Below are 57,671 nucleotides of genomic sequence, written 5' to 3'. Positions count from 1 at the left end.
CCGGGATTCTATCAAATATGGAGGATCTGGAATCATGCAGTATTTTCAAGATTCTACCCAAACAGACTTAAGTACGCTACTCGCTTTGATGCTGAGTTATTCAGACAATACCACCTCACTTTGGAATCAAGCCTTAGCAGGAGGTGGTGCAGATATTAATGTGTTGATGGAAAAGTTAGGGTATCAAAATACGCGAGTAAATAGCCGGACAGCCGGCAGAGAAAGCATCTGGGAAAAATACGGCTGGGGTCAGACGACTCCAAGAGAAATGGCCGATATCCTAATTCGCTTGAACAATCGGGAACTATTCAGTCCAGCAGCCTCTGAGCAGATGTATCGCTTGCTATCGAACACATTTTATAATGATTATGCTATATCAGGAATTCCTCCTGGGGTAAATGTTGCCAGCAAACAAGGAATGGTGAATGCCTCAAGGTCAGAAGTGTTCCTGGTGAATTCTCCGCAGGGAGATTATGTGTGCGCTATTTTCACCAAGAACAATGAGGATAAAAGCTGGGAATACGACAATGAAGCCTGGGTAATGACTAGAAAACTATCAAATCTGGTTTGGAATCATTTTAACCCAAAACAAACCTATCGGGCACCGCAAGGAAGTAACAAATACCTCGAAGGCCTTTCCTATTGAGAGGAGTTCATTTCTGCATTGGCCAGCTCCTCAATTTTGGATCTGAGAAAGTTAAGATTCTCAAGTTTGCCAGGACGGTAATACTTAACCGCATAGTCTGTATGGTAGTGGTGGCCTTCCATGAATTTCTCGCTGTTTCTCAGCCAAGCTAGCAATTCTACAGATTTACCAGTGAGCTGTTCATTTTCCTTCTTTAAGAGTAGCGTTTGATCATAAAACTGATCCGAACTCAAATGGTATAAGTCAGCGTCACAAATAATAGAGTCCATAAGGTTCTGTGGCTTTTGAGGAATCTTAGTAGCAAGTATGGCCTGACAAATCATGGTAATCCTATTTTTTGGAACCTGAAATTTTTCCAAGAACTCCAACGCAAACTCGGCTCCTCTTTTCTCATGATCCTCCGCCACGCCTCCCCAATAGCCGACGTCGTGCAGCCAGCCCGAAATAAATAGGTTTTCTAATTCAATTTTATCCAATTGATAAGATTCTCCAATTTCCTTCACCTTGGATACTATCGATAAGGTGTGGTCTAAATTATGGTAGCAAACCTCAGGAATTAATTGCTCGGCAAACATTTTTCTAATGGCGAATTCAAAATTTTCAAGTTGCTTATCCACTGGCTCTATTCTGATTTTTAAAAACTAAAAGAAAACTAATTTACTATTAATATTGAATTGACAAGCTTTAAATAATTGAATTATAGCTATTTAATCTATTTTATATGGCAAAACTATGAAATCACTACTTTTTCATTCATTCGACGTAACGTTCAAGAGCCTCCAAAATTCATGAAAAATTTAGAATAGAATGTACATTCCGGAGAGATTCTGCTTTTACAAAAATCCCACAAAACGACCACATTCTCACCAAAATCTGAAGCCAAAGCATGAATTCATTGCTTTTTTATCAATAAATTCTTCAAATACAGCAATTTAAGCAATAAAAATCTGCAATTGGTCGGTAATTGAGAAGTTATATATTTGCTCAATTAACAAACTCAAAATAACTGTAAGATATATTGTATGGAACAAGCTTTAATTTATGTAGTCCCTGCGCTGGGACTGGTGGGCCTGATCGTGATGGCCATTAAATCTGCCTGGGTAACCAAGCAGGAGACAGGTGATAAAAACATGATGGAACTCGCTGGTTATATCGCAGACGGCGCCATGGCATTTTTGAAAGCCGAATGGAAAGTACTTTCCTACTTTGCTGTGATCGCTATCATACTTTTGGCATGGTCAGGAATGTCCGTGGAGACATCAAGTCCCGTAATAGCAATTTCCTTCCTTATCGGTGCTGTCTTTTCAGCATTTGCAGGATATATAGGAATGAACATCGCCACCAAAGCAAACGTCCGAACTACCCAAGCTGCCAGGACTAGTTTGAAGCATGCTTTGAAAGTATCCTTTACAGGAGGTTCTGTCATGGGACTTGGTGTAGCAGGATTAGCAGTTTTGGGATTAGGCTCTTTATTCATCCTATTTTACAATATGTATGTACAAAGCGTAGGTGCCGGGGTCAATGGAGTAGAAATGGAAAAAGCTCTTGAAGTACTTGCAGGTTTCTCCCTTGGAGCTGAGTCTATTGCACTTTTTGCACGTGTGGGTGGCGGTATTTATACTAAAGCTGCAGATGTAGGAGCTGATCTAGTAGGAAAGGTAGAAGCTGGAATTCCTGAAGATGATGTCAGAAACCCTGCTACCATTGCAGATAACGTAGGTGACAACGTAGGTGACGTAGCAGGAATGGGAGCTGATTTATTTGGTTCTTATGTAGCTACAATTCTAGCCACCATGGTTTTGGGAAGAGAAATTGTTTCCGTTGATAATTTTGGAGGCATCGCCCCAATCCTACTTCCTATGGTACTCGCAGGATTGGGAATCGTCTTTTCGATTTTGGGAATGTTCTTCGTGACCATCAAGGATGACAAAGGTGATGTACAGCATGCCTTAAATATGGGCAACTGGTCATCTATTGTGTTTACAGGGATTGCCTCCTTCTTTGTGGTTAAATACATGCTGCCAGAGACCTTATCTATTAGAGGCTACGACTTTACAAATATGGATGTGTTCTATGCTATCATCCTGGGCCTTGTGGTAGGAACACTGATGAGTATCATCACAGAATATTACACTGCCATGGGCAAGCGCCCTGTAAAGTCTATTATCAACCAATCAGCAACAGGACATGCGACTAATATCATCGCCGGGCTGGCCGTTGGAATGGAATCTACTGTGCTTCCTATCCTTGTTTTGGCAGGCGGTATCATGGGGTCTTATGCTTTTGCAGGTCTCTACGGAGTGGCGATTGCCGCAGCTGGCATGATGGCCACTACTGCTATGCAATTAGCAATTGATGCTTTCGGGCCTATTGCGGATAATGCAGGCGGTATCGCCGAGATGAGTCAACTTCCCGAAGAAGTAAGAGAACGCACCGATATTTTGGATGCCGTGGGAAATACTACTGCGGCTTCAGGAAAAGGTTTTGCTATTGCTTCAGCAGCTTTGACATCTCTAGCCTTGTTTGCGGCTTTTGTAGGAGTAGCTGGAATTGATGCCATTGATATTTTCAAGGCACCAGTGCTGGCTGCATTATTTGTAGGAGGTATGATTCCATTTATATTTTCCTCGCTCGCCATCGCTGCGGTGGGACGAGCAGCCATGGATATGGTAAACGAAGTAAGACGGCAGTTCAGAGAGATTCCAGGCATTATGGAATACAAGGCCAAACCTGAGTATGACAAATGTGTAGAGATTTCCACGAAAGCATCACTTCGTGAGATGCTTCTTCCAGGAGCAATTGCGTTGATTACTCCGCTCCTTATTGGTTTTGGTTTCCAAGGCGTATTTGAACAAGTTTCTTCTGCGGAAATGCTTGGTGGCTTACTTGCTGGAGTAACTGTTTCAGGTGTATTGATGGGAATGTTCCAGTCAAATGCCGGTGGGGCTTGGGATAATGCCAAGAAGTCATTTGAAAAAGGTGTGGAGATAGACGGAGAGATGTATTATAAAAAGTCCGAGCCGCATAAAGCATCTGTGACTGGAGACACCGTTGGTGATCCCTTCAAAGACACTTCAGGACCATCTATGAATATCCTAATCAAATTGATGTCAATTGTAGCTTTGATCATCGCTCCTCATATCAGCCAAAATCCTCATGTTGGATCTATGTCAGAAAAAGTTGAGGTGAAAAAAGAAATCAATTATGAGGAGGGGAAGAAAGTGGTAACAGAAACAATTACTGAAATCAAGAAAGTCAACTAAACGACTTTAACTGTATTTTTATTTAAGGCTGCCTTTTGGAAGGCAGTCTTTTTTTTAATCTCATTCACAGTAACTTAGCTCACTATTGCGTGTATTCAAAATTTAATACTGCAAAAACCTGCAAGAACGAATTTTATTTGAATAGAAATTAAATATTATCATTTCATTAAAAATCAGCTTGAAAAAATTGAAATAACCAATACATTATTCTTAATTTATGGAATAATGGTAGTTGGAATAACCAAATTCATCTTATTTTTTGATCAAATTCGTTTAATAAGATCAAATTCTAAGCGAATTAGAGGACTATAGGGGCTTTGTAAACCTCTAAAAAAATAGAAAGCAATAGCAGGCTTATTCCATTGTCATTGTAGTAGTTACGTTTCCAACTCCTATATATTGAATGCCGTAATTTGCCAGTTATCAAAAAACAATACCAAACCAATAAACAACAACTAGTATGAAGAAAAACTACGCAATAACATTGCTTTTTCTCTTTGGCTTTCTGGTTAGCATACCCATGTATGCCCAGCAAACTGTCAAAGGAAAAGTTACTGCACAGGAAGACGGAGAACCACTTCCTGGAGTAAGTATAGTCGTTCAGGGTTCCTCCACAGGAACTGTAACTGACTTAGATGGAAACTACTCCATCGCGGTACCTGGAACTGAATCAGTCCTGGTTTATTCCTTTATAGGTTATGAAACACAAAATAAAATCGTGGGCAACTCTTCTGAAATCAACATTTCTCTTTCGGAAGATATCTCGCAACTCGGTGAAGTAGTAGTGACTGCACTAGGTATTACGAGAGATGAGCGATCCATAGGGTATTCTACTCAGGAAGTAAAAGGTGAGAATCTTACCTACACAAAAGAGCAAAACGTTTTGGGTTCACTTTCTGGAAAAGTAGCTGGTGTTCAAGTAACTGGGTCATCTGGGGCAAGTATGGGTGGTACGCAGAAAATCAAAATCAGAGGTGTAAACTCTATTTCCGGAGGCGGTGAGCCACTGATGGTGGTGGATGGAACTCCTATCTCAAACTCAAACTTCTCTGGAGCATCTGGACAAGATTATGGTAACCTTGGTCAAGATATAAATCCAGATGACATTGAAACAATCAACGTACTGAAAGGCCCTGCAGCTTCTGCTCTCTATGGCATCAGAGGTCAGTATGGTGTAATTATGATTACCACCAAAAAAGGGAAGAAAGGCTCAGATGTAAAAGTGGAATTGAGCTCTGCTGTATTCGTAGATAAGGTTACCAACTTAATGCCATACCAAAACCTTTATGGTGGAGGATCTAGCCAAACCTGGAGAACTCTTCCGAATGGCGATAAGTATGTAGATATGTCTGTGGATGAAAGCTGGGGACCTAAAACAGACGGAACCTTGGTCCGTCAAATTATGAGTTTTTACCCTCAAGATCCAACATACGAACAATTAACTCCTTTTCAAGCATATCCTGACAATATCAAGGATTATTATGAGACCGGTACAAACGTAAACAACGGCGTCACAATCACAGGCGGTGGAGCTAGCTCTAACTTCAGAGTAAGCTTAAATGATACACGTATTCAAGGTGTAGAACCAAATACTTCATTGAAAAGAAACAATGTTGGTTTAGGATTAGGGATTGATCTGACAAAAAAGTTAAGATTAACAACCAATATTAACTATGCGGCAAACAAAGGCCGCAGACCAGGTCAGGGTTCTGAGGATGGTTCAAGATACTTAGGGCAGTGGTTCCAAAGATCTATGGACATGAATAGACTTAAAGACTACCAATACGACGATGGTACTTTCCTTCATTGGAACTTGAGAAGACCAAGCTCATCGACAGGAGAAATCACAAACTACAATCCACTATACTGGGCTAATCCATATTTCTTGGCTTATGAAAACTTCAGTGATGACAATAGGGATAGATTCTTTGGAGATGTAGGAGTTTCTTACCAAATCATGCCTGAATTAAAAGTGAGCGCATTTGTCAGATCCGATATGTACACTCAAAACATCAACTCTAGAGCATCATTTGGAGGAACTGGAAACCCTGGATATTCGGTAGGCAAATACCAGAATACTGAAATGAACTATGAAGTTCTAGCTCAATACAATAAGGTTTGGAATAAATTCTCTCTAGATGCAAACGTTGGTGGAAACTTATATGACCGTAACTACTCTTACCTATCCATGGCAACTGTAGGCGGACTTACTTCTCCAGGTTTTTACAACATCAATGCTTCTATTGATAGACCTTCGACATCATCTTACCAGCAGAAAAAGCAAATCAAAAGTGCTTATGCGATGGTCTCTCTCGGATACAACAATACTTATTTCGTAGATGCATCATTAAGAAATGACAACTCAAGTACCCTTCCAGTTGACAATAATTCTTATTGGTACCCATCACTATCAGCTTCTTGGGTATTTAGCGAATTGATCAAATCTGAGACCATGACTTTAGGAAAACTTAGATTGAGTTATGCTCAAGCAGGGTCTGATTTGAGTCCTTATAGCACCACCTCATTCTTCAATGTAGGAAGCACATATACTGGTGCTTCAACAGTGAATACGCTTTCAGTTCCGGACAATTTGAACAATCCGAATATCAAACCATCATTTGCTCACTCCTATGAGGCTGGTGTTGACTTCAAATTTTACGAAGGAAGAGTAGGATTATCATTTACTTACTATAACCAGAGAAATGAAAATCAAATCCTAAATCTTGATGTTTCAGGAACAAGTGGTTTTGGTTCTGCGACAATCAACGCTGGTGAAATCGTAAACAAAGGTCTTGAATTGGCTATCACAGCTACTCCATTTAGATCAGAGAAATTTAATTGGGATGTAGCCTTCAACTTAAGTAGAAACAGAAATGAAGTAGTTGAGCTTTATCCGGGAATTGATGTGTATCAATATGGAAGCACAACTTACTCTTCTACTTCAAGTTACTTGAACTCTTATGTAGGAAAACCTTTTGGTAGCCTGGTGGGTCAAGCGTATCAAAGAGATGAAGCAACTGGCAAAATTTTACTTGGAAGTAACAATATGCCTCTTTATACAGATGCCACTCATGATTTCGGAACTGTTTTGCCAGACTTCAATGGTGGTTTCCAAAATGTCTTGAATTACCAAAACTTCCAATTGGCGGCTATGATAGACTTCCAAGCTGGAGGACAATTCTTCTCAAGGTCTAAAATGTTAGCGGTTAGAACTGGATTAGATCCAATTTCAGCTGCTATAAATGATAACGGCATGAACGTAAGAGATCCTTTGGCAGAAGGCGGTGGAGTGAAAGTAGAAGGTGTTTCTGCTGAGACAGGTGAGGAAGTGACTGCTTATGTAGATGCTAAAGCATATTACGGAGTAGTAGCTCGTAGAATCTACGAAGACTGGTTATATGACGCGTCTTTTATTCGATTGAGGGAAGTCAGCTTAAGCTATAATTTCAATAAAGCCCAGTATGCTAAACTTCCTGTTGAAAATGTAAGAGTTGCATTTGTAGGCAGAAATCTAGCTATGCTTTTCCAAAATGCGCCTAAAGGAATTAACCCTGCTGAACTCTCAACTGGATCTCAAGCAATTGGCTGGTATGAATCAGGTCAATTGCCAAGTGTACGTTCGTTTGGTGTCAATCTTAACGTTACATTCTAATTACAGAAAACATGAAAAAGCTTAATATAATGATCATTACAGCACTTCTGTTAGTAGGCTGTAATAACTTTGAAGAGGATATTAACATCAATCCAAACGTCCCAAGTCAAGCATCAGGCACTCAATTGATCGCAAATGCGATGCTTTCTCTTTCAGGGCTTAGCTCATCCCCTCAGGGAGAATTTATGTCCCAGTACCTTTCTGAGACACAGTATGTAAATGCTTCTTTATATCCACAGTCTTCTACCAGCTTCTATGGCTGGTACCAAGGACCTTTAATGAACCTTCAGACAGTGTTAAATGCAGCTGATGAACTTAGCGGAGTAGAAGGACCGGTATCAAACCAGCTAGCAGTTGCAAAAATACTGAAGTCATATTACATCTGGAATCTCACCGATAGATGGGGAGATATCCCTTATACTGAAGCATTAAGTGGTGCGGATAATTTTACGCCAGCATATGACTCTCAGGAATCAATTTATACTGATCTCTTCAATGTTTTGGATGAAGCCAGTAGTCAGATCGTACCTGGAAGCATCACCAATGACATTATCTACAATGGTGATATGAGCAAGTGGTCTAAACTTGCTAACACTCTCAAAATGCTAATGGCTCTTCGCCTTTCTGAAGTAAATCCAACTTTGGGTAAGGAAAAATTTGCAGCTGCAGTGCAGTCTGGAGTATTAGCTTCAAACAGCGACAACCTTGTCTTCAGACATTTAAACGATGCCAATAATCAGAATTACTGGTTCAGTCAGCTTAATCAAGGCAGAGAATGGTGGGCTATTAGTTCTACGTTGATGGACAAAATGAAGCCAGTAGGCGATCCTCGATTGATGGTTTATGGCAATGCCAACAGAACAGATGGTGACTACACTGGGCTAGTTTTTGGCGAGACTGTAGATATTGACACAGAAAAATATGCGCTACTTGGAGATGCAATTACCGCGCAAGATGCGCCAGTTTATTTAGTAACCTATGCACAGGTTTTATTTGCTCAGGCAGAAGCTGCTAAACTAGGTTGGATCACTGGTGGTGACGCTACGGCTGAAGAAAACTATACTATGGCAATTGAAGCCTCCATGGATCAATGGGGAGCTGATACTAGCATGCTAGCAGACTTCATGGCTCAGCCAGAGATTGCCTATTCCGCTGATATGGCCATCGAGCAGATTGCAACTCAGCGATGGGTACACCTTTTTATGCATGGCTATGAAGGCTGGGCTGAATACCGTAGAACTGGCTACCCAAATAATATGGTAGCACCTGGTGGAGCTGAAGTCCCAAATAGACAGATCTATATAGAAACTGAGCAGTTTAATAACACCGAAAACTACAATGAAGCCGTCCAAAGACAATTCGGAGGTACTGAAAGTCTTTACGGAAAAGTCTGGTGGGATATAAACTAATTAGAATTTGAATTATATTAAATCTCCTGAGAATTTCAGGAGATTTTTTTTGCATAAAATCAATCAAATGAAAAAACTACTACTAGCCCTACTGATCGCATTCTCCTCCTGCACAGTCCAAAAAATCAACAAATCACTAACCAAGTCCGACGTATTTGACAAAGGCCATTTGGGCTTTATGTTAGTTGATCCTGAGAAGGGCAAAACGTTGGTGGACATCAATTCTGATAAATATTTCATCCCTGCCTCCAACACGAAACTCTTTACTTTTTATACTTCCTACACCGTCTTGGGAGATAGCTTGGTAAATGGACTTAATTACCTTGAAAAAGGAGACTCTCTGATATTTTGGGGCACAGGTGACCCTAGCTTATTGCATCCAGATTTAAAAAATACTGTAGCACTTGAGTTCCTTGAAGCACAGAACAAAAAGCTTTTCCTCCTTGACAACTTTGACCAAGTGGAGGCATTTGGACCAGGATGGTCTTGGGATTGGTACAATGCTTATTATGCAGCAGAGCGGTCTGCTTTACCAGTTTATGGAGACATTGTTCGTTTCGCAAAAAGTGAGGGAGATTCTACATTCAGTATCTACCCTACCCGCTTCAAATCATCCATGGCTCTTACAGAACCTAGAGGCAATTCCAGTTCTAGTTTTCGCCGAGAACATCTTGAAAACAAGTTTAATTACTTTGTAACATCCGAGGCTACAGAGAAACGGTTTGAAACGGATATTCCCTTTATTACCTCAGCTGATTTCGCAGCCAAGCTACTTTCGGAGGAGCTCAAGAAAGAAATAACTATTATACAGAATCCTGCTTACTTAAATCAAGAACCTAAAAAATTACTAACTGCGGCAGCTGATAGTATCTACTCCCAGATGATGAAAATCTCTGACAATTTCCTAGCAGAGCAACTTTTACTATTGGTTTCTGATCAATTAGATAACAAACTGAGCACAGCTGATGCCATTGCATACGCAAAAGAAAACCTACTTGCGGATTTACCTGATGAGCCTATCTGGGTAGATGGGTCTGGACTTTCTTCCAAAAACATGTTTACGCCAAGAAGCATCATCGCCCTGTTAGGGAAGATAAGAACAGAAATACCTTTGGATAAAATCAAAGCATATTTCCCTGCAGGAGGTGAATCAGGAACGATCAGGAACTGGTACCCTTCTGACGAAGGACAACCCGCATACATCTATGCCAAGACTGGAACACTTTCAATGAGCAATGCGCTAAGTGGATATCTCCTGACTAAAAGCGGAAAAATCCTCCACTTCTCCTGCCTGATGAACAATTATGCAATCTCTGGTACTGAGCTGAAAACAGAGTTGACCAAGGTGCTTTATTACATTCACGATAAGTATTGATTATCCAAATAATACGTCTGCATTTCAAATTGCACATACCTTCAATTGCACATGCTTAAAATCGAAGCTATTCACCACATCGCAATCATCTGTTCCAATTATCAGGACTCAAAGAAATTCTATACAGAGATATTAGGGTTTGAAATAATAAGAGAAACATATCGCAAGGAACGGGATTCATATAAGCTGGATCTGAGTCTCAATGGAGAATACATCATCGAGCTCTTCTCTTTCCCCTCACCACCCAAGCGTGTCTCCAGGCCTGAAGCAAGCGGCCTGAGACATTTAGCTTTTGCAGTATCAGACCTTGATGGTTGCGTAGCAGAATTAGCTAAAAATCTACTAAGTCCCGAACCTATTCGTACCGACGAATTCACAGAAAAGCGTTTTACATTTATCGCAGATCCGGATGATTTGCCGATAGAGTTTTACGAGGTTTAAATTCTTTATGAAGCATTAAAAAAGCCTGAGAAAAACTCCTCAGGCTTAATTTTTTATAAATTCTGTTCCCTTAAGAAGGATTCTGAATCATATTCTCATTGGTGTTGATCTCATCTATAGGAATTCTCCACTGCCAGTTGTTAGAACCAGCCGGTTCAGTATATTTCCCGTTGATCACTGACTCCACAAAGTTAGCTCCATTTCTATCCAAGGGAAGATTCAATCGCTTCAAATCATAGAATCTGAAGCCTTCACCCCATAGTTCTATTCTTCTTTGGACCATAATTTCTTCAGCCAAATCATCACCTGTATTCGTTGACATTGTATAATCAGGATCTCTTTCAGACACAAGGTCAAATAGAACCTGAGCTGCTTCTGCGTCATTCCCTCCTCTTGCTAACGCCTCAGCTTCAATCAGATACATTTCCGCAGCTCTCATATAAGGTACGTCACCCACAGAGGAGGCATTTGCCTGGGCAAGAAATTTGCGATTCATGTAATCGTATTTACTGAAAGTTGACAAGGTAACCTCATCAATAAAAGGATCTCTTAAATCAGGATCTGAAGCATTCGGATCCCAAAGTCCTTTTCTATAATCAGAATCCGGAATCATGTTATAAAGCTCGCTATTTATAGCTTTAGGATTCCCTCGAATATTGGTAGAACTGAAGTTAACTGACATGTATGCAAAGAACGATGCAAAGAAAGTTCCTTGGTCATCTACCTGACGGCTACCCCATATCCATTCAGGATTATCCACTGAATTGAATCCTTGATAAAGTTGAGATTCCGACATCAATTCAAATCCTTCACGGGCTTGGCTAGCCATATCCGCAGCAACGGAGTAATTTCCTTGAGTCAAAGCAATTCGTGCCTTAATTCCTTTTGCTACATTGATATTAATGTGTGAAGTTGCATTTCTACTTTCGGTTAATAGTCCAATCGCAGCATCAACATCAGAATTGATTTGTGTGTAAACTTCTTCAACAGTATTTCTTGGACCGCCTTCAGTAATAGGCTCTATCACAATGGGCACACCCATTTGAGAATTGCTACCTGCTGCATCATAACGCTCTGCGAACATCTGAACAAGATTGAAATGTGCCCAAGCTCGGTAGGCTAAAGCCTGACCTTTGATTTCATCCCTTTCTTCTTGAGTACCCACCGCATCATCGATATTTGCAATTATCATATTTGCATTACCAATTACCTTGTAGTAGTATCTCCATACAAAACGGACATCACCGGAATTCTCGTTCACGTGGTTCAGCCAACGGGTTGTAGAAACGTACCAACCATTTCCTGTAGTCGTGAAAACAACATCTTCACCCATTACGTCTCTCATGATCATTACCCCGCTTTCTGCAGCCTGGCCTTGGCTATCAAAGCGTATGTGAAGCATACGATGAATACCGTTTAACGCAGTCATAGCATTTTGCGTAGTGGTAAAAACAGCTTCCTCAGATACTGCATCTGTAGGAATAGTGTCTAGGTAATCGTCCGCACAACTTGTACCCAAGAGTAGTGCCACTAGTACGAATACTTTGTTTATATGTTTTTTCATTGTCATTCTAATTTATAGGGTCAGATTAACTCCCAATGTGAAAGATCTAGCCGGAGTATAGGTATTTGAGGTAGTTCCATTAAAAGTACCTGACACATACATACCTTTTCTAGAAGATGCCCAACCCAGGTTTTCACCAGCAAGGTAAACTACAGCATTCTTGACTTTGATTCTTTCCAAAAATGGTTTTGGAAGAGTATATGACAGGTTTACAGATCGAAGGTTGAGGTAAGAGGCAGAAGTTAACCAGCGATCAGAAGCAACGTTGGTATCAGCAGCTCCAGTCACATCCATTTTAGGTACATCTGTGATATCCCCCGGCTGTTGCCACCTGTTTAAGATATCTGTATGTAATGCACCACCTTCTGTGCCTGCATCCATCAAACCTCCATAGATACCATCGTAAATATCTCCACCTACAGAAAAACTCATCAAGACGCTCAAACTAAACCCTTTGTAAGTCACCGTATTGGTTATACCACCAAAGAAATCAGGGATTGCACTTCCCGCATAGTGGAATCTAGCATTGCCTTGATCAACAGTGAGTGTATCTGATCCTACGATTCTGATATTTTCATCATCCTCAGCATACTCATCTGCTCTGAACAGACCATCTCCCGTCTCTGGATCTACTCCGTACCAGTCTCTCAGCCAGAAGTCATAGATAGAACTTCCCACTTCATATTTTTTAGTTCCTTCTATCTGCTCCTCAAATGGAAGTTTTTTGAATTCATTATTAAACGTAGACACGTTCAAACCTACATTCCAAGTCAAATCATTGGACCTAACCACATCACCCGAAATGCTAAATTCAATACCTTGATTACTCATGGTACCTATGTTCTGGAATCTGCTGGACAGGCCAGTAGTCAAAGAAAGAGGGACTTCAAACAGCAAATTCTGAGATTCTCTGTAATAGTATTCAAGAGTTCCTTGGAACCTGTTGGCAAAGGCAAAATCTAAACCGATATCATAGGTATTGTTTGATTCCCATACCAAATCTCTGGCTGCTAAAGATGCTTGCAAAATCCCAGGCTCCGAAGCATTGTTATAACCTAAGTCATATAAAGCCTGCCAAGGATAATACCCATCCACTTTATTGTTTCCAACCTGTCCATAAGATGCTCTCAACTTCATCAATTGTATATAGCTGGAATTAAAGAAAGCTTCCTGATCAATAGTCCAAGCTGCGCCTACAGAGAAGAAATTACCCCATCTTACATCCTCATAAAATCTCGAAGATCCATCTCTTCTGAATGATGCAGAAAAGGAGTACTTATCATCATAGACGTAATTCAATCTACTGAAGTAAGACTCTATTCTATCAACGTCAACTCGACCTGTAGCGGAAGTAGTCGTTACAAAATTATCTGGCTCTATGTTTCCTGCCAAAATCTGGTCTTGTTTGCCAAGATATGTCCTGTCTATTTGTAGATCATAGTTCTCATGACCGATCAATGCTTCCACAAAGTGCTTATCTTGAAAAACCTTGGAATAGGTAAGCAATTGATTAAATGTTAAAGAATTCGTTCTAATATTCTCTCTATTTGTTCTTCCAGCCGGTGCACCATCTCCTACGATTTGGTTATCATAACCGATGTTCAAAAGGGAAGTCATATCAGTAGATATATTAGTTCTGAAAGTGAAGTTCTTCAAGAAGGTAGCTTCCACATAAGCTCTCCCAGAGATAACATCTCGGTCAAAAGCATCATAATTTAGCAACGTCTCTTGAACAGCATGACGACCTGCAGAAGCATCGGCACCTCTACTAGGCAATCCGTATTCAGAGAGATTACCTGTGTCATAGATTCTATTCCCATTAGCATCCAGTACATACCCACCAGTCTGCATATTCTGTGCATACACTGGGTAGATAGGGCCAATATTTCTTGCAAAGAAGAATGGGTTAACATAGCTAGAACTTCCTGTAGATCTGGTATTATTACCTTCACTCATCGTAGCAGAAAGGTTCAACCCAGTTCTCAACCAATCAGTTGCTTGGGTATTTACATTAACTCGTCCTGTAAATCTTTCTAGTCCTGATTGGATAATGAATCCTTGCTCATTCAGATAGTTGAATGAAGAATAGAAATCAGTCTTATCTGATCCCCCAGAATAGGTAAGGTTATATTCTTTCCGATCACCAGTTCTTTGAAGGAAATCGTACCAATCCAATCCTTCAAAGTTATTTACAGCATTTGGATTTAACGTACCATCCAAACCTACTACCTGATCGTTTGGAACGTCATAGATGTTATATTTCAAGACGTTGTCAATAAGGTTTGTAGAAGCATACTGTGCCGCTGCTTCAGCAGTCTGACCAGAGCCTAATCTACTGTTCTTCAAGGATTCCCAAACCAAAGGGTAGTATTGCTCTGGGTTCACCCGGTCATACTCAGGTAGTGCTCTACCTGAATATCCTTGTTGAACTTTCAGATTGAATGTTGGGGAATTCTTTCTACCCTTTTTGGTAGTAATCATGATCACCCCATTGGCAGCACGTGAACCATATAATGCTGTAGAGGACGCATCCTTAAGGATAGTCATATCCTCAATATCTGATGGGTTAAGATTTGATAAATTACCATCATAAGCTACACCATCCACTACATACAAAGGGTCTGAAGAAGAATTAACTGAACCAACCCCACGAATCCTAACCGTAGGAGTTGCGCCTGGTTGACCAGAAGCTGAAGTGGTAATTACACCTGGGGCTTGGCCTTCGATTGCATTTACCACGTTGTTTATCGGTCTGTCAGCAATTTTATCCCCTTTCAAAGACACTGCAGATCCAGTAAAGTTTCCTTTGTCCATAGTACCACCATAAGCGGTGATTATTACTTCGTCGAGATTTTGAGAGTCCGGTGACAAAGTAACATTGATCACGGATCTATTCCCAATTACCTCTTCTTTACTTATATATCCAATGTAACTGAAAACCAAAGCAGTAGCATCATCTGAAACCTGGATCGTATAATTACCATCCAAATCAGTGATGACACCCGTCGTGGTACCCTTCACTAAAATGTTGACTCCAATGAGTCCTTCGGGCTCTTCCTCCGATACTACCCTCCCGGTGATCACACGCTGCTGCGCAAACACCGAGCTGGAAATCAGTAATCCAAAGAGCATACTGAGTAACGCTTTTTTCATAAGTTTTAATTAATTGTTCACTAGTACAACTACACCGTGTAGTTGCATTTCTTTTTAATCAAGGGTTAAAGATTAAGTTTTCTATTTATATGCTTGGGAATGAGAAAACAGAATTTTCCGAACGGTAAAAATTAAACGGGGGCCTTCGAAAATCTCTCTCATAATCCTACAGTTTGTGCCTTTACTTTTGGTTCGGTTAAAAGTTAAAAAAACCTCTTTTCCAAAATCGAACACTTTTTTATGCTTTATATCTGGGTTTGACAAGCGTAAAATTAACATCAATTGTAAATTTCCAACCATTTCCCTTGAAAAAATAGCCAAAAATAAAATCTTTATACAAACACTAGTGCAATATGAGATTTGTGAAGAGCTCGCTCAAATGCCCAGATGTAGGCAAAAACCTCCTACCTACGGATTATAGGTAGGCAGGAGGCCATTTTATGCGAAAAGACTCTTTCTTATTTTGATGGTTCCAGTTCGTTTTTATCCTTCACATACTTCTCTAACCAATTGTCCATTTCCCATAACATATGGTTAATAGACTCCTTAGCTGCATACCCATGACTTTCGTTAGGTAAAAACACTAACCTCGCAGTAGCACCATGTCCTTTTAGAGCATTATAATAGCGCTCAGATTGTATAGGGAAAGTACCTGAGTTATTATCGGCTTGTCCATGAAGTAGTAGAATTGGAGTTTCTACTTTATGAGCAAATGAAAACGGAGACATATTGAAATACACTTCAGGAGCCTCCCAATAAGTTCTCTGCTCATATTGGAAGCCAAAAGGTGTCAATGTTCTATTATATGCCCCACTTCTGGCGATCCCCGCGGCAAACAGATTGGTATGCGACAATAGATTGGCAGTCATAAATGCTCCATAAGAATGGCCTCCCACGGCAATCCTATCTCTATCACCGATGCCTAGATCCACTATTTCATCAATCGCGGCTTCAGCATTCGCCACAAGCTGGTCGATAAAGTAATCATTAGGCTCTTTGTCTCCCTCTCCTACGATTGGCATTTCAGTTCTATCCATGATCGCGTAACCACGAGTAACCCAGAAAAGCGGGGAACCAGAGCTAACTCGCGTAAACGCATACTGCGAACCTCTCACTTGGGCTGCTACTTCTTTTGACTTGTATTCACGCGGATACGCCCACATTAACACGGGAAGCGGAGCATCCTTACCCGGCTCAAACCCTTCTGGGGTATAAATGACCGCTGATAGCTTCAACCCATCATTTCTTTCGTAAGTCACCAATTGCTTCTGAATACCCTTTATTGATTCATATGGGTTGTCAAAATTGGTAAGTTGTCTAGGAGCAATTCTCTTTTTCGTATTCACCAACCAGTAATTTGGCTGTATATCAGTGCTCTCCTTGATAGTAATGAACTCTGTAGCATCGTCATTCAACACTTTGGCTACTCGCTCATAATAAGGTGCCTGCGATCTCCATAAGATTTTTTCCTCTTTCGTCTTCGTATCAAAAGTGGATAAATACGGCATATCTCCTTCAGGTGACCCACCAGGACTGGTCATATATACCAAATCTCCTTTGCGAAGCATCACATATTCCCCATATTCATTTTCCACCATCACTGGATCTCCTGGATCGTTGTACAGATCATCAGATGAACGTTCGATAATTACCTGCTTTGGTTGGGCAGGGTTAGATGGATTGATAATGGAACGCTTGTCCATCCTAGTTCTGGACCAACGCTCTCCCATGATTGCAAAAGTATCATCGGACCAAATGATACCGCCAAATCTATAAGGAGTGGTTGCAAGCTTTTGCTTTTCGCCGGCAAATGGCGCAGCCAACGTATAAACGACCTCACGCTCTTCCATATCTACACGGGCATCTCCCCCATCCTGAGCTTCCACCCAATACAACATAGCTGGTTTATCAGCTCTCCAGTTGATATTTCTTGGGCCAGTTACAGTCGCATCAAAACCCGTTGGCCTATTTTCATCCAAAGGAATCTCTGCCAAAACCTTAACTTTCTTACCGTCTATAGACCAAATCTCTACATCATAGGGAAATCTACTCGCTGGCACCAAATATGAAAATGGCTTCTTAATCAAGTCCACCATAATATAACTTCCGTCAGGAGAAAGATCCATTGACTTAATCATGCCAGCCGGACCAATAGGCGTCTTATTCCCTTCCAAATCAATTTTCATCAATTGAGAATCCATGAAATAAGCAAAAAGCGTTTCATCGTAGGAATTTTCCAACAAATCCTGATAAGTTCTGCTTGGGGCTGCATCTCCGGTGGTTTCCTGAATGATTGGACCAGCAGGAGCAGCAGGTCTTTGCGGCATTCCACCTCGATTAGGATTCACAGCTTTTACGATCAACTTATTGTCTGGTGTCCATGCAACTGGATTACCATATACATCATTGATGATCTTATCGGTTAACTTTTTGGCAGAAAAAGTAGTCAAATCGACTACCCAAAGGCTGATTCCATCAGAATCGGTTTGCGTGAACGTCATGTATTTTTCATCATGAGACATGCTCATGCCGCCCATGTCAGGATTTGAAGGCAAGCCGGTAATCTGGATTTCTTCGCCTGACTGGGTATTCTTGATTTTGATATTCTCAACTCCAGTCTGCCGGCTAGGTCCCGAAGTAGCAGGGTTTATCCGCATTCCTGCTATTTTCAATTCAGGCTGAGAAAGTTGGGCTATACTCGGATTATCAGACCGCTCCATCAGAAGCATCCAGTCACCATTTTTGCTCCATCTAACTGACGGTGTACTTGGAGCATTTACCAAGTCAGCTATAGATTTGGGAGGAGTTTGATAAGTACTTTGCGCAGACACTTCCATTTGGGCAAACCCAATGAAGGCAATGCAGGCAAAGAAGGCAGTAGCTCTTAATTTCATTATGTTATATTTTTGGTTACTGAAAATTACCACAAAGAAGCTAAAGTCACATTTAGATTGAGATAAAAGGCTAAAAAAGAGTTTAAATCAAAATTTTAAATGATATACCGAGTTTTCAGGACCAATAATCCACAGTTCCATATAGTTATTTACTTCATTTAGCTGATTTTTACCCTGACTTACAAAATCCAACAGACCTACCATGTCCGAAATTAAAACCAAAGCAACCGATGGTTCGGTGGAAAACTTTCTCCACACCATCGACCATCCCCTGCGTAAACAGGATGGATTGAAACTGCTGGAAATATTTAAAGAAGAGACAGGCGAGCAGCCCGTTTTATGGGGGCCAAGTATCGTAGGTTTTGGCAAAATGACCTACACTTACGCCTCAGGAAAAGAAATGGAATGGTTTCCCGTAGGATTCTCCCCTAGGAAGCAATCCCTTTCCATCTATATCATGCTGGAAAACAAGGATCTAGAACCTTTCTTGAATCTGCTTGGAAAACATAAAAAGGCCAAAGGATGCCTTTACATCAATAAACTGGCTGATATTGATGAGAAAATCTTTAGGGAAATGATCCGCACTTCCATAAATTTAGTCCGAACAAAAAACCAATAGAATAAAATGCTACATATTTTAAATGGTGATGCACTGGCTGAAGTTCTTCCGCCAAGTATCCTCGGGAGAATTGCTGTGGTCAGAGAAGCCTTAGTGGATGGACCTGTCAGCGCTAATTCTATAGAAGAGCTTTGGGTGATTCGGGACAAATACCTGCAAACACACTATGCAGGAGCTTCTGAAGAGGATTATTTCACCAAGGTAGTTCCTGAATTTGAAAAAATCCTGACTGCTACTTCGGACACCGAGGTTTACCTTTGGTTTGAAAATGATCTTTTTTGCCAGGTGAATCTGTGGTTTTCCATGTATTTGCTTAAAAAGCATACGGGTGCCGTTTATTTGGTTTCTCCTACTACTGATTTAATAGAAGGTTTTGGTGGAATGAACCAGTTACAATTGGAACAGGCTTACCGAAATGCCAAACTGCTGACTAAGAACGAAAGGCATATTCTAAGTGACATGTGGGAACTTTACCAGAGACCGGACATCTCTGAGGCGCTTACTTTATCAAAGCAGGTCAGCCCAGAGCTCCCCTTCTTGTATCCTGCGGTATTAGCCTGGAAGGAATCCCTTCCCCATGGTGCTTATTTAGGAAAGCCAAAAGAAGCTTTGAAGGAAATTTCAGCACAATTGGCTACAAATGATATCGGGAAAATCTTCCGGGCTTTTCATATCAAATATCCTATCTACGGATATGGGGATTTGCAGGTAAAACGACTTTGGGATGAATTGAAAAAACAAGAATCGGAAAACTAACAGAAAAGGAGCTGCACCAAACAGCTCCTTTTTCATTCTAATTCTTCTAACATTTTTTCGGAGGATTCGATTACTCCTTTGTATTTCTTAAGCACCCAACGACTCAGAAGGTACATCACTACAGGCCCAGTCGGTATAAAAATCATCCAGAACAAAGGGTCTGTAACACTATCCGATCCACTCAACTCAGCATAAGGCGGCAAAATAGTGAACATAAGAATTGCTCCGAATATGATCCCATAGCGCTGAGTTTTAAAAAAACGAACTTTACTCTTAGCAAACTTTTGCAATAATACCGTCGGAGTATCCTTATCCAATCGCAAACTTCTCATACTCTTTATTGCCGTCAGACTGGCTACCGGAAGGATAATCATGATTAAAACACTTATTAACGCAAAAACCTGATTGTACCAAAGCTCCAATTCTGAGAAATGAGATAATAAATACATCGCATAGCCCACACAAACAAAGGATCCAATGATTTCTGGAACTCTGACATAATCCAGCTTACTTCTGAATTTTTGTTTGGTGATTTCTATAAGAAGTTCCTTTTGTATTTTATCCTGATTTTCCATCCGAAGACTCACATCGGCCCAAAGGGATTTCATTTCATCGAGTTCCATATTCTACTGATTTAGGATTCATTTCTGATTTTAGTTTTTGCCTGATTCTGGACATTCTTGTTCCGACATTGCTCACAGAGATACCGGATATCTCGGCGATTTCCTCGTAGCTTTTATCTTCCAAAAAGAGAAAGATGATACCACGGTCTAGCAGGTTTAATTTTCTGATTTGGGCATAAAGCATTTGAATTCTCTCCTCTTTTTCTGAATCATTTGACTCAGAAAACTGAATCGTAATCTGATCGAAAGGCAAAGTATTCAGTTGCTTTTTGGTCTTATTTAAATGAGTAATTGCAGTGTTCATGCCTACTCTATAGAGCCAGGTGCTTGGCTTGGAAGCTTTTTTGAAATGATCAAAAGACTTCCACGTCTGGTACACGATTTCCTGGTACAAGTCATCTTGTTCGGCTTGCTCCTTCGCATAGATCGTCGTGATCTTATAGATCAGCCCCTGATTTGCATGGATTAGATTGACGAACTCCTCCTCTTTACTCATTTGATTTCATTTACTTCATTAGTCTTAGCTCTTTGGAAAAAATCACAGAAATGCTGAAAAAAAATTTTAGAAAGTAACGAAATCATAGGTTAAAGCCGTTCGTTATGATTCTAACAGCGGCGTGAAAAATATTCAGAAAATCTGAATTAGTATTAGAGGAACTGTTCGTGATACACGAACAGTGGCGGAATTAAAGCCCAACATCTGAAAAGCAGAACAACTGCTTCTGTAGAAAACCAAAAATTCCTCTGAGCTCTCTGTGAAAACCTTTGTATCCACTGTGGTTAAAACAATCCATCACAAATCCTTAATTTCGGGTATGCAATGGTCCACCGAATTCACTATTCCTGAATCTCAATTTCCCATCTCGCATCAAAGCAAAATCCTAAGCATGGGTTCCTGCTTTGCGCAAGCTATGGGTCAAAAAATGCTTGAAGCAAAGTTCGACTGCCTGGTCAATCCCTTTGGCACCATCTTTCATCCCATGATTTTGGGTGACTTATTGCAACATGCGATTTCTCAGGAGAAACTTCAGGAAAATGGAATCCTGGAGCGGGATGGGATATTTTATTATTTAGGAGCACACTCGGATCTTTTTGCAAATTCCAAAGCGGAGCTCGCACAAAAATATGCTGCTCACCTGGCGAAAGTCAAAGCTTACCTAGAAACAGGCACACACGTAATTCTGACCTTAGGCACCTCTTGGATTTACGAAACTGAAGATTTCGGTAGAGTAGCCAATTGCCACAAGCTTCCCCAAAAGCAGTTTAGCAAAAGGCTAGTATCGCTGGAAGAAATGGCTCCACATTTAATCCACATTTTTGGAAATATTTCACGGGTATTTCCCAACCTAAAAATCATCTTGACAGTTAGTCCAGTTCGTCATATCAAAGACGGTATTCCAGAAAACCAATTGAGTAAAAGCCTACTCCGGGTTCTTTGTCATACTTTAGAAAACAAATTAAGTAATGTAGCATATTTTCCTGCTTATGAAATTATTATAGATGAATTGCGAGACTATCGCTTTTACAAAGAAGACTTGATACACCCTACAGAAGCTGCAGAGAATTATATCTGGGAAAAGTGGAGTAAAACTTATTTCAGAAAAGAAACAATGGCAAAAAACCTAGAACTTCAAAAAATAAAACAGGAACTGGCACATCGCCCATTTAACCCCAACAGTGAAGCCCACAGGAAATTTCTACGGAATCTTATCCAAAAGCTGGAACGATTGAATGTGGAATTTGATTTTTCAAAGGAGATTTCTTCCGTTAAATCACAACTATCAACTAGTTAGATATACGAAGTACGATATACGATTTACGGGATTCTAGTTAGAGTTAAGCATCTCCTCCAATCCTAACCATTCAAGAAACCTTCTCACTTTACAACCTTTAAACTTTAGCTTACAATTTTTCAATTTTCCAATCTAAAAATTTTCCAATCTAAAATGTCGAACCTTCTCCTCCACTCCCAATCTCCTTACCTTCTTCAACACGCCCGCAATCCGGTGGACTGGATGCCTTGGGGACCAGAAGCACTGGAAAAAGCGAAAAGTGAAAACAAGCCGATTTTGGTATCCATTGGCTACTCTGCTTGCCACTGGTGCCATGTGATGGAGCGGGAAAGTTTCGAAGATGAAGCCACCGCTGAGCTCATGAATGCACATTTCGTCTGCATCAAAATCGACCGGGAAGAGCGTCCTGATATCGACAATATTTACATGGATGCGGTTCAGGCCATGGGATTGCAAGGCGGATGGCCGCTGAATGTGTTTCTGATGCCGAATCAAAAACCCTTTTATGGAGGGACTTATTTCCCAAACCAGCAATGGAAAGGCCTTTTGTCAAACATTGCCGATGCTTTTGAAAACCATGAGGATCAATTGGAGGAAAGCGCAGAAGGTTTTGGAAATAGTCTAAACAGACGGGAAACCGATAAATATGGAATCTTAGCTGGAAATCAGGAATTGGATCCAGATGAACTTGCAGAGATCGCCACCAAGATAATTTCCCAGTTCGACTCGGAATGGGGCGGTATGAACCGAGTGCCTAAGTTCCCCATGCCGGCAATCTGGCATTTCATCCTAGATTATGCACTGCTCAGCAAAAATGATCAAATGCTGGAAAAGGTCTTTTTTACTTTAAAAAAGATAGGAATGGGAGGTATTTACGATCAGTTGCGGGGTGGATTTGCACGATATTCCGTGGATGGGGAATGGTTTGCTCCACACTTCGAAAAGATGCTTTACGATAATGGACAATTGCTGGAATTGTATGCCAAAGCCTATCAGGTGAGCAAGGATGAGTTTTTCAAAGAAAAAGTCACTGAAACGGTCGCTTGGCTGGAAGCAGAAATGCTGACCGATGAAGGAGGATTTCATGCTGCACAGGATGCCGATTCGGAAGGGGTGGAAGGGAAATTTTATGTCTGGACCTATGAAGAACTGAAAGAATTGATTCCAGATGAACTGCCTTGGTTTAGCAAACTATACAACCTCAAGCAGGGTGGAAACTGGGCGGAAGGAGTAAACATACTATTCCAAACAGAGGACGATGAAATCCTCGCCAAAGAGTTTGGGATGAGTTTGGTGGAATTTCAAAACAAATTAAAACATGTAAAAGCCAAACTTCTGGAAGTCCGAAATCAGCGGATTTATCCTGGAAAAGACGATAAAATTCTCAGCGGATGGAATGGATTGATGAGCACTGGTTTGATTCAGGCTTTTTATGCAACGGGTCAGAAAAGCATGCTGGATTTGGCAATTCGAAACCTGGAATTTCTGGAGGACAAACTTATAATTGATGGAGTATTGCACCGAGCTTATAAAAACGGAAGTGCATATACTCCAGGGTTTTTGGAGGATTATGCTGCGGTGATCCGAGCGTCCATGATGGCATTTGAAGCAAGTGGAAATGCTCGATGGTTAGATTTGGCAAGATCTCTCACGGACTTCTGCTTATCGGAATTTTACGATGAATCCGATGGTTTTTTCTTCTTTAATAATCCGAAAGCAGAAAAACTAATCGCCGATAAAAAGGAGCTTTTTGACAACGTGATTCCTGCTTCCAACTCGATTATGGCAAGAAACCTTCATCGACTGTCGCTTTTCACCTATGAAGAAAAATACTCAGAAATAGCTTCAAAAATGCTCGGCGGGATGAAAGAACTTGTCCTTAAAGAACCAGGATTTCTGTGTAACTGGGCAAGTTTATTTTTGGAAAAACTGGTTCCGACGGCAGAAATCGCCATTGTTGGAAAAGGCGCAACTGACAAAGCAAGAGAATTTCAGCAAAACTACTCTCCTAATATGATTTTGGCTTTTGCTGAAAGTTTGACAGAAAATGCCGCGATTCTTTCCGACAAGACTCCTGATCCAGCTGGAAATGCCTTAATTTATGTTTGCTTTGATCATGCCTGCCGCAAACCGGTAAGCAACTATGAAGAAGCGATTTCACAACTTCCCTATTTAGCTTAACCCTTGGAAAGCCTTTTTTCAGATCAAGATTTATATCCTTCTGGAAGCGGAAATAATTTCGCAGATATCATTCTGCCCGTTCCTATCCCGCGGATGTTCACTTATAGCATCCCCTATTCCATGCAATCCGAGATTAACCTGGGCTCCAGAGTAATTGTGCAGTTTGGGAAGAAAAAAGTCCTTACAGGAATCATAGGGAAAGTTCACAATAAACCTCCACAGGCCTATCAGGCAAAACCCATTCTTGAGGTATTGGATGATAAACCTAGTGTGAATCCTCTTCAGATTCGATTTTGGGTTTGGATGGCAGAATATTACTTCTGTCATATCGGGGAAGTGATGCATGCAGCGTTGCCAACTGGGTTAAGATTAAGTAGCGAAAGCAAAGTGCAGCTCAACCCGAATTTCGACAGAGAGGAGAGCAAATACCCCTTGGATGCCCGTGAAATTTTGATTTTGGATGCATTGGAAAACCAGCCTGAACTTTCCTATGATGACTGCGAAAAAGTACTTTCCATCAAAAGCATTCACCCCATCCTGAAGAGTCTGGTCAAAAAAGAAGCAATTCTGATTTTTGAAAAAGTTCAGGAGAAATATACTCCAAAGGTAGAAACCAGGATTCGACTGACGCCCGAGATCGCAGAAAGCAAAAATGCCCTACAGGAAGTATTTGAGGCATTATCAGGAAAAGCAAAGCAGGAGTCAATTCTCCTTAAATACCTCCGTGATGTTCCGATAATGAAGCTCCCAAAAGCTAATACTAATGGCGTTGATAAAGCGACATTATTGGAGGAGGGTGATTCAGAAAGCTCGCTAAAGACGCTGATTAAAAACGGCATCTTCGAATCTTTCAAAGTGGTGGTAAACCGACTTGCCGAAGAAGAACCAGAATCCGAACCAGCCGTCCTATCCACAAGTCAGCAAGCTGCTTTCGAAGAGATCAAGCATCAATTCGAAAGCAAGCAAACGGTACTTCTTCATGGAGTAACAGGCAGTGGGAAAACTGAGATTTACATCCAGATGATCCGGGAAGTACTGGATTCCGGTTCTCAGGTTTTACTACTTCTACCTGAGATTGCCCTTACCACACAGATTGTCACCCGGTTGAAAAAAGTATTCGGCAGTCAAATGGGTGTCTATCACTCCAAGTATTCTGACAATGAGCGTGTGGAAGTTTGGAATGGTGTATTAAGTGGGAGGTTTTCATTCGTAGTTGGCGTTCGCTCATCGATCTTTTTGCCTTTTGATAGTTTAGGACTGATCATCGTCGATGAAGAACATGAATCGAGCTACAAGCAATTTGATCCTGCACCAAGATTTCAGGCTCGGGATTCGGCTATTATGCTTGCCTATTTTCATCAGGCAAGAACTTTATTAGGTTCGGCCACTCCTTCTTTTGAATCCTATTTCAATGCCAGCCAAGGCAAATTCGGCTACGTGGAATTGACACATCGTTTTGGAGACGCCACCATGCCGCAATTTCACTTGGCAGATATGGCAGCAGATAAACGCAAAAACCTCCTGAAATTAGACACCACACGGGTTTTGCGAGAGAAAATCCAGGATGCGCTTGCCAAGCAAGAGCAGGTCTTGATTTTCCAAAACCGACGCGGATATTCTCCTTATATACAATGTGAGGATTGCGGCTGGACTGGCCAATGTGTGCAATGCGATGTCAGCCTCACTTACCATCAATTTTCCGAAGAACTCCGTTGTCACTATTGCGGATACAAGGAAAAAACTCCGAGCTCCTGCCCCGCTTGTGGAAGTACTCAATTGACTACGATGGGAATGGGGACGGAGCGGATCGAGGAATCTTTGAGCTTGCTTTTTCCTGAGGCTAGAATTGGAAGAATGGATCTGGACACCACTAGAAACAAGCATGGATATCAGCGTTTGTTGGACGAATTTGGATCTGGGAATCTGGATATACTGGTCGGAACCCAGATGATCACCAAAGGTCTGGACTTTGGCAGAGTGACTGTAGTAGGAATTTGGGATGGGGATAGAATTTTGAATTTCCCCGATTTCCGTGCTGGAGAAAGAGCCTATCAGCAAATCACCCAAGTAGCAGGTCGCGCTGGACGAAGAGAAGCCCAAGGACAGGTGATTTTGCAAACAAGAGATCCCGAAACCCAGATGTATGCTCAGGTGATTAAAGGCGACTATTTTGAGTTTTTCAATCATGAAATTCACGATAGAAAGAAGTTTTACTATCCGCCTTTTGTGAAACTGGTAAAGATCACAACGCGGCATACGGACTTTAAAGTTGCGGAAAAAGCTGCGCTAAATCTCCATCATGGGATGGCAGAAATCCCTGTTAAGAAAATCGTCCTGGGACCGGAGAAAGGGATCATTGCCAGAATCAAAAACCAGTATCAGTTTGAGAGTTTGATCAAATTGGATCGCTCAGGAAATACACCGGTTATCTTCAAAGAGCACCTTTGGAAAATCACCGAAGAGCTCAAATCTAGACCTGAATTTCGTTCGGTCAGGTTTGTGGTGGATGTAGATCCTTCTTAGAATAATGGATTGGAAGATTGAAAAATTGGAAGATTATTCAACATTTTAGATTATTGCTTATCAACAAGTTAAGAACCATATTCTACATTTATGCGTATATTTATATAATTATGCGCATAAATTATGAAGAAGAGACTGAACATCACCATTGAGGAAAATCTGCTGGATAAGATCAAGACCTATGCAGAACGAAATGAGACCAGCATCTCAAGTCTGGTGGAAGAACATTTCGAAGCTCTAATCAAACCAAAGCCGAAATTGAAAAATGGAATGAGCTTGGTTGAATACATGAAATCTTTGCCGAAATTTGATATTCCAGATAATTACGATTACAAAGAAGAATATTATAAAGCCAAAGCAAAAAAAATGGGCTATGAAGATCTTTTTTGATGTTAACGTTCTTCTCTATATGACTATTAAAAGAACTTCAGACCCAGAGAAATTTTCAAGATTACTTAATCACCTATCGACTGGGAAGATTCAAGGTTTCATTACAACTGGAGTTGTTCAGACATGTGCTTACTTTTTGCTAAAGCTTTTAGATTATGAAAAAACATCTGAAATTCTAACTAACCTGATTCCTAATTTTGATTTCTTAGATGGAAAAAAAAGTGATGTACAGAATGCTCTAGCAATGAAGTTTCCTGATATTGAAGATGCTATTTTTTATCAGATAGCACTCGATCACAATCTAGACGCTATCGTTACATCGGATCGGGATTTTCTCAAACTCTCAAAACCTTTTCTCCCGGTAATTACTCCTGAGGAGCTAACCCAAAAGTTATCGAATTAAGAAAACTGCTTTCAATAACTAACTTATACAGCATTTTTTAAAGGATATTCCTTTATTAGCCTTTCCGCAGGGATTTTTAGAAGATGACTAAATTTTCTAATCATATTCAGTGAAAGTGATTGTTTGTAATTAAGGACTTTACTAACGGTTCCTTTATCACCATATTCTTTGGCCAAAGTGGTAGCATTAAAGCCAAAATCTTCCATTCTTATTTTGATCATTTCTACTGGGTCAACCTCTGGTAAATCCCAAAGTTTACTTTCATAGTCAGCTATCAGATGAACCAAAAGCATCTTTTCTTTATGTTCTTCGCTCCCTTTTTTGGCATTTTTCACTTGTTCATAACGTGCTACCGCGCTATAATGATCCTCTTCAGATTCGAGTAAATACCAGTTTTTGAAAGTGTTCATGTTCGCAATTAGTTAAATAGTAATAGCATCAATTTTATCATATTCGGCGTGGGTTCCTATAAAACGAACCTCTACTATTTGATCTTCATAATCCAACTCGATAATTAATCGATAGTTATTACCAACTATCTTAAACCGAGCTCGATTGCCTTTAATAATCTTTGCTTTAGGAAAGCTATCTAAGATATCCTGACTTTTTCTCCAATGTGCCGTTTCGACTATATTTTTCCAAGTCGTCAGACTTTTCCCAGAATCTGAATGCTTTCTGGAAAAGACAATGAGCTTAGTAAGGAAAAGGATGGTCATACCTAGCTGATTAAACACCAAAGGAAACCAAAAGTTGGCATTTTAACAACTTTTTGTTTCCCATTAAAAATCATCCGTACTTTTCTCCTCGATAAACCCTAGCACATCGGTATAAACTCTGCTCCCAGTCCATAGAAACTGCGTGATCATAGGAATATGCTTTTTCTTAGGAAAGATTTTCACTCTCACATTCTCAATTCCCTTCTCTTCGATTCGCTTCATAAAACGCTCACGGCTGGCTCTGATGCTTGGATATGTTCGCTCTCCTTCCAAAATGAGCATTGGAGATAACTTTTCGGTTAAAAAATAGATGGAAGAGTATTCCCTCCAGACAGCTGGATCTTCTGTAAAAGCATTCAGGTACTTTTTTCCTTCTCCCTCACTCATTTTTTCCAAATACCCATACATATCCAGTCCAGCAGCATCGATCAAAATAGAACCAGCCAACTTCTTTCCGTTCTCTGAAGGCTCAAGCTCATTTTCCTTCACAGCTATCAATGAAGCAAGATGTCCACCTGCAGAATGCCCGGAAACGAATATGCGATCTGGATCTCCACCGTAATTCTCAATAGTATCCTTAGTCCAATTTACTGCTGCCAAAGCAGAAGCTTGCATTTCTGGAATCTCAAAATCTGGAGACAAAGGATAATCAGCAATCACTACGATCACATCCCTCCTTGCCAACCTATTCCCCAGAAAGTGATACATCTCTTTCCTTCCCGACTTCCAGCTTCCTCCATAGAAAAACACCAATACAGGTAGATTATCGGCTTTTTTGGGCGCATAAACATCCAAACTCTTGTTTGGTAAATTCTCTAGGGTATTAGGAGAAATGTAATTGATATCTTTGTTTCTGTGTAGGGTTTGAAAAGCGCAGGAGCTCATCAAAAAAGTAAAAATAAGGGCTAGATAGATTTTGCTCATCGAATAATGTCTTTGTAATAAAAACGAAGCAAATAGAGCTTCTAGATCAGAAAAAAATAAGAAGCTCTCGCAAAGAGTTAGAGGTTCAAAGATATTATTCCTCTTTGCGCCGCCGCGCCTTTGCGAGAGCTTCTATATTAAACCGCAGGTTCCTGCTGACTCAAGCAGTGAAAACTCCCCAAACCCCAGATGATATCAGTAGAATCTACGCCTACTACCTTTCGCTCTGGAAAGCAATCAGCCAGAATATCAAGGGCAACCTGATCATTGGAATCACGGAAAGTCGGAACGACCACCGCATGATTTGAAATGTAAAAATTCGCATAGGAAGCCGGCAGGCGCTGATCATCCCAGATCACTGGAGAAGGCATAGGCAGTTCCACCACATTGAGCTGTTTGCCGTCAACCAACCTCATTTTATGCAATCTCTCCAGATTTTCCTGAAGTAGTGTGTAATTCTCATCCGCTTTGTTTTTCTCAACCGCAGTCACCACAGTATCTTCATTGACAAATCGCGTAATATCATCGATATGTCCATCGGTATCATCTCCGACTATTCCATCTCCTACCCAAAGGATTTGCTTCACCCCATAATAATCCTGAAGGTATCGCTCGATCTGATCCTGCTTTAGGTGAGGATTTCTATTTTCATTCAACAGGCAAGCTTCTGAGGTCAAAAGCGTCCCTTTTCCATTGAATTCCACGGCGCCTCCTTCCATGACTATTCCAGGTTTGAAACAAGGAATTCCCAGTTCTTCAGCAATTTTGATCGGAATCTGATTGTCTAGATTATGCGGAGGATATTTTTCACCCCATGCATTGTAATTCCATTTGACCAACACCTTTTTCACATCCGCATTTGGATTGATCAGGAAAGCCGGACCATGGTCTCTGCACCATGCGTCATTTGTAGGGAAAAAATGGAAACGGATATTAGCCAGATTAACTCCTGCTTTCTCCAAATGTGATAAAGCAAATGATTTCATGGCATCATCAGCAACGTTGATATTGACGATTTCCCCTAATGCTACATACTTGATAAACTCAGCGTAAGGAGCAAAAATAGTATCCAATTTCCCAGGCCAGGAACCTTCCTTATGTGGCCAACTCAACCAAGTAGCCGTATGAGGAGCAAATTCGGCAGGGAAATAGTAACCCAACTCAGCCGGAGTTTTCTCTCCTGAATTGGCAATTGCAAAGATATCTTTCATGAATGTTTATTCTTCGTCCAAGTATCGCTTGGTGATTGGCTGATAGGAATCAATTCTACGGTCTCTTAAAAAAGGCCAGTGCGTTCTATAGCGGTCGGATCCTGCAAAATCAAGTTCTTCCACGTGGATTTGTTCTTCTTCATGAGAAGCTTTAAATAATATTCTCCCGAAAGGATTTGAAACAAATGATCCTCCCCAGAATTTCATATCACCTTCGATGCCGCAACGATTTACAGAAACTACAGGAATTCCATTGGCGACAGCATGTGAACGCTGAATAGTCTGCCAAGCACCGTATTGCTCATCGTTAGTCAAACCATCCTGATCTTTGTGCCAGCCTATAGCAGTTGGGTAAACCAAGAAGTGTGCTCCTTTCAAAGCCGTGATTCTTGCAGCTTCCGGATACCACTGATCCCAGCAGATCAACACGCCGATATTTCCGAATCTGGTAGGGAAAACTTTATAGCCCAAGTCACCTGGAGTGAAGTAAAACTTCTCAAAGTACCCAGGATCATCAGGAATGTGCATTTTTCTGTATTTACCGAGGTAGCTGCCATCCGCATCCAAAACCGCAGTAGTGTTATGATATAATCCTTCTGCTCTTTTCTCAAAAAGTGAAGCCACGATCACGACACCAAGCTCTTTTGCCAAAGCCCCAAACGTATCTGTGGACGGACCTGGGATCGCCTCTGCCAACTTAAAGTTCTCGTAGTCTTCTACATCACAAAAATAAAGGGAACGGAAAAGCTCCTGAAGTACAACCACCTGAGCTCCTTGGGCCGCAGCCTTACGTACTCCGTCAATAGTTTTCTCAAGATTTGCTGCTACATCAGAAGAGCAAGTCAACTGGACCAAGCCTACTTTTACAGTTTTATTTGCCACTAGATTTTGGTTTTAATGGTTAAGGTTACAAAGATACTTTTGCCTGTCGCCATTCACAAATGAAGATTTTGAAATTCACCCCACATAATTTGAATGGTAAGGATCGGTGTAACGATGAGCTGTATAAAATGATTCAGTTTCAAAAAAAAGCTATTTTCGCTCGTAGCCAAGTGAAGAAGCCACAATTAAGCTATTGAAAACCAAGACTCAAGATCATCAACCTCTCAATGAAAAAAGGAATAAAAATTTCTCCATAAATTTTACTTTTTAACAAAATCATCACATATTCGTTCATATGATAGATTATTTTATCAAATGATAGAAAAATGGAAAAGACAATTGATAGATACCAGAAATTATCCGAAGTTTTGGGTAAAGACAATTTAACAGCTAGAGTTGACAGCCCATTTGACTTCATTACACTTGCTACTAAAGGCATAAAATCTGATGCTATTGTTCATTTCAGTGAGTATTTCAATCTAACCAAAAATTTCACAGCTACCTTATTAAATTTATCAGAACCTACGCTCTATCGATTATTAAGGTCAAAGCAGAATCTAAAAAGGAATAGCTCAGTTCAATTACTTGAGGCAGCGGATTTATTTCTGTATGGAATCGAAGTTTTTGGGAACAAAGAAAATTTCTTCAAATGGCTACACCTTCCCAATACTTCATTGGGAGATATTGAACCTCAGGATTTAATAGAAATCCCTGGTGGCATATCCAAAGTGAGAGATGTGTTAGGAAGAATCGAGCATGGTGTTTACAATTAATCATGAAGGTCTATCGAATTGCCGGTAAAAAATATGCTGGTGATATATCCGGATCAGGTGCAGCCCTGTTTGGTGGTCGTTGGAACAGAAAGGGCTCGCCTGTCCTCTACACTGGCGAAAACATAGAGATTGCTCTTCTTGAAATCGTTGTACATACACCACCAGCCATTGTCCCAGCTTTGGATATCTTGACCCTAGAGATTCCTGATGATTCAATTTCTGAAATCGAAATAAAAGAACTACCAGATAACTGGTCGAACTACCCTGCTCCATCTATTCTCGCGGAAATAGCCGAAGAATGGATAAACTCAAATAGATCAATAGCTCTTAAAGTACCAAGCAGTGTAATTCACAGTTCAAAAAATTACATTCTCAATTGCAGACACCCAAAATATCATAGAGTAAAAATCATTGAACACAAAGAGTTTCGTTTTGATCAGAGGTTGATAAAGTAAATTAAGGCTGTAATAATTAAACGAAAAATATAAAAGCAGCAAAATCTGACACGGGAGGGAATATCTCATTCCTCTTTCGCTAACAGTTCCTAAACCCGTAGAAAAAGGGTATCCCAAGCGAGAAAATTACACTTTTAATAAAGCTATAGAATTTCAACTAGACAAATTGAAAATAAAAAACAGCAATGCATCACTTAAAACTCTCCAGAAGGTTCAAAGAATGTTATTGTACTAAATTACTTTATTGCTTTCAGCTTAAAAACAACGAATCGCAATGTATTTTCATCAATAGTCATCTTTTTAAAATCCATTTTAGGTTGGGAAATCATTAAACCTTCTTCACTAACGAAACACATATTATATAGATATTCATAATTTGGAAGTGAAACCTCTCCAATCAAAATAAAATCTTGATCTAAAATTTGTACTATTGGCCTTTTTGAATCTTTCCTTTCCCCGTCTTTCTCAATTTCTATAAAGTTTGGCTCTTCAATAATTCTATAATATACATTTCGGTATGGATCCGAAAGTAATGCATATACAGTATAAGAATTTATGTATCGTTCATTACTTTCCATACTTGTAGGATATTCTCTAAAAACCAACTTAGTTTCTTTGAATTCTCCTAAAGGATTTGTAAAAGTTACTTTTAAATTCTCAGCATCAACTACACCTATAGAGTTGGAGTATTTATAAGAAACTACTACTCCAGATGAATCGAGATTAGATGCCATTCTTGGCATTTCACCATCTTCCCAATGAAAACCCAACATATTTGGAGGAAAAAAAGATAATTTAGAAAGAGAATCATTTTTATCAATATGAAAAACATTAATACTAGATTCATAGGTTGATTTGGATGACGACTCAGGCAATGCGCTTATCCATAAATTTGATTGCCTCCCAAAAATCACTGGTGCATATGTACTCATCCAAGGAATACTGGCATCTAACTCTGTAGAAAACCCATTAGATGAGTTTATCTTACCGCTTGTGAATAACAACTCCTTCTTTTTACTGAGAAACTCCTTATTACTTATATCAAAAATTATAGCTTTATATCTATAAGTATCAATAAGACTGATGGTATTCCTATCTAAAAATGAATAACCTTGGATTTTCCCAACTCCCTGTGGTCCTTCAATATCAAATGGTATTGATTCTACGAATGAATTATTTTCGACATCATATATGTATATAGAGTTATTGAATTGATTAAGAAATGTAAAGATTTTACCTTCTTTAAAATCATAATATTGAATATGACTCATGAACATACTTGATTCATCATCTAAATCAAAATCAATATCTCCATCCGCTACCAGAGTATATTTGAGATCTTTATTATATTCCATTTTAGGCTGACAACCTATAAAAAAATATATTATCATAATAACTGGGAAAAGGATACTTCTCCTAGTAAATTGAAAAGAAACATTCATCATACTTTCTTAAGGAGTTACATTAACTTCAGGTAAGCAACATTTTATTTGGACATTAAATAAGAAGACTTCAATTCCTTCACTCTCAGTATTCTCCATATATAACTTTTAGAAAAAAATCACTACGATAAAATTCACCTCCAAATTATCACTCCTTAAGCTTTTCCACAAAGTACATATCCACTTCGCCCTTGTTTTTGGCTTGAATTTTTCCCCTATGGGTACAAAAGAAATGATCTTTTACAAGCTCGTACGTAGCACCGGAAATATTGATTTTCCCTGGCTCCCCGCTGCTTTCCATTCGTGAAGCTAAATTTACTGTATCCCCCCAGATATCATAGGCAAACTTATTCAACCCTACGATTCCTGCTACAATATTGCCGGTATGAATACCTATCCTCAGCTCAAAAATAGGCTTGTTTTCTCGGATACTTATTGCCTTATGCTCCTCTACAAAATCCCGGATTTCAATGGCAGCATTAATCACATCAAAAGGATGCGAGTTGTTTTCAACCGGAATTCCTCCTGCCGCCATGTAGGAGTCACCGATCGTTTTGATTTTTTCTATCCCATGCTTTTCGATGATTCTGTCAAACTGCTTGAAGCAAAAATCGATTTCCGCTACCAGATCAACTGCATTCATTTGCTCAGCAATAAGTGAAAAACCTACAAAATCGGTAAATATCACCGTGGCACTTGCATATCGCTTGGTCTGCGCGGATCCTTTCTCCTTCAGTTCCCTAGCAATATCGATGGGTAAAATATTCAGTAAAAGCTCCTCTGACTTTTCCTTCTCATTCTGAAGATCCAGCGTTCTTTCTTTGACTTTCGACTCCAGATTAGCAGTGTAATCTTCCAGTCTCTTCTCATTCAGTCTCAAATTTTCCTCCACCTCTTTTCTCACTTCTACCTCCTGAACCAGCTTTTCATTCAGCTGATTTGTACTTTCCAAAAGCATGGCATTTTGAAGGGAAATGGCCGTCTGCGTGGCCATCACCTGAAGTATCTCTATCCGCTCCTTAGTAAATGCTCCAGAGAGCAATCTATTTTCCAAATACAGCAATGAAAAACCAACTCCAGAGTGCTTTTGTGGTATGCACAAAATAGATTTTACCTTGTTTGAATCAATGTATTCTTCATCCGAGTAGGGCAAAGTCTTGGTAGCATCATCGAGTACCAGAGTCTCTCCAGTCCTCAGCACATAATTGATGACCGAATGGCTGATCTCCTCAAACTCATCGTATGGAATATTCTGAAGTACCTGAATCTCATTGCTGGAGTTATCGATAGACGCTTTGATCAATTTGCTGTCTTTTTCGATCGTGATGAGAAAAGCCCGATCCGCGCCCGCATTTTCACTTACCAGCTGCATCAGGCCAGTGAGAATATTCTCCAACTTCATCTCTCCTGAGATCAGATTAATAGTCTTAAGAATGGTATCCAGGTCGAGGATGTTGGCATTCACTCCTATTTCCTCTGCCGAAATAAATCCGCCATAAAGTTCTTTCATTTGATGCAGTTTAGCTTTAGCACCCCACTTTTCGTAGGATTTGTAGGCATTGGAGAGGTAAAATTGCGCAGCTTCAGGTTGCTGCTGAGCATGGAAATAAACGCCTGCCCTCTCCCACATCAGCGCCTCATCCTGAACGTATTTGTGCATTCTGGCATATCGGATGGCGTAGGTAAACGACCTAACAGCATTGTCGAAATTTCCCTTGAGCGCTTCATACTCAGCCTTCATAAACTCGTGGCGGTGTTGGAAATTAACTTCTGAGTGTTTCACCAACCCGCCGATCAGTTTGATATTCTTTTTACAGATTTTCAAAAGCTCTTTTTGCTCTGAAATTGACCTGGAATGAAAAACCGGGGTAATGCATAGGTTTTCATAGTAGAAGAAAAGCATCTCTGTAATAGATCCTTTTACAGGGATAAGATGCAATTTCTCCAATGAGCAGAACTTCCAGGCAGATTCATTTTGATTAAAAATCAAACTCAAAAACTTCTTCTGCGAATACAGATTATGGTAATACAAGCTAAAAGCAGGGATATCCGCAAAGTCTATCTTTCGCTCATCAAAAATCTCTCCGCTCAGCACCTCAAAGTCCTCAACTCCTTCCAAAAGACTTAAAGCAGATTGGCGAAACAAATCAATTCGCTTGATCTGCATGATTTGATTCAACGGAGCTATTTGTTTGCTCAGTAATTCCCCTCGCAGCAAAATCTTAGGAATTGGCTCGCCACCATAGAAATTCCAATAAATAATCAGCTGCCCAATAATGGATGTGAATTCGAAATCCCCGGTTTCAAGACCTTTCTTCAGCGCTTCTTCCAGCTCTGGGATGCTTTCTGCTAAGTGCTTTAACCAATGCGAAATAAACATCACATACACCTGCTTAAAAGACACAAACTCGTCCTCGTTCTCGATAATTTCAAAAACCCTATTCCCCAATTGACCCATTTTTAGACCTTTGGCCATATTGCCCATAAAGGCAATATTGATGTAGCCAAAAACCACAAAAGCAACCGGTGTCTTAGAGCCCAGTCCGAACTTCAAGGTTAACCTGATCAACTCAAACATGATCAATGGTAATAGATTAGGCTCAGTCAAATAGGCAGCCAAGGACATATGATGCATGATAGACATGGCTATCAGTAGCTTCTCATCTTTGATCTGTGGGAGATTTAGGATTTTGTCTTCGGAAAAGAACAGCAATCTTAAATTGGTTCGGACAAAGCCTAATAACACATTCAGCTGACTAGGATGGCGCCTCAGATCAATTTTGACTAAGCGCAAAATATCAAGACCAATTTCAATTACTTGCTTCTGATCATTCTCGACATTGGCGTTCTGAATTTTAAGATCCGCCAATTTCAGTTTATCCAAAATGCTAACTGCGTTAGAATCCAGCAAAGCGGTGTACTTTCTAAATAGGTCCTGATTGTTGCACTGATACGCCGCCACAGCAGATTTCAGGTAAAGATCATAGGTAAATTCTCTATCTGTTTGCCACGCATCTGCTGCGAGATGTTGCAGCGCATTTTCAAAATACTGCATTGCCAGCACATATGCAGTAGAGTTTTGAGCTCTTTGTCCCGCCATGCTATTTAACTCACACAGCGTCTTAATCTCTGATGGATCGGTAATTAATTCTTTCCCAAAATTGAATTGATTTACGATTTCAAATACCCCATCTCTAGGCCCTTTATCTTTGCTTTTTGCAAGAAGGGTGCGGCCTATTTTGAGGTGATTTTTCTTTTGTCCCTTTTCATCGATCAATGAATAAATAGCTTGCTGCACCCGGTCATGAACAAAGTAATAACTGCCATCCAGGCTTTCTATGACCAGATCCAACTCCAAAGCCAAATTGAAATCCTTGGCTACTTTTGCATCGTCTTCTTCGGCAATACGCACTAAGTCTTGTAGGTAAAACTTATTCCCGATGCAGGATGCAAGCTTCAGAATCGCGATAGTATCAGCAGGGAGGTCATTGATTGTTTCTAGAAACAAATTGACAATATCACCCTCCACATTATAACTTATCAGTTTATCAATTTTCCACTTCCAGGAGCCTTCTTCGCTATCGAAGTAAAGCATCTCATTCTTATAAATGGCCTTTAGAAACTGATTGGCAAAAAGTGCATTTCCAGCTGATTTTTTGAATACCAAAGAAGCCAACTCATCCAAAGGTCTATCAGATTTCCCTAGGGTGTTGGTGACAAATTGCTGGATATCTTCCTCCTTTAGATTCTCCAGCAATATTTCCTCGGGCTGTATTCCCTGCTCATCCAATTCCATTTTAAACTGGAGGAAAAGATGCCCTGGGGTAATTTCGTTGTCCCGGTATGCGCCTACTATGAGGATATTATTGAGCTCAGAATTGACCAGGATAGTCTTCATCAAATCGAGTGAAGAAACATCTGACCACTGGAGATCATCTATAAAGATAAATACAGGCTTACCCAACTCTGAAAAAACCTGAAAAAACCTAATGAGTGCATAGTTGAATCGCAGCTGTGCCTCCGTACCCGTCAAAACTGGAATCTCTGGTTCATTATCCAGCAATCTTTCCAAACCTGGAATCACCTCATAAAGCACTCTAGCGATAGGCTGCAAAAGGCTATGCAGCTTAGCTTTCCATCTATTTAGCTCTACTTCATTCAACAACAAAATCTGATTGACCAACTTCCCCAAAGCCTGCGAAAAAGCCGAATAGGGAACATCAGCCTGAAGCTGATCGAACTTTCCCGAAATAAAAAACCCGCCCGATTGAACTACAGGTCTGTACAAACGCTCTACCAGGGCAGATTTCCCAACTCCTGAATTTCCATAGACATAGACCAGCTTTTTCTCGTTGAGAGTGATACTGGCAAAAGCATCCCTAAGCTGTTTTATCTGCCTATCTCTGGCATAAAGCTGATCTGAAAACAGTAGAACACCGGAGGAATCCTGTGTTCCCAATAAAAACCCCTCGATATCTAAATCCTTTTGAACAGCATAAAGAATCATTTCCAAATCATACAATGCTCCCTGAGCTGAGTGATACCTATTTTGAACGTCCTTCTCGATCATCTTCATGATCAGATCGGACAATACCTGCGGGATTTCAGCTAGTTCCGAAGGATTTTTGGGAGTCAAAGCGATATGCGCATGTATTTTTGAAGCTCCCTCCTTGGTTTCAAATGGTAATTGCTTTGTAAAAATCCAATAAAAGATAATCCCAAGTGAGTAGATATCTGAGTATAGGCCTATATCTGTACTGATTCTTCCAGTCTGCTCAGGAGCTATAAAATCATAATCAGCTTCAAAAAAAACCAACCTTCTCTCAACTCCTATTTTTCTTTTGATACGCGTAGCTAAGCCTAGACTAATAAAAACCACCTCATTCGTGCCATCCTCCAGAATAATATGACCCGGATTCAGGTTGAGATGCACGTATTCTTTCCGGTGAACTTCCGCGAGCTTTTTGGTGATAGCTACGCAAATCTTCAATTTTTCGCTTAAGCTCAAGGGCTTGAAAAGGTATTCCCGGAGGCTTTCTCCTTTTACAAACTTCAGTATTAAACTAAGGTCAGTCCCGGTATTTTCACTTTGCAGGACCTTCCTAAAACCAGGAACCGAAACTTCCGAGAAAGATGCTTCATTAGTGGCTTTTAAGGTTTCTATTTGAGAAAGCGTGGATAGCGATATTTTTTTGGTGACAATAGTATTTTCCCCAGATGGCGTAGAATTCTGGTTAGCAGAACTATTAGTTGAAAACAATAATTGCCATTTCATCAAAAAGAGGTATTAAAACTGCCAAATGAGCCGGTTAACCTGTATCAAATGGATAGTAGGGTGATCCATTTCACTAAATTTAATACAATATCCAATATAAAAAACACAAAATAAAATTCCCAATTGCATTAGCTTCACCTTAATTTTAATTACATTCCAATCACTTTTATTGTTTTTTAAACTCATTTTATCGAACAACATGTCAAACTCCACCGATGCTCCAAAAAAAATAGGACATGAATACGTGAACTATGACGAAGACCGTATTGGCTATGAAATGCTTCAGGAATTTGAAGCTCAAGTCACCCGGATGTACAAGGACAAAAAGATGCTCCGTCAAGTACACACCAAGATGCATGGCTGTGTAAAAGCGACTTTTGCAGTAGAAAAAGATTTGCCAGATGAGCTAAAAGTCGGAGTCTTTGCCGGAGAGCCAAAAAATTACCATGCCTGGGTTCGATTTTCCAACGGAAATACCAAACCCCAAAAAGACAAGAAGAAAGATATTAGAGGAGCTGCGATCAAGTTGCTGGGAGTGCCGGGAGAAAAGATTTTGGAAGAGGAGATAAATGCTGAAACCCAGGATTTCTTGCTGATGAGTACCGAGACATTCTTTGCAAAAAACATCAAAGAACTGGCTAGACTGCTGAGCGCAATGACCTCATCCAATTTCATAAAAAGCAAACTTTTTATCCTAAACCCACTTCTATGGCCGATTATTCTGCGAGCAACGAAAAGCAAAGTTGCATGCAAGAACCCGCTTGAAATTCCCTATTGGAGTACCCAGCCTTACCAATTTGGGACAATAGACAGAGCTGTAAAATATCACCTTCGCCCATCACCAAGTAATATCACAGTTGTAGAAAATACCACAGATTACAATTATTTGAGGTATAACATGGCCCAAACACTTCATGACAATGAAGCTAAGTTTGATTTTTTTGTCCAGTTCCAAACTGACGCTGACGCAATGCCAATAGAAGACCCTACAGTAGCTTGGAGCTCTCAATACATCAAAGTTGCTACCTTGACAGTTTACCCGCAGGTATTTGATTCAAATGCGAAAATCGAATATGGGGACAATCTTTCCTTCAATCCCTGGCATTCTTTGCCAGAGCATAGACCGTTGGGAGCTTTTAATAGAGTGAGGAAACGCGTGTATGAAGCCATGTCAAAATTCCGACATGAGGCTAACAAACTCCCTTTTGAGGAACCAAAGGACTCCCCTGATTTCCTAGACGACATACTTCCTGTCAACACAAAAGTGACGCTGGATCAACAAGTCCCTTCCAAGCACATCATCTTCACTACGGCAGAAGTCATCGTCGATTGTGACAAAGAGACCGCTTACAAATTCGTATCCAGTGTAGAAAAACTTTCGAGTTGGCTATTGAAAACTGGCCCGATCTACGGAATTATTAAAGTAAATACGCTGCGGGGCAATTGGGCAAAAGTTGGAGACAATAGACTGGTAGAACGAGGCGATTCGGCAACCCTGGTGGAAGAACTGATTTCAGTTCACCATTACTCTAACTACGCCTACCAAACGACGGAATTCAGTGATATTTTCAAGCATTTTGCGAACAAAACCTATGGGCACATGTGGTTTGACACCGTGGATGATAAAACGAGACTTCGCTGGGTGTACACATTCACCTATAGAAACCTATTAGCTCGGATTTTCCTTTCTATTTTCGCACCACTTTTTCTTAAAAAATACCTCCAAAATGGCTTAAACAATGCCAAGGCATTTTTAGAAGAGTAACTGAGCCAGCTTAAATCGTAGCTAAGTAACGCAGCACATTTATAGAAGGAAAAAAGAAATATGCGCCACCTTTCACCGTGATCACTCGTGGTAAGTCTTTAACAGTTTTGTTTACAGGTTCATCTTGAATGGTGAAATTTTGTTCTTCACCGAGATCCGGGGTTTCCTTTACTCCGATAATAGGGTCTGGATCATTGTAAAGCTCCTTGTTTTTGGGAAGATTTGCCCAGGTATATTGTAGAAATTCAAATTGACGGCTAATGTCTGCATTGAAACAAATAAATAGCAGACCCACATCGCCTTTTGGGGTAATATTCGTGGGAGATCCTTCATAGATCTCCCCATATAGCCTGGCACGTCTGATTATTCTATGCTGCTTACTTAGTTTTAATGACTCCTTTTTACCATGATCATCTACGTTATCTCTTGGGTTCATCCTTCTCAGGTGTGAGCCAAACGGGCATTTTAAACCCTCCTTATCAAATTTCGCATAACCAAAGTCATTAACATCACTATGAGGCCCAGGATCAGTCTCCGGAAAAAGCGCAATAGGTGCTCCACTCTGCCATCTTCCCATAAACTTCGCTCCTAATTTTAGGCTTTCTGCTGCATTGATTGTTCCATCCGGGTTTTTGGTTTTGTCATTCAGGTAGCTCCAAAATTTATTGACATCCTGATCCAATTGGCGCATCACCATGAACGTACCGTCTTTCCCAAGGTCTTTTTGACCACTTCCACCTGCGTCAGGCGTCAATAGATTCAAATCACCTTGCTCCTTTACGATCAAAGGAGTGTCTGGATATACCCCGAATTCGTTTTTGTAGCCAAAAACAAACTCTCCGGCTTTGATCACGTCATCTTTGTTTCCCACTCTTCCAGATCCCTCGATGATCGGCTGTGACACCCCGTCCCTAAACCCAAAGTGTTCTTTATTATCCGGCTGCGTTTGCCCGTCTATATAGAATAGTTCCGTCAGGCCATTTGCCTCAAAATCAGCCGCTAACTCTCTGTAGTATTCCAGGCATACAACTTTATCTTTTTCAAGGTCATCATTTGAAGACTTATCATTACCAAACACCATCAAGCAGAGGTGGATGTTTTCATTTCGCGGACCTCCCCAATTCCAAACCTCGGGACGGCTCGTTCCAAAATCACCCAAAAGTCTGGTTCGATGATCCGAAACCATCCCTTGTCTGAATTCTCTGGAAAATGCTGCAAGATTCTCCTCATGCAGCCCGAGCTTTCCCAGGCCTGCATGGGTAAAAGCAATGTTCAAATGCGTAGGGGCTATTTCCGACTTATCGTGAATATGTCTGGCAGAAGTCATCTCCTGCCAAGACTTTGACAGCCATTTTTTAGTGGCTATAGCATCAGAAATCTGTAAGTAAACAAACCTCGAATACAGCATATGAGCATACCCTCGGATCAGGTAACCTTGGATATTTTCTAATTCTAGCATGGTAGTATGCATAGTCTAAAGGAGTTTAAGAAATTTGGCAGCCTGACGTTCTGAAAGTGTCTTCATCAATTGTACTCGAATTCTGGTGTTGTTATTGATGTTTTTGATGGAAAGGTCTGGATAAGCGGTGTACCAAAAATTCGTCACTAATTCTGAATTACGGCTCCAGGCAAGAAAATACTCTTCCCTGTAGGCACCGCCAGTTATTAAAAAGTTTGTTTTGGGAAACACCTTGGTATTAGAGAAAATCCCAGTCAGTCCCCAGCCACTATTATCTATAAAATCTCCAAGGTATTGCTGCCAGCTCCCATCGAAATTGGAGAAAAACAGCACTCTGGAATTCTTCTCGAACATCACCCATTTAGCAAAATGTATGGTGGGAATACCCATTAGCTTTCCCTGAGTGAAAATGAATTTGATCAGGAAATTTGAGAGCAAAAACATGAATTTGATTGAGATCAGGCGGATTGTACCTTCCTTCATATCAACTAATTGAGTAAACTGATTTTGGTTCTTAAAATCTTCATACATTTCCAACTCCGTCAAAAACCCATCGTCCAACTGGCTCCTTTTCTTCGTGAAATTCTCATCCTTTCGCTCATAAAAGAAGTGCACAATCAACACCAGAATAAGGATAAAGGGCAATAAAGCGAGCAAGCAAATCCCTAACAAAACTGCTCCCACATAATTGATTCGGGGCACGTTCACTCTTTCTCCTTTCAAGTAAGAGAATTCAGCATTTGACAATACCTGCTCTTTGATTTTCAGGTGGACAGTTTCAGCCGGGACATCTTCCCAAGACCTGGAATCGATAAACTCCCGAATAAAATCACGAAGCTTTTTCTCTTTTCTTATCTGCATGACGGACCTTCCCGGTGCTCCTATGTAAACAGCTGCATCTTTGATGACGTGGCTCTCTAGGTAGAAATGTCTGCTTGCTTCTGTGATTGTATTTAAAGGTGGGTAGCCTTCGCAAAAAACATAAACCAAGTCCAAAATGGTGCTGGAACTTTCGCAGACTTTGTGAAGCATTTCTCCTTCATCTCCATCGTAATCGATTACAAAAAGTAATTTGGGATTCCTTTTCTGTTCATCTTTTATATAGGACTTCCCGTGGTCGATCACGACCCAACGGGCAAAATGTATGATGGATAACTCGTCAAATTCTTTCGATATCCCATGCTGAGATTTCTGTTTGATATCTGCCAATTGATCTAATAAATCCTGAATCTTTTCAGGAATCACAGGAACCAGAATGGTGGTGGATTTTTGGTTCATATAGATTGATTAACCTATAATTAAATTAAGAAAAACTAAAAAAAGACATTCTCAAACTAAAATACTCAAGCTTTTATAAAGCTGTCATACAACAACTTGCTCTTAAAATCCGGCTGTTATTTACATTTAAAAAAAAGATTTCTAACCTGTAACTACCGATAAAAAATCTTAATTAAAAATTACAACAAAGCCTCTTTCAATATATAAGTAATTAACCATTATTACAATTTTACCCTAAGAATAATCCTATATTAACTTCTCTGGAAAATAGTAAACCAAAGCTTACAGAAACTCTCATCCCCAGCCAAAGTTGACTTATAGATCAAATCATCTTAAATAGCATCACATTAGTTTTTACCCAAATTCCTCAAGGCATGAAACCAGTTATTCTCTTTGTTCTTTTCAACATCCTCACTTTACTTAACACTTTTGCCCAGCAATCCTGCATGACAGCAGCTTCCATCAAAGCCCTAGACGCGCAGTGGGAGGCTAACAACCTAAACCCAGATCCAGAATTTTTCAAAAGTACGCTTGCTGAAAACTTCATTTGGGTACACAATCATGCCTCGATGATCGATACAAAGGAGGATGTCATCAAGCGAACTGAAATCCAAGCGGCAAAAGGAACTACAAATACCCGGTCCCGGACACAAAGTGAAGTGAAAGTGGAAATCACAGGTAACACGGCAATAGTAACGGGTTTCACCGTCGTGGACCGAGGCCCCACTCCTACCAAATACCACTTTATGCGAACTTACGTGGATGTGGATGGCAAATGTCTTTTGACAGGTAATCATACCATGGCGATACCTGAAGGGGAGTAAGTGAGTTTTAACCTTAAATTAGTTTGATGTTTGATTCTAACTTTCACTTTTAACCTTGCGAATAATGCTGATAGATACCGCAAGAATAACTAGGTAACCTACGACCAACAGCTTGATTAGAAATGGAATATTGCGCTGCATCACTACAAAATCTGCAATCCCGGCTTCCCAAAACAACCACTCGTCAGCAATCTCCGATGCAACTGAAGGATTGCCCATGGTCAAAGCAATAATTCCATTATTTGATTTGATATTTACCCTGGCCGCCGTATTGATGACAATAGTACCTCCACTTCCATCATGGCCAATTATATTAGATTGCGCATCATTCTGACTGTATAGGTGTGGCCCCAAACCATACACTCCTATCTTATTGATAAAGGTTTCCGGCTTGCTCATTTGCAAAATAGTCTCACGGCGTAATACCGGATTATCAGTAAGGTTTGCTATGAGAAACTTACTCAAATCTGCTGTGCTGGTAAATAAAGAAGCTGCCGCAAGAGCTGTGAAAGTACGGGGCTCTGTAAGTGTACCATCTTCCTTATATAGCTGAGCCAATTGAAGATTGGGCTTGTCTGCTAAAACAAAGGTCGAATTGTTCATTCTCAGAGGTTCAAAGACTGCCTCAGTCATGTAGTCCTGAAAGGATTGTCCACTGATTTCCTCTATCAACAATTGTAAAATCGTATATCCTGCTCCTGAATACAAATACTCAGTATCTGGCTCAACACCTACTCTTGCTACACCTTCAGCATAAGGCGAGTCTGAAGCTTTGGTTAATGACTCCTCAATGGTCTGGACTTTTTCTCCACGCGCAAAACCTTCATAGCCCAAATCATCCACTAAGCCAGCAGAATGCGAGAGCAGTCTCCGTACAGTCACCTTTCTATTATCAAAATCACTTTCAGGAAGATGCCACCTCGTCAGGTAATCGTCTATTGGTTTGTCCAAGTCCACCTTTCCTTGCTCGACCAGTTTCATAATACCAAAAGAAGTCACCCACTTGCTAACTGATGCTACTGGAAATACTGTGTTGCCATTTACAGGTTGGTCTATAGAATAAAAAAAGTCTTGCGAAACCTCTCCATCTTCTATGAGCACCATCGCTAAGCTTCCTTCCACCTCGTTTTCAATTTCTTCTGTTGACACTTCGATAAAAGCCTCAGAAGTATCACTAGACGTGATTCCCCTCAACAAAAACCCATTTATAAACCCTAGTCCTACAAAAATGGTCCAGACTAATACAGATAGTCCTATCCATGCTATTCTCTTAAATACTTTCATTGAATTTCAGTTTGATCTTTATTTGGAATAGAAACTTTCCATTAGGATTCTGTATCAGCTTTTCTCATCCAAGACAAAATAAAAGTTGCTGAGTAGCCAATGATAAAGACAGTTAATCCAAATAACGGTGAGAGCAAAGTGATTTTTAACCCTCCAGCTAAAATTGCTGGATCCGCTCCGCCTGTGGCCTCAAGTGCATCAAATCCCTGAATCAACCCCATCAAACTATTAACAATTGAAATCACTAATCCAAGAAGCACCACTTGGTTGATGAGCTTTTTATATTTCAAAAAGGTAGCTTTATCCCCATTCAAATTGGCAAAGGCTTTAAATGAAAAAAAAACAGCAAGAAGTAAGCATACTACAATAAGAGTCATTCCTGTCACTCCGCCTTCGACAAATCTTTCGATGAGGACATTTGTTAGAACAATTTTTTGAGTAAATATAGCAGTGTAAGTGTTCATGGATTTTGGTGATTAGTTGATAATGCAAGTATATAGCACTCAGAGTTTTTAATGTAAGTTTTGCGATCAACAACCGACTCAACCACAGTATTGACGGAAATTCAGGTGATTTTGGAATAAACCTACCTCGCAGAGCAACTTATCCTCCATATCCTGTCAACGGTCGCAAATTCTTTGCAAATACAATTTTTTACTAGACCTTGTCCATTTCAATGAAGAATAAAAAGCGGTTGTTAATTCAGGTATCAAAGAAGCTTCTCGAACAGTTATCCATCTGTCTAGGCGCTCTTTTGTTCTTTACTTTTTACTTCGGAATAACTATTTCCGATCTCGCTCCTGCTTTCACTTTTGGAGTATTTCTTCTTCCGGTCACCATGGGAATGGTTAACGTTTTCAGTTTTTATATTATCCCAAAATACCTTTTTCAGCAAAAGTACTTCTTGTTTGCGCTATACACGATTTACACCCTAATCATTACATTTTTTCTAATTGCCCTATCCTCCTTTTATGGCTTCATTTTCATTAATTCTTTGGAAACAATAGACAGTGGTTTCATGATGAGCAAGAACTTATACCTCATCATTATTGGTGTATATATCATTGTCCTGATTACTTCTTTATTCTCGGCCTACAGGGAAAGCTATAAGATTTACCTACGAAACAAGGAGTTACAATTTGCGCTGGTAAACGGTGAACTTCAGCTGAAACAAGACGAACTCTCCTACCTCAAAATGCAGATCCACCCACACTTTTTGTTCAATACTTTGAATACTATTTATGGTTCTGCTATCGCAAAAAGTGACCAAACGCCGGAGCTGATTTTGAAACTTTCAAACCTGCTGGACTATATCCTGTACCAAACCAAAAAGTCCTTTGTCCCACTTCAAGATGAAGTGGATCATTTGAAAGATTATTTGGATTTAGAAAAGTTGAGACATGGGGAAAAGCTTAAAATTGAATCGACCTTTCCAAAACAGTTGACTGGCGAAATGATCGCACCGATGCTTTTTCTCCCTTTGCTTGAGAACAGCTTCAAGCATGGAAAATCTCAAGGAAATGAGGCCTTCGTGGAATTGAGAATCGATGCCGCTGAGGGTAACATACATTTCTTCCTTACAAATACTGTCGAGAAAACAGATCAGAGAGAACCGCTGGAATCATCTGGAATTGGTCTTCAAAACATCCAAAAACGTCTCGAACTTCTCTATCCAAATGCTCATAACTTTACCTTTGAAAAAGTTGGTAGCTACTTTATTATGAACCTCCACATACAAACGAATCAACCCAAAAGCTCATGAATTGCCTGATCGTTGACGACGAACCTATTGCGCAGAATATTTTGAAAGACTTTGTCTCCAAGGTTGATCATTTAAATCTTGTGGGATGTGCCATCAACGCCAATGAAGCCTTTAATTTGGTTCAACAAGAGCAAGTTGATCTGATTTTCCTCGACATCAATATGCCTGGAATAGATGGTATGGCTTTCGCCAAAATTATCCCACAAGAGATTCATGTTATTTTCACCACTGCCTATCGCGAATATGCTTTGGAGGGATTCAATTTGGAAGCAACAGATTATTTGCTCAAACCAATCCCATTTGAAAGATTCCTGAAAGCTGTAGCAAAAGTAAAACAGGGGTTGGATCAAAAAGGAAGCATAATCGCTTCAGAAAAACCTGAATTTATATTTGTGAAGCAGGATCGCAAGATGGAGAAAATAGCCTTTGATTCCATTCTCTATGTAGAAAGCTATTCTGATTACATTAAAATTCATGTCAGAGAAAGAGTCATTCTAGTCCGGGAAAGCATTTCAAATTTTGAAAGTAAACTTCCTGAAAGTCAATTTATCCGATTTCATCGCTCCTTCATAGGAAACATTTCTGCTATCACTTCCTATACTCATGAGTTCCTGGAAATCGACGGAAAGGCATTAACTATTAGCAGATCCTATAAAGAGGACGTTTTGAATAGGTTACAACAGTTTGAATAGCACTCCTTATTAAAAATTTCCAATTATATTTTTCAAAGGATGTAAGAATGTTACTTTTTTCATTTTACTTTGTAACTCAAAGTACTTTTAACTATGAGGAAACCAGAACAAGAACTTGCCGAAATCAAATCCATGATGGAACGGAGCACCCGCTTCCTTTCACTCAGTGGGCTATCTGGAATTCTAGCAGGCACCTACGCACTGATTGCTGCAGGTTTAGCTTATGCTTGGGTCTATTATCCCAATGTACCCTTTGGCACAAACATAGAACTGATCGGACAGGAGAACATCCTTGGCAAGTTATTGGTCACAGCCGCTGTGGTTTTACTGTTTTCCATTGGCACGGCTTGGCTAATGAGCCAAAGTAAAAGCAAGAAAAAAGCCCAGAAATTCTGGACACCTGCCAGTAAGCGATTTATTCAAGCGCTTCTCGTCCCATTAGTAGTAGGCGGCATATTCTGTCTGGCACTTATGAGCAGAGGATATCTCGTTATAGTTGCTCCAGCTACATTGATTTTCTATGGATTGGCTCTGATCAACGCTTCTACTTTCACACTCACTGACATCAAATACCTGGGCTACTGCCAGCTTGTACTAGGCATCATTTCGGCTTTCTTTCCAGGCTATGGGCTACTCCTCTGGGCTATGGGCTTCGGCGTGCTGCATATCATTTATGGCGCGATGATGTACTACAAATACGACCGATAACGTGAAGGGGAATTACGATAAAGCATTTGAAAATATGGTCCGGCTCCGGGTCATGTCCATCCTGATGGTCAATGAGGAATACGATTTCAATTCATTTAAGGAAATGCTGGATGTGACGGATGGCAACCTGGCCTCCCATCTGAAAAACCTGGAAAAACAGGAATACATTCAGGTCAGCAAATCCTTTGTAGGTAGAAAACCACTGACCAACTACTCAGCCACTGAAAGTGGGAAACAGGCTTTCCAAGCGCACTTGGAGTTCCTGGAAAATTTGATCAAAGAAAACAAAAGCTAAAAAAATTTATCCAATCACTTTGAAATACAAAGTACTTTCAAAATCAATAAATCATGCAAACAAACTTCGAATTTCTCAAAAGCTTTCAAACCAAATCTGCTTTAGTAGCCGCTGCCATCGGAGGCAGCATTCCACTTTCCTGGCTCCTTTTTCTGGTAATTTTCGGGAAAGGCCCTTTCGAAAACTGGATGTTTATCCCACTGGGACTTATACCTTTTGGAGGAGCAATAGGCGGCCTATTCTTCTATCTGATGGGCTTTGTGTGGTTTCCTAACGACAAATCAAAACTGGTGGCAATCATCTTTAGCTCTGTACTATACTTTTTAGGCATCTGGCTGAGCGCTGTATTAGCTTTCAGTATCACCGGGCATTGGGATTAATCAATTTTAACTATTCAAAATCAATTATCTATGCATCAAGAAATCAAAAACCACATCAATGATCCAGCCTTTCTGGAGAAACTTTACAGAAAGAACAAGTCTGAATTCAAAACGGCATTCATAGCAGTTTATCCTGAAATAATGGATAACATTCCTGCCAAAATCTGGCATGAAAGACTGACCTATGAATCCAATTCCATTTCCTGGGGATCTAAAAACGACTTTCTTTTTGTAGCTGTTTCCGCATTTCTAGCAGGAATGATCGCCCGGATTCCCTTTACATTTTCCATTTCGGAAGACTTCTTTTATCCTCGGAATATCGCCTTTATAGTTTTCCCTTTTCTGACAGCTTTTTTTGTTTGGAAAAACAAAGTAGCCCCTAAAACAATTGCAATCATCAGCGCTGTTACGGTAGCCTGTCTGATTTATATCAATTCACTTCCCGAAAAAGAAACTGACGTACTAATCCTAGCTTGTCTTCATCTTCCAGTTTTACTTTGGATTCTTATTGGAGTTGCTTTTTCAGGAAATCAACCAAAAAACCTATCCAAAAGGCTGGATTTCCTGCGGTTCAATGGTGATCTGATCGTAATGTCAGCGCTTCTTGGAATAGCTGCAGGGATATTATCAGGAATTACATTTGGCCTTTTTGCCTTGATTGACATCAACATTGGAAAGTTCTTTCAAGAAAATCTAGTGGTTTTTGGACTTCCTGCCATTCCTATCCTAGCTACCTTGCTTACTCAAACCAATCCTCAGTTGGTGAATAAGGTATCCCCCATCATTGCAAAGATCTTTAGTCCGGCGGTATTAATTATGCTGGTAGTTTATCTCGGAGCTATAATTTTCTCCGGGAAAAACCCTTATACCGACAGGGATTTCCTTTTGCTTTTCAATTCGCTTTTAGTTGGTGTCATGGCATTGATCTTTTTCTCTGTGGCAGAAAGTGCTGAAAAGGAAAAGAATAGCGCAGACTTCTGGATCCTGTTTTTCCTATCCATCGTCACTATTATCGTTAATGGAGTTGCACTTTCGGCAATCCTATTTAGAATTGCTGAATGGGGTTTTACTCCAAATAGGATGGCAGTTTTGGGAAGTAACCTCCTGATGCTAATTCACCTATTGCTGATTGCGGCAAAACTCTTCAAAACAGTAACCCGAGAAAATGAAGGCATAGAAGTAGGAAAAACTATCGTTCGATACATGCCTGTGTACTTCATTTGGGCGGCATTTGTCCTCTTTATATTCCCACTGATTTTTGGGTTTAAATGATCGGATGTCCCTTATTTAGGCGTAACTACCCCCATAAAAGTCTGGCGGACAATCTTACCATCGTGAATGATAAAGGTATCTGAGCTGTTTTTAAATTCGAAATTCGGAGCATCAGCTTCCCAAATGATGTAGCCCACGTCTTTTGTAGCCAAACTTTTTATCAGCGTAACGCTAGTAGAATCCTTTGGCAAGGCTGCATAAGCATTCACGAAGTTCTCGCGGATTTCCGCAAGCCCCCGGTAAGTTCTGTCTGGAGTAATCAAAATTGACTCTTCAGTATAATCGGCCATTACTTCCTCTAGGTTGTTTTCCACAAAAGCCTTGAAGTGATGGTCGAGTACTTGCTGTGTGGTCTGCTCATCGTAGTTCCGCTTTTGAATTTCATTTTCTGACGTTAGTGTTTCTGCGATCTCTTCATTCTTGGGCGAGCAAGAAAATGTAGTACAAAGAACCGCCACTAATAAGTAATAGGATTTCATGTTTATCTTAAAGTTGGTGATTCTCAAGTTAGAAATTTTATCACTTATATGTTCGCGATTGAAACCCCAATGATGAAGCGTGCCTAAAGGAAAACAACACAGAAGTTGGCAGTTTCAACTATTACTTCTCGAAGGTAATGGCATCTGGGTTGGCGCCCAATTCCTCCAAAATCTCACTGATAGCCTTCACCATAGAATCAGGACCGCAGACGTAGAATTCCTGACTGAAATCTTTGATATGTGCCTGAATAAAATCCTGATCAATCCTACCCTGCTGATGTCCACCAGCTTGTTCTTTTTCCAAAATTGACACAAAGTCATTCCCCAGGGCTTTTCGGAAGTAAGATTCCAAGATGACATCTTCAGCAGTTTTATTGGCAAAAAACAAGGTGTTTCCGATCAATTCTCCTTTTGCTTCCAAATCCTTGAAAATCCCTATAAACGGGTTAATTCCGGCTCCACCTGCTATAAAAACTCCCTTTCCTTTATATTGGATTGCACCCCAGGAATCATCCAAAATCAATTCGTCTCCAACGGATAATTTATCCAGCTGATTAGTGACCCCATCATGATCTGCGTACGATTTGATTACAAACTCCAAGTGGTCTTCCTCAGGTATAGAGGTAAATGTGAAAGGCCGCATTTCTTCTTTCCACTCCGGCTTATTAATTGCCACTTCGGTAGCTTGTCCAGGTACAAAAGAATAACCTTTTGGTTTCTCCACTTTGTACTGCTTTACATCATGTGTGATCGTCTGAATATCAAGTATTTTTGAAATATATGTCATCGTAGTATTAAAGTTGGTTCTAATATACAATACGTATTGAAGCATATTTGTTTCTTTGAAAGCCTTTTAGACTCGAATTCCTAAGTCAGTTTATATGGCAATTCACTCAATAGTTGGATGATTTAGCTATCTTGAACCCTGAAAAAACCCTTCTTTAAAATGAAAAAAAATTCAAATCTAAGCATCAGCCTTTTGCTGATTCTGTCACTAAGTTTCGCAGCATGTTCTAGCAAAACCGGAACCGAAGAAGTTGTAGAAACCAGTGAAGAAACAAAAGTAGAATCTTCCAGCTTTGGAGGTTTAGCGCTTTATACACTTAGAGATGCTATGTCAAACGATCCAAAAAGTACCCTTAAGACTGTAGCTGAAAATGGCTACGCTTATGTGGAAACTGCGAATTATGAAGATGGAAAATTCTACGGAATGAGCCCTACGGAATTTAAAGCATACCTAGAATCACTTGGCTTGACTGCCAAAAGTGCCCATATGGGCATGGTAAATATGGAAAATGCGGATCAATTGATCGCAGATGTGAAAGCTGCCGGCATCGAGTATTTTGTAATACCTGTTCCTCCTATGGGAATGTTTACCTCTGGCAAAGACGGAATGGGCATGAAAGGCACTCCGGATGAATTGGTGAACATTATGAACACCTTGGGCGAAAAATGTAATGCCGCTGGACTAAAACTACTTTATCATAACCATGATTTCGAATTCAAAGCACTGGAAGATGGTACCATCATCGAGGAGTTGCTTTTGGAGAAGTGCAATCCTGAGTTTGTAAACTTCCAGATGGACTTATTCTGGGTAACCAAAGCCGAAGTAGATCCTCTTACTTACTTCGAAAAGTACCCGGGACGTTTCATCGCATGGCATGTGAAAGATATGAATGAGGAAGGTAATTTCGCACCAGTAGGAACAGGCACTATTGATTTCAAGAGAATCCTAGCTGAAAAGGATAAGTCTGGAATGGAGTTTTACTTGGTAGAGCAGGATCAAACATTCAGTTTGGATCCAATGGAAGCCATCAAAATCAGCCATAAAGGGCTTGAAGAGATTGGATTCAAATGAGAATTTAGAATAAAAGGGGTTAAAAAATTGACTTTTACCCACTTTATTGAGAAGGCCATTTCGAGCATATCGAGATGGCTTTTTGCTTTTTTATAGCTAGACTGCACACATCCTATGTTTACTACAAGCTTTAATTCTCCATGAGCAATACCTTTATCTACATCATAGTCGGCATAGTAATCCTTCATTTTGTACTAGGAATAGGCTATTTGATCTATAAAATCTCTGGTGGCAAATCTTCAAAGAGAGGAAAAGATTGAAACCTTTTTGGACACTCTCCTTATGAACAGCGGTGATAAAATAGTTTAAACAAAAAAACCACTCCTTAGTAGAAATGGCTTTTTATTTATGGACCATTAACCTTTTACCCTAGAAGTAAAGTCAGATTGCGATGAGTAGGATTTTTACCTATCCACTTGTATCCATCAGTAGTCCTGGCTGAGGCTGTCAGCACAAAGCTATAGGCACAAGATTGTGGAGGTCGCCAATTACTGGATGCTGGAATCAACTTATTGACAAACCCTTGCCAATCCCCCTTCGCAGTGCTGTAGCCTTCCGAAAAGATCGAAGTAGATAGACCATCACCATACGTGGCATAAAAATTAACAGCACGAAGATTTCCCTCTGGATCATTGGCTGTAATCCGGAAGTTCAATCCATCTGGGGCTGCTCCAATTGTTTCTATGGCACAAGCGGACACTTCGCTCCTACCATGCTTTACACTCTCTATGATCGCAGCCGGCAGATGATTGTCTATATACAATTTCAGCACCTGAGTATCCAACGCTGTATAACTAGTTCCGATGAAAAAAGTGACTTTTACAGCGTAAATTCCTGGCAAAAGCCCCGATGTAGGAAATTGTATCAGCAAGTCATCGATGGAGTAATCAGTATCAGGATTTGCTAGCTGATAATAGCCGTATGTATTTGGTGCAAAGGACTCCAGGGTGTACGAAGACCCAGTCCAGCGATAGTTTGACCAATTGCTAACCAACTTCTTGTAAGTACCGCCATCTGGACCGGCTATTTCTACCATGTACTTTCTGTTCCCAGCTCCATACAGAGTTTTCATTTTAGTTCGGTTTCCGATCAAGTTCAGTGTGCCTCCAAAAGCTGCATTTTCCACAAAATGAAAATAACCGGAATCTGTAGTGGCACGACCAGTGCTACTATTTATTTTGGTGGTAGGAATCAATCCCACACTTCCTACTAAAGGGCCCAAGTCCTTCGCGGGGATAGATGGTTTTCTACTTAGAATCAACTGCCTGAGTTTGGTAAAATCCTTATAAAAATTGCCTGGGAAGTCAGTTGTGAAGCCAGGATTGCTGGATTTGACGCGAAAGCCAAAATAGGTAAAAGGCGTACTCAATGGCCAAGAAAGGGACACATTGATCTCGCTAAGTTCTATTCTGAATTTCCAGATTCTGTGGGATACGTCTGAGTTGGGACTCGGGCCAAACTCCTGCACCACTGCGGAATTTGATGGATCTGAAAGCAACCCAGTCCATTGTCCCGGACCCAAGTATTTCTGCCTTCCTAGTTTATTGGGCTGACCTGGATAAAGGCCATAGTTAACATCCACACCTGAGGTGATTGCCCGATCTCGGGTATTGTCGAAAGTCAACCAAAAGTAATCGTTTGTGCTGCTATCATTTCCTGTATCTGATACCACATCAAGAGCCAGATACAAATAGTTAGCATCGTTTTTCACTAGCACGAACCCTCTAGTGAATTTGAGACTTCCTGCTTCATCCCAATCACCATCCATGATGGGTTTGTTGATATCGACTGGGTTTACTGCCCACTCACTCCGAAAAGGCAGTGCAAAAAGAATGGGAGATGTAATCGATAAATTTCTAAGCTTAGCCATAGTTTTTTGATTGTTATAAAAGTTGAAAAGATTAAAATGTCTCTTGAAAAATTGAGACCTGATTGAGTGTTTATATCCCAGTAGTCTGGTAAAAAAACCTAAAAACACCGGGAACCAATGAATATCAAAGAAGACAAAACTAGTTCAATTGATTGATATTCAAGCGCTTAATAAAATTAAGCGATAATTTGAAAAATGATTCTGAAAAACGCATAAAAAAACCCTGACTTATACTAAAGCCAGGGTTTAAAATTAGTATTTATTGCAAATTACTTTGCTGGAAGAACTTTGGCTTTTACTTCTCCAAAGCCTATTCGCACCCCGTCTTTCTCTGCAAATCCTTTCATAATGACCGTATCGCCGTCTTCAATAAACTTTCGCTCAGTTCCGGATTCAAGCTTAACTGCATTTTTGCCATTCCAAGATAGCTCCAGCATAGACCCAAAAGAATCAGGCTCCTGACCTGAGATCGTTCCTGAAGCCATCATGTCGCCTACATTGATGTTACAGCCATTCACGGTATGGTGTGCCAGCTGCTGAGCAACATTCCAGTACATATTTTTAAAATTGGAAGTACAAACCTTGCTAGCCTTCTCATCTTCGGGCTGTATATAAGCCTCTAATTGTATATCGAAACTATGGGACTTCTCACACTTCAGGTAGTCCAATACTTCAGGTTCCTGCATCGGACTTTCCACTTTGAATTGCTCCAAAGCTTCCAACGTTACCACCCAAGGCGAGATGGAAGAAGCAAAGCTTTTTCCTAAAAATGGACCTAAAGGCACATATTCCCAAGCCTGAATGTCGCGCGCCGACCAATCGTTAAACAGTACAAAACCGAAAATATAATCTTCTGCATCAGCAGTTGAGACAGAGTCACCAAGCTTGGTTGATTTACCTGTTATGAAGGCCAGTTCCAGCTCAAAATCCAGCTTTTTACTGGGTCCAAAAACAGGTGAACCTGATTCTGGATCCTTGGTTTGTCCTTTCGGTCGGATCACCGGCACACCCGAAGGAATGATGGAAGAAGCACGACCGTGATATCCAACGGGCAGATGTTTCCAGTTTGGCAATAATGCATTCTCTGGATCACGGAACATTTTACCCACATTAGTGGCGTGCTCCATACTGCTGTAAAAGTCTGTGTAATCTCCAATTTTCACCGGCATCAGCATAGTTGCTTCTTTACGATTCAGCATTACTTTACCTCGTGCAGAGTGATCTCTTAACTTCTCATTTTCCGTCAAAAGCAAATCCTGAACGCGCTCTCTGATTTTTTTGGTAGTTACTTTACCAAGTTCGATCAGATCGTTCAGAGATTCTTTTAAGAAAATCCCCTCCGGCAAAAACATATCTGAAAAGAACCCCTCTTGATCAAGGATGCTTAGATCCACAATCTTATCTCCAATTGCTGTTCCTATACGCGGACTAAGTTTTTTATTCTTGAAAACTCCAAAAGGAAGATTGTAAATCGTGAAATCTGAATTTTTTGGTACTTCCACCCAGGTAGTCAGGGCGTTGCTTGGGCTGTCGCTCATTGGTAAAAATCGTTAGGAGTGCAAATTTAGACTTTATGTATGAAATGAAAAGTCTAAAAGCTGAAGTAGCCGGAATTCATTTTCGGCTTATCTCTATAAGTCTTTGGCTACTTGACTATTGGCTACTCAGAGCTAAATTTCAATTAACTCCGATCTGGAAATTCCTATTCAATGGAATATAATCAACCTTTAAGTAGATACTAACCTAATGCGGTTGAAGTACCCAAAAACAACCAATCATCACTTTATCCCCACTATTTCCGCACTCTTTACTAACTTAGGTTCATACTGAAACCCATTTAAAATGAAACTTCTTTACAAAACCTACCTCACGATACTATTGGTCATGATGGTATCTGTAGCTTTTTCCCAAGAAAAAAGCATCATAGATCAGCTGGATGAAATCGCTATCGTAGATCAGAAAGTCATGATGCCCATGCGGGATGGCGTCCGACTAGCCACTGATATTTATCGTCCCAAAGGAGAAGGTAAATTTCCAATCGTATTTTCTCGTACTCCCTACAATTTCAATACGTGGGGAAATGGTGAAATGAACACCCGTACCATGCAAACTGCCCTTTCCTGGGTAGAAAAAGGCTATGCCTATGTGGTTCAAAATGAACGTGGCAGGTACTTTTCTGAGGGTGATTGGGACATACTTGGAGTGCCGCTGACGGATGGCAATGATGCATTTGAATGGATGAGCAAGCAATCTTGGAGTAATGGAAAAGTCGGTTTGCTGGGATGTTCCTCCACTGCTGAGTGGCAAATGGCAGTTGCTTCTTTAGATCACCCAGCATTGGCGGCGCTAGTGCCTCAAGGCTATGGAGCAGGTGTTGGCCGA

The 57,671-nt window shown here is 40.4% G+C and carries 46 protein-coding genes (2 of these 46 cut by a window edge); 25 read left to right on the top strand and 21 right to left on the bottom strand.

Translation table 11 applies throughout. The features are described 5' to 3' along the window. On the top strand, window positions 1-646 hold the 3' portion of the coding sequence (locus BM386_RS00700) for a serine hydrolase (protein WP_091691901.1). Its footprint begins 284 nt before the window's first position; the window shows 646 of its 930 coding nt (coding positions 285-930); the start codon falls outside the window, past its left edge; its stop codon occupies window positions 644-646. Here the strand turns inward: BM386_RS00700 and BM386_RS00695 are convergent. Further along, entirely contained in the window at window positions 640-1,263 is a 624-nt protein-coding gene (locus BM386_RS00695; protein ID WP_091691148.1) for an HD domain-containing protein, read from the bottom strand. The genes BM386_RS00700 and BM386_RS00695 overlap by 7 nt on opposite strands. Window positions 1,264-1,668: 405 nt before the next feature. Here BM386_RS00695 and BM386_RS00690 point away from each other — a divergent pair, with 405 nt between their 5' ends. From BM386_RS00690 to gloA2, 5 genes are all read left to right on the top strand, one after another. Further along, a complete protein-coding gene (locus BM386_RS00690; RefSeq protein WP_091691147.1) occupies window positions 1,669-3,909 on the top strand; it encodes a sodium-translocating pyrophosphatase in 2,241 nt (746 codons plus the stop codon). Between the two features lie 460 nt (window positions 3,910-4,369). Beyond that, entirely contained in the window at window positions 4,370-7,561 is a 3,192-nt protein-coding gene (locus tag BM386_RS00685; protein ID WP_091691146.1) for a SusC/RagA family TonB-linked outer membrane protein, read from the top strand. An 11-nt stretch (window positions 7,562-7,572) separates the two neighbouring features. After that, on the top strand, window positions 7,573-8,970 hold the full coding sequence (locus BM386_RS00680; protein ID WP_091691145.1) for a SusD/RagB family nutrient-binding outer membrane lipoprotein: 1,398 nt from the start codon (window positions 7,573-7,575) through the stop codon (window positions 8,968-8,970). A 67-nt stretch (window positions 8,971-9,037) separates the two neighbouring features. Beyond that, window positions 9,038-10,345 (top strand): D-alanyl-D-alanine carboxypeptidase, encoded by a 1,308-nt coding sequence (locus BM386_RS00675; RefSeq protein WP_091691900.1) that lies wholly within the window; start codon window positions 9,038-9,040, stop codon window positions 10,343-10,345. 51 nt (window positions 10,346-10,396) lie between these two features. Beyond that, on the top strand, window positions 10,397-10,786 hold the full coding sequence (gloA2, locus tag BM386_RS00670) for an SMU1112c/YaeR family gloxylase I-like metalloprotein (protein ID WP_091691144.1): 390 nt from the start codon (window positions 10,397-10,399) through the stop codon (window positions 10,784-10,786). 70 nt (window positions 10,787-10,856) lie between these two features. Here gloA2 and BM386_RS00665 read toward each other — a convergent pair whose 3' ends face one another. The 3 genes from BM386_RS00665 to BM386_RS00650 form a co-directional block, all read right to left on the bottom strand. Beyond that, window positions 10,857-12,350, bottom strand: coding sequence for a RagB/SusD family nutrient uptake outer membrane protein (locus BM386_RS00665; protein WP_091691899.1), 1,494 nt, complete (start codon window positions 12,348-12,350; stop codon window positions 10,857-10,859). Between the two features lie 12 nt (window positions 12,351-12,362). After that, entirely contained in the window at window positions 12,363-15,503 is a 3,141-nt protein-coding gene (locus BM386_RS00660; RefSeq protein WP_091691143.1) for a SusC/RagA family TonB-linked outer membrane protein, read from the bottom strand. A 458-nt stretch (window positions 15,504-15,961) separates the two neighbouring features. Further along, window positions 15,962-18,340, bottom strand: coding sequence for a S9 family peptidase (locus BM386_RS00650; RefSeq protein ID WP_244545457.1), 2,379 nt, complete (start codon window positions 18,338-18,340; stop codon window positions 15,962-15,964). 259 nt (window positions 18,341-18,599) lie between these two features. On the opposite strand from BM386_RS00650, the gene BM386_RS00645 reads away from it, so the two are divergent. Together BM386_RS00645 and BM386_RS00640 are read left to right on the top strand one after the other, a co-directional pair. Next, the gene (locus BM386_RS00645; RefSeq protein ID WP_091691140.1) at window positions 18,600-19,016 is read left to right on the top strand and encodes a DUF1801 domain-containing protein; all 417 of its coding nucleotides are present in this window, start codon (window positions 18,600-18,602) and stop codon (window positions 19,014-19,016) included. Window positions 19,017-19,022: 6 nt separating this feature from the next. Beyond that, window positions 19,023-19,772, top strand: coding sequence for a DUF1835 domain-containing protein (locus tag BM386_RS00640; protein ID WP_091691139.1), 750 nt, complete (start codon window positions 19,023-19,025; stop codon window positions 19,770-19,772). Window positions 19,773-19,804: 32 nt separating this feature from the next. On the opposite strand, the gene BM386_RS00635 is transcribed toward BM386_RS00640, so the two are convergent. After that, window positions 19,805-20,395, bottom strand: coding sequence for a hypothetical protein (locus BM386_RS00635; RefSeq protein WP_139235807.1), 591 nt, complete (start codon window positions 20,393-20,395; stop codon window positions 19,805-19,807). After that, window positions 20,382-20,891, bottom strand: a complete 510-nt coding sequence (locus BM386_RS00630) for an RNA polymerase sigma factor (RefSeq protein WP_091691137.1) — start codon at window positions 20,889-20,891, stop codon at window positions 20,382-20,384. Before BM386_RS00630 ends, BM386_RS00635 begins: the two co-directional genes overlap by 14 nt. Before the next feature lie 319 nt (window positions 20,892-21,210). Between BM386_RS00630 and BM386_RS00625 the strand changes: the two genes are divergently transcribed. The 5 genes from BM386_RS00625 (at window position 21,211) to BM386_RS00605 (ending at window position 27,685) form a co-directional block, all read left to right on the top strand. Next, window positions 21,211-22,188, top strand: coding sequence for a GSCFA domain-containing protein (locus tag BM386_RS00625; protein ID WP_091691136.1), 978 nt, complete (start codon window positions 21,211-21,213; stop codon window positions 22,186-22,188). A gap of 153 nt (window positions 22,189-22,341) precedes the next feature. Further along, window positions 22,342-24,369 (top strand): thioredoxin domain-containing protein, encoded by a 2,028-nt coding sequence (locus BM386_RS00620; protein WP_091691135.1) that lies wholly within the window; start codon window positions 22,342-22,344, stop codon window positions 24,367-24,369. 3 nt (window positions 24,370-24,372) lie between these two features. Next, window positions 24,373-26,892 (top strand): replication restart helicase PriA, encoded by a 2,520-nt coding sequence (priA, locus tag BM386_RS00615; protein WP_170856997.1) that lies wholly within the window; start codon window positions 24,373-24,375, stop codon window positions 26,890-26,892. Window positions 26,893-27,015: 123 nt separating this feature from the next. Beyond that, window positions 27,016-27,282: a DUF6364 family protein gene (locus tag BM386_RS00610; protein ID WP_091691134.1), complete on the top strand. Its 267-nt coding sequence runs from the start codon at window positions 27,016-27,018 to the stop codon at window positions 27,280-27,282. Further along, window positions 27,266-27,685 carry a type II toxin-antitoxin system VapC family toxin gene (locus BM386_RS00605; RefSeq protein WP_091691133.1) on the top strand — a complete coding sequence of 140 codons (420 nt, stop codon included), beginning with the start codon at window positions 27,266-27,268 and terminating at the stop codon, window positions 27,683-27,685. The genes BM386_RS00610 and BM386_RS00605 overlap by 17 nt, the downstream gene beginning before the upstream one ends. Before the next feature lie 23 nt (window positions 27,686-27,708). Here the strand turns inward: BM386_RS00605 and BM386_RS00600 are convergent, their stop codons facing one another. From BM386_RS00600 to BM386_RS00580, 5 genes are all read right to left on the bottom strand, one after another. Then, window positions 27,709-28,095: a helix-turn-helix domain-containing protein gene (locus BM386_RS00600; RefSeq protein ID WP_091691132.1), complete on the bottom strand. Its 387-nt coding sequence runs from the start codon at window positions 28,093-28,095 to the stop codon at window positions 27,709-27,711. Between the two features lie 12 nt (window positions 28,096-28,107). Further along, window positions 28,108-28,401, bottom strand: coding sequence for a type II toxin-antitoxin system HigB family toxin (locus BM386_RS00595; RefSeq protein ID WP_091691131.1), 294 nt, complete (start codon window positions 28,399-28,401; stop codon window positions 28,108-28,110). Window positions 28,402-28,464: 63 nt separating this feature from the next. Continuing rightward, complete coding sequence (locus BM386_RS00590; RefSeq protein ID WP_091691130.1) at window positions 28,465-29,325, bottom strand: alpha/beta hydrolase; 861 nt, start codon at window positions 29,323-29,325, stop codon at window positions 28,465-28,467. A 137-nt stretch (window positions 29,326-29,462) separates the two neighbouring features. Beyond that, a complete protein-coding gene (locus tag BM386_RS00585; protein ID WP_091691129.1) occupies window positions 29,463-30,536 on the bottom strand; it encodes an agmatine deiminase family protein in 1,074 nt (357 codons plus the stop codon). 6 nt (window positions 30,537-30,542) lie between these two features. Then, a complete protein-coding gene (locus BM386_RS00580; protein WP_091691128.1) occupies window positions 30,543-31,418 on the bottom strand; it encodes a carbon-nitrogen hydrolase in 876 nt (291 codons plus the stop codon). 326 nt (window positions 31,419-31,744) lie between these two features. Between BM386_RS00580 and parS the strand changes: the two genes are divergently transcribed. Both parS and BM386_RS00570 read left to right on the top strand, forming a co-directional pair. Then, complete coding sequence (parS, locus tag BM386_RS00575; protein WP_091691127.1) at window positions 31,745-32,191, top strand: type II RES/Xre toxin-antitoxin system antitoxin; 447 nt, start codon at window positions 31,745-31,747, stop codon at window positions 32,189-32,191. 2 nt (window positions 32,192-32,193) lie between these two features. Then, window positions 32,194-32,646 carry an RES family NAD+ phosphorylase gene (locus BM386_RS00570; protein ID WP_091691126.1) on the top strand — a complete coding sequence of 151 codons (453 nt, stop codon included), beginning with the start codon at window positions 32,194-32,196 and terminating at the stop codon, window positions 32,644-32,646. Between the two features lie 236 nt (window positions 32,647-32,882). Here the strand turns inward: BM386_RS00570 and BM386_RS00565 are convergent, their stop codons facing one another. Beyond that, a complete protein-coding gene (locus BM386_RS00565) occupies window positions 32,883-34,001 on the bottom strand; it encodes a DUF4221 family protein (protein WP_170856996.1) in 1,119 nt (372 codons plus the stop codon). 235 nt (window positions 34,002-34,236) lie between these two features. Further along, window positions 34,237-39,363 (bottom strand): adenylate/guanylate cyclase domain-containing protein, encoded by a 5,127-nt coding sequence (locus BM386_RS00560; RefSeq protein ID WP_091691124.1) that lies wholly within the window; start codon window positions 39,361-39,363, stop codon window positions 34,237-34,239. 199 nt (window positions 39,364-39,562) lie between these two features. Between BM386_RS00560 and BM386_RS00550 the strand changes: the two genes are divergently transcribed. After that, the gene (locus BM386_RS00550) at window positions 39,563-41,128 is read left to right on the top strand and encodes an SRPBCC family protein (protein WP_091691122.1); all 1,566 of its coding nucleotides are present in this window, start codon (window positions 39,563-39,565) and stop codon (window positions 41,126-41,128) included. A gap of 10 nt (window positions 41,129-41,138) precedes the next feature. Here BM386_RS00550 and BM386_RS00545 read toward each other — a convergent pair whose 3' ends face one another. Both BM386_RS00545 and BM386_RS00540 read right to left on the bottom strand, forming a co-directional pair. Beyond that, the gene (locus BM386_RS00545; protein WP_091691121.1) at window positions 41,139-42,599 is read right to left on the bottom strand and encodes a Dyp-type peroxidase; all 1,461 of its coding nucleotides are present in this window, start codon (window positions 42,597-42,599) and stop codon (window positions 41,139-41,141) included. 3 nt (window positions 42,600-42,602) lie between these two features. Next, window positions 42,603-43,865 (bottom strand): hypothetical protein, encoded by a 1,263-nt coding sequence (locus BM386_RS00540; protein WP_091691120.1) that lies wholly within the window; start codon window positions 43,863-43,865, stop codon window positions 42,603-42,605. A 374-nt stretch (window positions 43,866-44,239) separates the two neighbouring features. On the opposite strand from BM386_RS00540, the gene BM386_RS00535 reads away from it, so the two are divergent. Next, on the top strand, window positions 44,240-44,689 hold the full coding sequence (locus BM386_RS00535) for a nuclear transport factor 2 family protein (protein ID WP_091691119.1): 450 nt from the start codon (window positions 44,240-44,242) through the stop codon (window positions 44,687-44,689). A 36-nt stretch (window positions 44,690-44,725) separates the two neighbouring features. Here BM386_RS00535 and BM386_RS00530 read toward each other — a convergent pair whose 3' ends face one another. Together BM386_RS00530 and BM386_RS00525 are read right to left on the bottom strand one after the other, a co-directional pair. Next, window positions 44,726-45,973, bottom strand: a complete 1,248-nt coding sequence (locus BM386_RS00530) for a serine hydrolase domain-containing protein (RefSeq protein ID WP_091691118.1) — start codon at window positions 45,971-45,973, stop codon at window positions 44,726-44,728. Between the two features lie 41 nt (window positions 45,974-46,014). After that, the gene (locus tag BM386_RS00525) at window positions 46,015-46,437 is read right to left on the bottom strand and encodes a hypothetical protein (protein ID WP_091691117.1); all 423 of its coding nucleotides are present in this window, start codon (window positions 46,435-46,437) and stop codon (window positions 46,015-46,017) included. A 212-nt stretch (window positions 46,438-46,649) separates the two neighbouring features. Here BM386_RS00525 and BM386_RS00520 point away from each other — a divergent pair, with 212 nt between their 5' ends. The 6 genes from BM386_RS00520 to BM386_RS00495 all read left to right on the top strand — a co-directional run bounded on the left by BM386_RS00520 (window position 46,650) and on the right by BM386_RS00495 (window position 51,082). Then, the gene (locus BM386_RS00520; protein WP_091691116.1) at window positions 46,650-47,735 is read left to right on the top strand and encodes a sensor histidine kinase; all 1,086 of its coding nucleotides are present in this window, start codon (window positions 46,650-46,652) and stop codon (window positions 47,733-47,735) included. Then, window positions 47,732-48,427 carry a LytR/AlgR family response regulator transcription factor gene (locus BM386_RS00515; RefSeq protein ID WP_091691115.1) on the top strand — a complete coding sequence of 232 codons (696 nt, stop codon included), beginning with the start codon at window positions 47,732-47,734 and terminating at the stop codon, window positions 48,425-48,427. The genes BM386_RS00520 and BM386_RS00515 overlap by 4 nt, the downstream gene beginning before the upstream one ends. Before the next feature lie 93 nt (window positions 48,428-48,520). Beyond that, entirely contained in the window at window positions 48,521-49,135 is a 615-nt protein-coding gene (locus tag BM386_RS00510; protein WP_091691114.1) for a hypothetical protein, read from the top strand. Window position 49,136: 1 nt separating this feature from the next. Then, on the top strand, window positions 49,137-49,430 hold the full coding sequence (locus BM386_RS00505) for a winged helix-turn-helix domain-containing protein (RefSeq protein WP_091691113.1): 294 nt from the start codon (window positions 49,137-49,139) through the stop codon (window positions 49,428-49,430). Window positions 49,431-49,483: 53 nt separating this feature from the next. Further along, window positions 49,484-49,810: a hypothetical protein gene (locus tag BM386_RS00500; RefSeq protein ID WP_091691112.1), complete on the top strand. Its 327-nt coding sequence runs from the start codon at window positions 49,484-49,486 to the stop codon at window positions 49,808-49,810. A 30-nt stretch (window positions 49,811-49,840) separates the two neighbouring features. Further along, the gene (locus BM386_RS00495) at window positions 49,841-51,082 is read left to right on the top strand and encodes a DUF4153 domain-containing protein (protein WP_091691111.1); all 1,242 of its coding nucleotides are present in this window, start codon (window positions 49,841-49,843) and stop codon (window positions 51,080-51,082) included. A gap of 11 nt (window positions 51,083-51,093) precedes the next feature. Here the strand turns inward: BM386_RS00495 and BM386_RS00490 are convergent, their stop codons facing one another. Further along, window positions 51,094-51,561: a YybH family protein gene (locus BM386_RS00490; RefSeq protein WP_091691110.1), complete on the bottom strand. Its 468-nt coding sequence runs from the start codon at window positions 51,559-51,561 to the stop codon at window positions 51,094-51,096. Window positions 51,562-51,682: 121 nt separating this feature from the next. Then, the gene (locus BM386_RS00485) at window positions 51,683-52,348 is read right to left on the bottom strand and encodes an FAD-binding oxidoreductase (protein WP_091691109.1); all 666 of its coding nucleotides are present in this window, start codon (window positions 52,346-52,348) and stop codon (window positions 51,683-51,685) included. 159 nt (window positions 52,349-52,507) lie between these two features. Between BM386_RS00485 and BM386_RS00480 the strand changes: the two genes are divergently transcribed. After that, the gene (locus tag BM386_RS00480; protein WP_091691108.1) at window positions 52,508-53,419 is read left to right on the top strand and encodes a sugar phosphate isomerase/epimerase family protein; all 912 of its coding nucleotides are present in this window, start codon (window positions 52,508-52,510) and stop codon (window positions 53,417-53,419) included. 364 nt (window positions 53,420-53,783) lie between these two features. Here BM386_RS00480 and BM386_RS00475 read toward each other — a convergent pair whose 3' ends face one another. Both BM386_RS00475 and fahA read right to left on the bottom strand, forming a co-directional pair. After that, window positions 53,784-55,289, bottom strand: a complete 1,506-nt coding sequence (locus tag BM386_RS00475; protein ID WP_091691107.1) for a hypothetical protein — start codon at window positions 55,287-55,289, stop codon at window positions 53,784-53,786. A gap of 269 nt (window positions 55,290-55,558) precedes the next feature. After that, window positions 55,559-56,827 (bottom strand): fumarylacetoacetase, encoded by a 1,269-nt coding sequence (fahA, locus tag BM386_RS00470; RefSeq protein WP_170856995.1) that lies wholly within the window; start codon window positions 56,825-56,827, stop codon window positions 55,559-55,561. 304 nt (window positions 56,828-57,131) lie between these two features. On the opposite strand from fahA, the gene BM386_RS00460 reads away from it, so the two are divergent. Further along, on the top strand, window positions 57,132-57,671 hold the 5' end (the start) of the coding sequence (locus BM386_RS00460; protein ID WP_091691105.1) for a CocE/NonD family hydrolase. 1,347 nt of this gene lie beyond the right edge of the window; the window shows 540 of its 1,887 coding nt (coding positions 1-540); its start codon is at window positions 57,132-57,134; the stop codon falls past the right edge of the window.

Origin of the sequence: Algoriphagus locisalis (genome assembly GCF_900116615.1) — a bacterium.
GTDB lineage: Bacteria > Bacteroidota > Bacteroidia > Cytophagales > Cyclobacteriaceae > Algoriphagus > Algoriphagus locisalis.
This window is presented reverse-complemented; position numbering and strand designations above follow the sequence as displayed.

What these genes read in the sequence shown, in the direction of transcription:
- BM386_RS00690 (WP_091691147.1), top strand. Translation starts at nt 1,669, where the DNA reads ATGGAACAAGCTTTAATTTATGTAGTCCCTGCGCTGGGACTGGTGGGC.
- BM386_RS00685 (WP_091691146.1), top strand. Translation starts at nt 4,370, where the DNA reads ATGAAGAAAAACTACGCAATAACATTGCTTTTTCTCTTTGGCTTTCTG.
- BM386_RS00680 (WP_091691145.1), top strand. Translation starts at nt 7,573, where the DNA reads ATGAAAAAGCTTAATATAATGATCATTACAGCACTTCTGTTAGTAGGC.
- BM386_RS00675 (WP_091691900.1), top strand. Translation starts at nt 9,038, where the DNA reads ATGAAAAAACTACTACTAGCCCTACTGATCGCATTCTCCTCCTGCACA.
- gloA2 (WP_091691144.1), top strand. Translation starts at nt 10,397, where the DNA reads ATGCTTAAAATCGAAGCTATTCACCACATCGCAATCATCTGTTCCAAT.
- BM386_RS00665 (WP_091691899.1), bottom strand. Translation starts at nt 12,350, where the DNA reads ATGAAAAAACATATAAACAAAGTATTCGTACTAGTGGCACTACTCTTG.
- BM386_RS00660 (WP_091691143.1), bottom strand. Translation starts at nt 15,503, where the DNA reads ATGAAAAAAGCGTTACTCAGTATGCTCTTTGGATTACTGATTTCCAGC.
- BM386_RS00650 (WP_244545457.1), bottom strand. Translation starts at nt 18,340, where the DNA reads ATGGAAGTGTCTGCGCAAAGTACTTATCAAACTCCTCCCAAATCTATA.
- BM386_RS00645 (WP_091691140.1), top strand. Translation starts at nt 18,600, where the DNA reads ATGTCCGAAATTAAAACCAAAGCAACCGATGGTTCGGTGGAAAACTTT.
- BM386_RS00640 (WP_091691139.1), top strand. Translation starts at nt 19,023, where the DNA reads ATGCTACATATTTTAAATGGTGATGCACTGGCTGAAGTTCTTCCGCCA.
- BM386_RS00635 (WP_139235807.1), bottom strand. Translation starts at nt 20,395, where the DNA reads ATGGAACTCGATGAAATGAAATCCCTTTGGGCCGATGTGAGTCTTCGG.
- BM386_RS00630 (WP_091691137.1), bottom strand. Translation starts at nt 20,891, where the DNA reads ATGAGTAAAGAGGAGGAGTTCGTCAATCTAATCCATGCAAATCAGGGG.
- BM386_RS00625 (WP_091691136.1), top strand. Translation starts at nt 21,211, where the DNA reads ATGCAATGGTCCACCGAATTCACTATTCCTGAATCTCAATTTCCCATC.
- BM386_RS00620 (WP_091691135.1), top strand. Translation starts at nt 22,342, where the DNA reads ATGTCGAACCTTCTCCTCCACTCCCAATCTCCTTACCTTCTTCAACAC.
- BM386_RS00610 (WP_091691134.1), top strand. Translation starts at nt 27,016, where the DNA reads ATGAAGAAGAGACTGAACATCACCATTGAGGAAAATCTGCTGGATAAG.
- BM386_RS00605 (WP_091691133.1), top strand. Translation starts at nt 27,266, where the DNA reads ATGAAGATCTTTTTTGATGTTAACGTTCTTCTCTATATGACTATTAAA.
- BM386_RS00600 (WP_091691132.1), bottom strand. Translation starts at nt 28,095, where the DNA reads ATGAACACTTTCAAAAACTGGTATTTACTCGAATCTGAAGAGGATCAT.
- BM386_RS00595 (WP_091691131.1), bottom strand. Translation starts at nt 28,401, where the DNA reads ATGACCATCCTTTTCCTTACTAAGCTCATTGTCTTTTCCAGAAAGCAT.
- BM386_RS00590 (WP_091691130.1), bottom strand. Translation starts at nt 29,325, where the DNA reads ATGAGCAAAATCTATCTAGCCCTTATTTTTACTTTTTTGATGAGCTCC.
- BM386_RS00585 (WP_091691129.1), bottom strand. Translation starts at nt 30,536, where the DNA reads ATGAAAGATATCTTTGCAATTGCCAATTCAGGAGAGAAAACTCCGGCT.
- parS (WP_091691127.1), top strand. Translation starts at nt 31,745, where the DNA reads ATGGAAAAGACAATTGATAGATACCAGAAATTATCCGAAGTTTTGGGT.
- BM386_RS00570 (WP_091691126.1), top strand. Translation starts at nt 32,194, where the DNA reads ATGAAGGTCTATCGAATTGCCGGTAAAAAATATGCTGGTGATATATCC.
- BM386_RS00565 (WP_170856996.1), bottom strand. Translation starts at nt 34,001, where the DNA reads ATGGAATATAATAAAGATCTCAAATATACTCTGGTAGCGGATGGAGAT.
- BM386_RS00560 (WP_091691124.1), bottom strand. Translation starts at nt 39,363, where the DNA reads ATGAAATGGCAATTATTGTTTTCAACTAATAGTTCTGCTAACCAGAAT.
- BM386_RS00550 (WP_091691122.1), top strand. Translation starts at nt 39,563, where the DNA reads ATGTCAAACTCCACCGATGCTCCAAAAAAAATAGGACATGAATACGTG.
- BM386_RS00545 (WP_091691121.1), bottom strand. Translation starts at nt 42,599, where the DNA reads ATGCATACTACCATGCTAGAATTAGAAAATATCCAAGGTTACCTGATC.
- BM386_RS00540 (WP_091691120.1), bottom strand. Translation starts at nt 43,865, where the DNA reads ATGAACCAAAAATCCACCACCATTCTGGTTCCTGTGATTCCTGAAAAG.
- BM386_RS00535 (WP_091691119.1), top strand. Translation starts at nt 44,240, where the DNA reads ATGAAACCAGTTATTCTCTTTGTTCTTTTCAACATCCTCACTTTACTT.
- BM386_RS00530 (WP_091691118.1), bottom strand. Translation starts at nt 45,973, where the DNA reads ATGAAAGTATTTAAGAGAATAGCATGGATAGGACTATCTGTATTAGTC.
- BM386_RS00525 (WP_091691117.1), bottom strand. Translation starts at nt 46,437, where the DNA reads ATGAACACTTACACTGCTATATTTACTCAAAAAATTGTTCTAACAAAT.
- BM386_RS00520 (WP_091691116.1), top strand. Translation starts at nt 46,650, where the DNA reads ATGAAGAATAAAAAGCGGTTGTTAATTCAGGTATCAAAGAAGCTTCTC.
- BM386_RS00515 (WP_091691115.1), top strand. Translation starts at nt 47,732, where the DNA reads ATGAATTGCCTGATCGTTGACGACGAACCTATTGCGCAGAATATTTTG.
- BM386_RS00510 (WP_091691114.1), top strand. Translation starts at nt 48,521, where the DNA reads ATGAGGAAACCAGAACAAGAACTTGCCGAAATCAAATCCATGATGGAA.
- BM386_RS00500 (WP_091691112.1), top strand. Translation starts at nt 49,484, where the DNA reads ATGCAAACAAACTTCGAATTTCTCAAAAGCTTTCAAACCAAATCTGCT.
- BM386_RS00495 (WP_091691111.1), top strand. Translation starts at nt 49,841, where the DNA reads ATGCATCAAGAAATCAAAAACCACATCAATGATCCAGCCTTTCTGGAG.
- BM386_RS00490 (WP_091691110.1), bottom strand. Translation starts at nt 51,561, where the DNA reads ATGAAATCCTATTACTTATTAGTGGCGGTTCTTTGTACTACATTTTCT.
- BM386_RS00485 (WP_091691109.1), bottom strand. Translation starts at nt 52,348, where the DNA reads ATGACATATATTTCAAAAATACTTGATATTCAGACGATCACACATGAT.
- BM386_RS00480 (WP_091691108.1), top strand. Translation starts at nt 52,508, where the DNA reads ATGAAAAAAAATTCAAATCTAAGCATCAGCCTTTTGCTGATTCTGTCA.
- BM386_RS00475 (WP_091691107.1), bottom strand. Translation starts at nt 55,289, where the DNA reads ATGGCTAAGCTTAGAAATTTATCGATTACATCTCCCATTCTTTTTGCA.
- fahA (WP_170856995.1), bottom strand. Translation starts at nt 56,827, where the DNA reads ATGAGCGACAGCCCAAGCAACGCCCTGACTACCTGGGTGGAAGTACCA.